The 51,652-nt window shown below is 69.7% G+C and carries 48 protein-coding genes; 17 read left to right on the top strand and 31 right to left on the bottom strand.

The features are described from left to right. From QH470_RS38270 to QH470_RS19745, 5 genes are all read right to left on the bottom strand, one after another. Positions 1 to 323: DNA-3-methyladenine glycosylase (locus QH470_RS38270; RefSeq protein WP_425302706.1), on the bottom strand; the 323-nt coding region annotated here is incomplete at its 3' end. Between the two features lie 77 nt (positions 324 to 400). Then, complete coding sequence (locus QH470_RS19760) at positions 401 to 718, bottom strand: DUF3761 domain-containing protein (protein WP_280273872.1); 318 nt, start codon at positions 716 to 718, stop codon at positions 401 to 403. Positions 719 to 925: 207 nt separating this feature from the next. Then, on the bottom strand, positions 926 to 1,813 hold the full coding sequence (locus QH470_RS19755; RefSeq protein ID WP_280273871.1) for an RNA polymerase sigma-70 factor: 888 nt from the start codon (positions 1,811 to 1,813) through the stop codon (positions 926 to 928). A gap of 38 nt (positions 1,814 to 1,851) precedes the next feature. Continuing rightward, positions 1,852 to 3,024: an NAD(P)/FAD-dependent oxidoreductase gene (locus QH470_RS19750; RefSeq protein ID WP_280273870.1), complete on the bottom strand. Its 1,173-nt coding sequence runs from the start codon at positions 3,022 to 3,024 to the stop codon at positions 1,852 to 1,854. A 149-nt stretch (positions 3,025 to 3,173) separates the two neighbouring features. Continuing rightward, complete coding sequence (locus tag QH470_RS19745; RefSeq protein WP_280273869.1) at positions 3,174 to 4,028, bottom strand: alpha/beta fold hydrolase; 855 nt, start codon at positions 4,026 to 4,028, stop codon at positions 3,174 to 3,176. Positions 4,029 to 4,249: 221 nt separating this feature from the next. Between QH470_RS19745 and QH470_RS19740 the strand changes: the two genes are divergently transcribed. The 4 genes from QH470_RS19740 to QH470_RS19725 are packed head-to-tail and all read left to right on the top strand — an operon-like array spanning position 4,250 to position 7,952. Continuing rightward, the gene (locus QH470_RS19740; RefSeq protein ID WP_280273868.1) at positions 4,250 to 5,782 is read left to right on the top strand and encodes a multicopper oxidase family protein; all 1,533 of its coding nucleotides are present in this window, start codon (positions 4,250 to 4,252) and stop codon (positions 5,780 to 5,782) included. 15 nt (positions 5,783 to 5,797) lie between these two features. Then, positions 5,798 to 6,529 (top strand): ABC transporter ATP-binding protein, encoded by a 732-nt coding sequence (locus tag QH470_RS19735; RefSeq protein ID WP_280273867.1) that lies wholly within the window; start codon positions 5,798 to 5,800, stop codon positions 6,527 to 6,529. Then, positions 6,526 to 7,293: an ABC transporter permease gene (locus tag QH470_RS19730; protein ID WP_280273866.1), complete on the top strand. Its 768-nt coding sequence runs from the start codon at positions 6,526 to 6,528 to the stop codon at positions 7,291 to 7,293. The genes QH470_RS19735 and QH470_RS19730 overlap by 4 nt, the downstream gene beginning before the upstream one ends. Further along, positions 7,290 to 7,952 carry a TetR/AcrR family transcriptional regulator gene (locus QH470_RS19725; protein ID WP_280273865.1) on the top strand — a complete coding sequence of 221 codons (663 nt, stop codon included), beginning with the start codon at positions 7,290 to 7,292 and terminating at the stop codon, positions 7,950 to 7,952. The genes QH470_RS19730 and QH470_RS19725 overlap by 4 nt, the downstream gene beginning before the upstream one ends. 16 nt (positions 7,953 to 7,968) lie before the next feature. Here the strand turns inward: QH470_RS19725 and QH470_RS19720 are convergent, their stop codons facing one another. Genes QH470_RS19720 through QH470_RS19710 form a run of 3 tightly spaced genes read right to left on the bottom strand, consistent with a single transcriptional unit; the run spans position 7,969 to position 11,022 of the window. Beyond that, positions 7,969 to 8,190: a Trm112 family protein gene (locus tag QH470_RS19720; RefSeq protein ID WP_280273864.1), complete on the bottom strand. Its 222-nt coding sequence runs from the start codon at positions 8,188 to 8,190 to the stop codon at positions 7,969 to 7,971. Positions 8,191 to 8,200: 10 nt separating this feature from the next. Beyond that, positions 8,201 to 8,761: a GtrA family protein gene (locus tag QH470_RS19715; RefSeq protein WP_342228454.1), complete on the bottom strand. Its 561-nt coding sequence runs from the start codon at positions 8,759 to 8,761 to the stop codon at positions 8,201 to 8,203. Positions 8,762 to 8,790: 29 nt separating this feature from the next. Next, positions 8,791 to 11,022: a hypothetical protein gene (locus QH470_RS19710; RefSeq protein ID WP_342228453.1), complete on the bottom strand. Its 2,232-nt coding sequence runs from the start codon at positions 11,020 to 11,022 to the stop codon at positions 8,791 to 8,793. Positions 11,023 to 11,267: 245 nt separating this feature from the next. On the opposite strand from QH470_RS19710, the gene QH470_RS19705 reads away from it, so the two are divergent. Continuing rightward, a complete protein-coding gene (locus tag QH470_RS19705; protein WP_280273863.1) occupies positions 11,268 to 12,362 on the top strand; it encodes a glycosyltransferase in 1,095 nt (364 codons plus the stop codon). Beyond that, complete coding sequence (gene rffA / locus QH470_RS19700) at positions 12,352 to 13,488, top strand: dTDP-4-amino-4,6-dideoxygalactose transaminase (RefSeq protein ID WP_280273862.1); 1,137 nt, start codon at positions 12,352 to 12,354, stop codon at positions 13,486 to 13,488. Before QH470_RS19705 ends, rffA begins: the two co-directional genes overlap by 11 nt. A gap of 11 nt (positions 13,489 to 13,499) precedes the next feature. Here rffA and QH470_RS19695 read toward each other — a convergent pair whose 3' ends face one another. Further along, complete coding sequence (locus QH470_RS19695; RefSeq protein WP_280273861.1) at positions 13,500 to 14,048, bottom strand: GNAT family N-acetyltransferase; 549 nt, start codon at positions 14,046 to 14,048, stop codon at positions 13,500 to 13,502. A gap of 44 nt (positions 14,049 to 14,092) precedes the next feature. Further along, a complete protein-coding gene (locus QH470_RS19690; protein ID WP_280273860.1) occupies positions 14,093 to 17,050 on the bottom strand; it encodes an AMP-binding protein in 2,958 nt (985 codons plus the stop codon). Positions 17,051 to 17,546: 496 nt separating this feature from the next. Between QH470_RS19690 and QH470_RS19685 the strand changes: the two genes are divergently transcribed. The 4 genes from QH470_RS19685 (at position 17,547) to idi (ending at position 21,894) form a co-directional block, all read left to right on the top strand. Next, on the top strand, positions 17,547 to 18,950 hold the full coding sequence (locus tag QH470_RS19685; RefSeq protein WP_280273859.1) for a family 2B encapsulin nanocompartment shell protein: 1,404 nt from the start codon (positions 17,547 to 17,549) through the stop codon (positions 18,948 to 18,950). A gap of 15 nt (positions 18,951 to 18,965) precedes the next feature. Then, positions 18,966 to 20,405: a family 2 encapsulin nanocompartment cargo protein terpene cyclase gene (locus tag QH470_RS19680; RefSeq protein WP_280273858.1), complete on the top strand. Its 1,440-nt coding sequence runs from the start codon at positions 18,966 to 18,968 to the stop codon at positions 20,403 to 20,405. Positions 20,406 to 20,473: 68 nt separating this feature from the next. Beyond that, positions 20,474 to 21,346: a geranyl diphosphate 2-C-methyltransferase gene (locus QH470_RS19675; protein ID WP_280273857.1), complete on the top strand. Its 873-nt coding sequence runs from the start codon at positions 20,474 to 20,476 to the stop codon at positions 21,344 to 21,346. Next, the gene (gene idi / locus QH470_RS19670) at positions 21,343 to 21,894 is read left to right on the top strand and encodes an isopentenyl-diphosphate Delta-isomerase (protein ID WP_280273856.1); all 552 of its coding nucleotides are present in this window, start codon (positions 21,343 to 21,345) and stop codon (positions 21,892 to 21,894) included. The genes QH470_RS19675 and idi overlap by 4 nt, the downstream gene beginning before the upstream one ends. Before the next feature lie 22 nt (positions 21,895 to 21,916). Here the strand turns inward: idi and QH470_RS19665 are convergent, their stop codons facing one another. Then, entirely contained in the window at positions 21,917 to 22,645 is a 729-nt protein-coding gene (locus tag QH470_RS19665) for a GntR family transcriptional regulator (protein ID WP_280273855.1), read from the bottom strand. An 81-nt stretch (positions 22,646 to 22,726) separates the two neighbouring features. Here QH470_RS19665 and ilvA point away from each other — a divergent pair, with 81 nt between their 5' ends. Continuing rightward, entirely contained in the window at positions 22,727 to 23,950 is a 1,224-nt protein-coding gene (ilvA, locus tag QH470_RS19660) for a threonine ammonia-lyase (RefSeq protein WP_280273854.1), read from the top strand. A 4-nt stretch (positions 23,951 to 23,954) separates the two neighbouring features. On the opposite strand, the gene QH470_RS19655 is transcribed toward ilvA, so the two are convergent. The 9 genes from QH470_RS19655 to argC all read right to left on the bottom strand — a co-directional run bounded on the left by QH470_RS19655 (position 23,955) and on the right by argC (position 32,937). Next, a complete protein-coding gene (locus QH470_RS19655; RefSeq protein ID WP_280273853.1) occupies positions 23,955 to 24,278 on the bottom strand; it encodes a DMT family transporter in 324 nt (107 codons plus the stop codon). A gap of 25 nt (positions 24,279 to 24,303) precedes the next feature. Continuing rightward, positions 24,304 to 25,725 carry an argininosuccinate lyase gene (gene argH / locus QH470_RS19650; protein WP_280273852.1) on the bottom strand — a complete coding sequence of 474 codons (1,422 nt, stop codon included), beginning with the start codon at positions 25,723 to 25,725 and terminating at the stop codon, positions 24,304 to 24,306. A gap of 60 nt (positions 25,726 to 25,785) precedes the next feature. Beyond that, positions 25,786 to 26,991 (bottom strand): argininosuccinate synthase, encoded by a 1,206-nt coding sequence (locus QH470_RS19645; protein ID WP_280273851.1) that lies wholly within the window; start codon positions 26,989 to 26,991, stop codon positions 25,786 to 25,788. Positions 26,992 to 27,111: 120 nt separating this feature from the next. Next, positions 27,112 to 27,618 carry an arginine repressor gene (locus QH470_RS19640; protein ID WP_280273850.1) on the bottom strand — a complete coding sequence of 169 codons (507 nt, stop codon included), beginning with the start codon at positions 27,616 to 27,618 and terminating at the stop codon, positions 27,112 to 27,114. A gap of 13 nt (positions 27,619 to 27,631) precedes the next feature. Next, entirely contained in the window at positions 27,632 to 28,573 is a 942-nt protein-coding gene (argF, locus tag QH470_RS19635; RefSeq protein ID WP_280273849.1) for an ornithine carbamoyltransferase, read from the bottom strand. Further along, a complete protein-coding gene (locus QH470_RS19630) occupies positions 28,570 to 29,760 on the bottom strand; it encodes an acetylornithine transaminase (protein ID WP_280273848.1) in 1,191 nt (396 codons plus the stop codon). The genes argF and QH470_RS19630 overlap by 4 nt, the downstream gene beginning before the upstream one ends. Next, the gene (gene argB / locus QH470_RS19625; RefSeq protein ID WP_280273847.1) at positions 29,757 to 30,668 is read right to left on the bottom strand and encodes an acetylglutamate kinase; all 912 of its coding nucleotides are present in this window, start codon (positions 30,666 to 30,668) and stop codon (positions 29,757 to 29,759) included. The genes QH470_RS19630 and argB overlap by 4 nt, the downstream gene beginning before the upstream one ends. Further along, positions 30,665 to 31,882: a bifunctional glutamate N-acetyltransferase/amino-acid acetyltransferase ArgJ gene (gene argJ, locus QH470_RS19620; RefSeq protein WP_280273846.1), complete on the bottom strand. Its 1,218-nt coding sequence runs from the start codon at positions 31,880 to 31,882 to the stop codon at positions 30,665 to 30,667. The genes argB and argJ overlap by 4 nt, the downstream gene beginning before the upstream one ends. Then, on the bottom strand, positions 31,879 to 32,937 hold the full coding sequence (gene argC, locus QH470_RS19615) for an N-acetyl-gamma-glutamyl-phosphate reductase (protein WP_280273845.1): 1,059 nt from the start codon (positions 32,935 to 32,937) through the stop codon (positions 31,879 to 31,881). The genes argJ and argC overlap by 4 nt, the downstream gene beginning before the upstream one ends. A 119-nt stretch (positions 32,938 to 33,056) precedes the next feature. Here argC and QH470_RS19610 point away from each other — a divergent pair, with 119 nt between their 5' ends. Together QH470_RS19610 and QH470_RS19605 are read left to right on the top strand one after the other, a co-directional pair. Then, positions 33,057 to 33,386, top strand: coding sequence for a putative quinol monooxygenase (locus tag QH470_RS19610; RefSeq protein ID WP_280273844.1), 330 nt, complete (start codon positions 33,057 to 33,059; stop codon positions 33,384 to 33,386). A gap of 194 nt (positions 33,387 to 33,580) precedes the next feature. Beyond that, complete coding sequence (locus QH470_RS19605; protein ID WP_280273843.1) at positions 33,581 to 33,853, top strand: hypothetical protein; 273 nt, start codon at positions 33,581 to 33,583, stop codon at positions 33,851 to 33,853. Positions 33,854 to 33,865: 12 nt separating this feature from the next. Here QH470_RS19605 and QH470_RS19600 read toward each other — a convergent pair whose 3' ends face one another. The 4 genes from QH470_RS19600 to QH470_RS19585 all read right to left on the bottom strand — a co-directional run bounded on the left by QH470_RS19600 (position 33,866) and on the right by QH470_RS19585 (position 37,463). Further along, a complete protein-coding gene (locus QH470_RS19600) occupies positions 33,866 to 35,152 on the bottom strand; it encodes a type III PLP-dependent enzyme domain-containing protein (RefSeq protein ID WP_280273842.1) in 1,287 nt (428 codons plus the stop codon). After that, a complete protein-coding gene (locus QH470_RS19595; RefSeq protein WP_280273841.1) occupies positions 35,149 to 36,168 on the bottom strand; it encodes a hypothetical protein in 1,020 nt (339 codons plus the stop codon). Before QH470_RS19595 ends, QH470_RS19600 begins: the two co-directional genes overlap by 4 nt. Positions 36,169 to 36,203: 35 nt before the next feature. Beyond that, entirely contained in the window at positions 36,204 to 36,686 is a 483-nt protein-coding gene (locus QH470_RS19590; protein WP_280273840.1) for a PspA/IM30 family protein, read from the bottom strand. 75 nt (positions 36,687 to 36,761) lie between these two features. Continuing rightward, the gene (locus tag QH470_RS19585; protein ID WP_425302707.1) at positions 36,762 to 37,463 is read right to left on the bottom strand and encodes a helix-turn-helix domain-containing protein; all 702 of its coding nucleotides are present in this window, start codon (positions 37,461 to 37,463) and stop codon (positions 36,762 to 36,764) included. A 339-nt stretch (positions 37,464 to 37,802) separates the two neighbouring features. Here QH470_RS19585 and QH470_RS19580 point away from each other — a divergent pair, with 339 nt between their 5' ends. After that, positions 37,803 to 37,982 carry a hypothetical protein gene (locus QH470_RS19580; protein ID WP_280273838.1) on the top strand — a complete coding sequence of 60 codons (180 nt, stop codon included), beginning with the start codon at positions 37,803 to 37,805 and terminating at the stop codon, positions 37,980 to 37,982. Between the two features lie 269 nt (positions 37,983 to 38,251). Beyond that, entirely contained in the window at positions 38,252 to 38,776 is a 525-nt protein-coding gene (locus tag QH470_RS19575; protein WP_280273837.1) for a GNAT family N-acetyltransferase, read from the top strand. Here QH470_RS19575 and QH470_RS19570 read toward each other — a convergent pair. The 7 genes from QH470_RS19570 to QH470_RS19540 form a co-directional block, all read right to left on the bottom strand. Beyond that, a complete protein-coding gene (locus QH470_RS19570; RefSeq protein ID WP_280273836.1) occupies positions 38,757 to 39,539 on the bottom strand; it encodes an alpha/beta hydrolase in 783 nt (260 codons plus the stop codon). The genes QH470_RS19575 and QH470_RS19570 overlap by 20 nt on opposite strands. Before the next feature lie 15 nt (positions 39,540 to 39,554). Further along, positions 39,555 to 40,409, bottom strand: coding sequence for a carbohydrate ABC transporter permease (locus QH470_RS19565; protein ID WP_280273835.1), 855 nt, complete (start codon positions 40,407 to 40,409; stop codon positions 39,555 to 39,557). Then, positions 40,409 to 41,326, bottom strand: a complete 918-nt coding sequence (locus tag QH470_RS19560) for a carbohydrate ABC transporter permease (protein WP_280273834.1) — start codon at positions 41,324 to 41,326, stop codon at positions 40,409 to 40,411. Before QH470_RS19560 ends, QH470_RS19565 begins: the two co-directional genes overlap by 1 nt. Next, entirely contained in the window at positions 41,323 to 42,648 is a 1,326-nt protein-coding gene (locus QH470_RS19555) for an ABC transporter substrate-binding protein (RefSeq protein WP_280273833.1), read from the bottom strand. Before QH470_RS19555 ends, QH470_RS19560 begins: the two co-directional genes overlap by 4 nt. Before the next feature lie 241 nt (positions 42,649 to 42,889). Next, on the bottom strand, positions 42,890 to 45,391 hold the full coding sequence (gene pheT, locus QH470_RS19550; RefSeq protein WP_280273832.1) for a phenylalanine--tRNA ligase subunit beta: 2,502 nt from the start codon (positions 45,389 to 45,391) through the stop codon (positions 42,890 to 42,892). A gap of 70 nt (positions 45,392 to 45,461) precedes the next feature. Continuing rightward, positions 45,462 to 46,523, bottom strand: coding sequence for a phenylalanine--tRNA ligase subunit alpha (gene pheS / locus QH470_RS19545; protein WP_280273831.1), 1,062 nt, complete (start codon positions 46,521 to 46,523; stop codon positions 45,462 to 45,464). A gap of 203 nt (positions 46,524 to 46,726) precedes the next feature. After that, the gene (locus tag QH470_RS19540) at positions 46,727 to 48,154 is read right to left on the bottom strand and encodes a DHA2 family efflux MFS transporter permease subunit (RefSeq protein WP_280273830.1); all 1,428 of its coding nucleotides are present in this window, start codon (positions 48,152 to 48,154) and stop codon (positions 46,727 to 46,729) included. Between the two features lie 141 nt (positions 48,155 to 48,295). Here QH470_RS19540 and QH470_RS19535 point away from each other — a divergent pair, with 141 nt between their 5' ends. Together QH470_RS19535 and QH470_RS19530 are read left to right on the top strand one after the other, a co-directional pair. Next, positions 48,296 to 48,865 carry a TetR/AcrR family transcriptional regulator gene (locus QH470_RS19535; protein ID WP_280273829.1) on the top strand — a complete coding sequence of 190 codons (570 nt, stop codon included), beginning with the start codon at positions 48,296 to 48,298 and terminating at the stop codon, positions 48,863 to 48,865. Between the two features lie 188 nt (positions 48,866 to 49,053). Further along, positions 49,054 to 51,447 (top strand): MFS transporter, encoded by a 2,394-nt coding sequence (locus QH470_RS19530; protein WP_280273828.1) that lies wholly within the window; start codon positions 49,054 to 49,056, stop codon positions 51,445 to 51,447. Positions 51,448 to 51,652 lie beyond the last annotated feature (205 nt).

Below are 51,652 nucleotides of genomic sequence, written 5' to 3'. Positions count from 1 at the left end.
GAATAGGGACGCGATGAGGGATCGGGCCCGCCCCCGGGGGGGGGGGGGGGGGGTGGGCCATGGATGTGGGGGTGTGGGGGGGGGCATGAGGGACGACCACCCCCCGCCCCCCCCCCCCCGCCGGGGGGCCCTAACAGGCGGCATTTGCGCGGGGCCGGCCGGGGGCGGGTGGGCGCGGCCGGGTCGTGCCACGGCCCGGCCGGGTCCCCGCCGTACGCCTCCACCTCGACGATTCGCACGGCGACGGGACCGGACCACAGGGTGGCGCCGAGCAGGCGGCGCGCGGCCGCGGGTGGTTCGACGGCAAGTTCCTCGGCAGACACAGCGATCCATTGTGCAGAATCGGCCCGGCACCCCGCGTGCCGGGCCGATCCCTCATCGCGTCCCTATTCGGGCCGGGTCACAGCCAACGGCTGACGCCGTCGTGCCCGGAGCAGGTGCCCCGGCGATGCTGGCTGAAGCTGTAGGTGCCGTCCTTGCACTGTGCGGTGGCGCCTTCGGGCGGCGTCGAACTCTGCTGCGGGCGCTGCACGCAGGCCTGGTCGACATTCTCGTACTCACCGGCGCCGCACACGTACTGGACGGGACCGGCGGTGGCGGTGGGCGCCACGAAGGCGGAGGTGGCGACGGCGGCCGCGAACAACAGCGGCGCCAGTCCGAAGGCGGCCCGCCCGGCGACCGCGGGGCGAGCCCGCCCGACGGCGCGGCGCATACTCATGAGCATTTCGAAATTCCTTACCGCAGAACACTTCTCATCAGGAGTGAGGCAATTTCCCCAGTGCGGATCACCCTAACTCGGACGACCGGCATAATCCGAGCGATCTTCCTCGGAGAGGACGAAAGACCCTGCGCCCCAATGACCAGCGTCATCCCCCGCCCGACGCCCCACCCCGGGCTCAGCCCCGCCTTACCCGCGACAACCCCGTCACAGAACGGCATCCCCGCCGCGGCGCAGGCCCTGCAATTTGTCCGGGTTGACCTGGAAACGGATGTTCTCGACGCGACCCTCGAGGATGTCGTAGCTCAGCGCGCCGATCGGCTGATCGCCGACCAGGACCAGCAGCCCTAGTTCACCGTTGATGATGGCCGGTTCCATCCGGGCCCCGGCGGAGGTGGGCTTGGCCATGGCGCCCAGCATCCAGCGTGCGACATGGTCGGGGCCGTGTAGCGGGCGGCGGGCCGCGGTGACCTTGCCGCCGCCGTCGTTCCACAGCGTGACATCGGGCGCGAGCAGCGCCATCAGCGCGTTGACGTCGCCGCCGTGCGCGGCCGCCAGGAATTTCTCCGTGACTTCGCGCCGTGCGGCCGCGTCGGCGTCGTAGCGCGGGCGCCGGGCGTGGACGTGCCCGCGGGCGCGGTGGGCGATCTGGCGCACGGTCGTCTCGGGCCGGTCGAGGAAATCGCCGATCTCGGCGTGCGAGAAACCGAAGACCTCGCGCAGTACGAAGACGGCGCGCTCGAGCGGGCCGAGGGTTTCCAGCACGACCAGCATCGCGGTCGAAACGCTGTCGGCGGTCTCGGTTTCCGCGGCGGCATCGGCCGTGGTGAGCAGCGGTTCGGGCAGCCACGGGCCGACGTAGGTTTCGCGCACGGCGCGGGCCGAGGTGAGGCGATTCAGGGACAGATTCGTCACGGTACGCACCAGATATGCCTTCGGGTGTTCGATCGCGTCGCGATCGGCGGCGTGCCATTTCAGCCAGGCGTCCTGTAGCACGTCCTCCGCGTCGGCGACGCTGCCCAGCATCCGGTAGGCGGTGCCGAACAGCAGTCGCCGGTGCGCGTCGAACGGGTCGGTGCTTACGTGGTCCGGCATGGTGTCATATTTTCCGGGCGGCGGCCGGTCGGCAAGGGTCAGCGGGTGGCCCGGCCGCCCTTGGACAGCGCCACCCGGACGTTCACCCGCTTGCTCATCGCGTAGAAGGGGATCGGGCTGCTGCTGACGCTCTCCTTGTAGACGACCGCCGCGCGACCGGTCAGGTACCAGCGCTTCGGGGTGTCGTCGGCGTGGGTGAACTGGATGACGGCGTCCCGGCGGCCCAGGCTGACCGGCTGGTGGAAGTAGCCGAAGCGGAACGGCTTCACCTTCTTGCCGCGCAACCGCCGGGCGATGGCGTCGGCGGCGTAGGCGGCGGTGGGCATCCCGCTCTGGCAGGTGCCGTGGATCTCGCCCCAGGCCTGGCGTACCGCGGCGGCGTCGCCGACGGCGTACACGTCGGGGTGCGACACCGAGCGGAGAGTGTTGTCGGTGACGATCAAACCCTTTGTGTCGGTGGCGATTCCGGCGTCCGCGGCAAGGCGGGGCACGCGCACGCCGGCGGTCCACAGGGTCAGGTCCGAGGCCACCAGTTCGCCGGTGGTCAGGCGGACGGCGTCGGGCAGCACCTTGGTCACCTGCACACCGACTTCGCGGACGATGCCCATGCGATCCAGCGCCGCGTCCAGGTAGGCCCGCGCCCGATCGCCCATCATCGACCCCGGCTCACCGGCCGCGATCAGAGTGACCGTCAGTTCGGGATGGCTCTCGGCGAGTTCGGTGGCGGCTTCGACGCCGGTGAGACCCCCGCCGACCACGGTGACGCGGCCGCGGGCCGCCGCGACCTCGGCCAGGCGCCGCGAGAAGCGGTGCGCCAGGCGCGGATCGTTCAGCGTCCACGCGTGCTCGGCGGCGCCCGGCACGACGGTGGTGTCGGTGGCGCTACCGAGGGCGTACACCAGGGTGTCGTAGGTCAGATCGGTGCCGTCGTCCAGCGTCACGCGGTGCCCGGCGGGATCGATGGCCGTGGCGGCGGCCCGGCGGAAGTCCACCCCCGATCCCTCGAGCAACTGCGGGATACGGTGATCGCCCAGCTCCTGACCTGCCGCGATCTGATGCATCCGCAGCCGCTCGGTGAAGCGCTCCGAAGGATTCACCAAGGTGATACGCACATCGCGACCCCGGGTGCGATGCGCCAGCCGGACGGTGGCCAGCATGCCGGTGTATCCGGCGCCGAGGACAACGATCTGGTGGATGTTCGCGGTGTTCATGATCGGCTCCAAGGGGGACGTCGGTGATGAGTCGCCCATGGGACAGGACAGCTACGAAGAACGTGACAGCCCACAACTGTGATCCACATCACTGCCCGTTCGAAGCCGCGCAGTAGAGGTTCCGGTCGCGCTTCGTTGTCGGCTGCCCGTCACGCTCCCACGTGTTTGCGCAGGAATGCGGCCAGCGGGGTGAGGACGGCCTGGGGGTTGTCGATGAAGGGCCAATGGCCGAGGCCGCCGAGGATGTGAATTTCAGCCTGGGGGAAGTGGTTTCGCTGTTGTTCGGCGAAGCGCACGGGGATGTAGCGATCGCCGGCGCCCCAGATCACGCAGGTCGGGAGGGTGTCGGCGGTCAGGCCGAGGTGCCGTTCGGGGAATGCGGCGGCGGGGTCGCGGGAGTTGCGGTAGAGCTGGAGTACCGCGCGCTTGTGTGCCCAGTCCGCGTAGCCGGCGATTCGGTCGACATAGGAGCGGGGCAGCGGGACGGGATTGTCGCGGTTGAGCGCGACGTGCATGGCGCGTGGGGTGCCGGCCAGTTGGAACAGCTCGCCGAGCACCGGGGTCTGCCAGATCTTCGCGTACCGGTGCCAGCGATATCCTTCGAGGACGCCGGTGTTGATCATGGTGAGTCCGGCCAGCCGCTCGGGGTGGTCCAGCGCCCAGCGCAGTCCCCACGGCCCGCCGAAGTCGTGCAGCACCAGATGCGCCCGCTCGACGCCGAGGTCGTCCAGCAGCAGGCCGAGGAACCGCGCGTGCCCGATCACGCTGTGCTCGAACGAACGTGGCCGCTCCGACCGCCCGAAACCGGGCATGTCCATGGCGATCACACGCGCGAATCCGGCGATCGCGGGCGCCAGCTCGGCCCAGTCGTCCATCGGCCCAGGATTCCCGTGCACGAACACCACGGCCTCCGTGGACCCGGCGGGCCCGCTGTCGTGCACGGCACACCGCACACCGCCGACCAGGCGTTCGGTCACCGCGAGCAGCGGTGCGGTTCCGATCATCGAGTACTCCCCCTCCTCCGTGCGCCCGTCGGTCGCACCACACGACCGGTCACGCCACCGACCGTACGTCGAATCCGTCCATCGTGCGCTCGCTTCGGCGGCGGCGCTGACCGGTCCGGCGAAACCCCGGCGCTCGCGGCCACCTTCTAGGGGGCGAACCCGGGACGAATTCCGGGCGCTTCCCGATTACGCGCGGCGATGCTCGGCTCTAGCGTCGAGACATGTCCTCCCGGCCGTCGCGAATGCGGCGAATGCTGTTCTGGCTCAGCGTATTCGCCGTCCTCGTCCTGGTCGGAGCGACGGGAGTGACGGCCTGGCGGTACTCCGAGGCGAAGGTGTCCACGGTCGGGACGGTCGTCTTCACCGAGGAACTCACCGTCCCGCCGTTGGCGCGGCCCCGCACAGAGCCGGACGGCACGCGCGTGTTCGAGCTCGAAATGCGTTCGGGAAGAAGGGAATTCCAGCCCGGCCAGGTCACCGAGACGTGGGGTTTCAACGGCGACTACCTCGGCCCGACACTGCGAGCGCGGCGCGGCGAGAAGGTACGCGTCGAGGTCCGCAACACCCTCGGCACGGCCTCCACCGTGCACTGGCACGGCATGCATCTGCCCGCGGCGATGGACGGCGGCCCGCATCAGCCGATCGCACCGGGCGCGCTCTGGGCACCCGCGTGGACCGTGGACCAGCCCGCCGCCACGCTCTGGTATCACCCACATCCGCACGGCGCCACCGAAACTCACGTCCAGCGCGGGCTGGCCGGAATGTTCCTGATCGACGACGAGTCCGCGGACCTCCCGCTGCCCAGCGCCTACGGGGTGGACGACCTGCCGGTGATCGTCCAGGACGTGCGATTCCGGGGCGCCCGGTTCGACCACAGCCACGGATTCCTTTCCGACACCGGCTTTCTCGGCGATCGGACGATGGTCAACGGCACCCTCGCACCGTACCGCGAGGTCGGCGACGAGCTGGTCCGGCTGCGGTTGCTCAACGCCTCGACCGCCCGCGTCTACAACTTCGGCCTCGCCGACGACCGGAGATTCACACTGATCGGCACCGACGGCGGGCTGCTGACCCGCCCGGCCGAGTTGGACCGGGTACAGCTGTCGCCCGGTGAGCGCGCGGAGATCGTGGTGCGGATGCGGCCCGGCGAGCGGGTCACGGTGCGCGGCTACCCTACCGACCTGGGCCTGAACTTCTTCAACAATCGATTCAGCGGTGGTGACGACACCTTCGACCTCCTCGAGCTGCGCGCCCGTCCGACGCTCCGCACCGCGTCGAACATCCCGGACCGCCTGGCCCGCACACCGCTGCCCGACTCCGCACCGGTCCGCGAGCGCACGTTCGACCTGCAACTGCCGGGCATCAACGGCAGGCCGATGGACATGGACCGCATCGACGAGACCGTCACCCGCGGCGACACCGAGACCTGGGTGGTGCGCAACACCGACGGCATGCCGCACAACTTCCACATCCACGACGTCGAGTTCGCGGTGCTGGAGGTGGACGGAGCGCCGCCGCCCCCGGCACTCACCGGCCCGAAGGACACCGTCCTGATCCGCCCGGGAAGCACGGTGCGGCTCGCGCTTCGATTCGACGGACCCGCGGATCCGCACACGCCGTACATGTATCACTGTCACCTGCTGTGGCACGAGGACCAGGGCATGATGGGTCAATTCGTCGTCGTCGACCCCGGGGTTGCGCCGGATCCGCATCGGGCGCACAATTCATCACACAGTGAATTCAACACACGATGAATAAGAGGGTGACCCATGACGGCACCGGATCCGTCCCCCGCCATCGCGGTCGAACACCTGCGGGTGCACCGCGGGGGACGTGAAGTCCTGCACGACGTTTCACTCACCGTGCCCCGCGGCTGCATCACCGGACTGCTCGGCCCGTCCGGCTGCGGCAAGACCACCCTGATGCGCAGCGTCGTCGGCACGCAGCTGATCGAGGCGGGCAGCGTGCGAGTGCTCGGCGAGGAGGCGGGCAGCGCCGGGCTGCGGTCCCGCGTCGGATACGTGACACAGGCGCCGAGCATCTACGACGACCTCACCGTGTCCGACAACGTCTCGTATTTCGGTGCGCTGTACGGACGTTCGGCCGAGGACGTCGCGGCCGCCATCGACGCGGTCGGGCTCACCCGGCACGCCCGGCAGCGCGGCAACCAGCTGTCCGGCGGCCAGCGCACGCGCGCCTCGCTGGCGTGCGCCCTGGTCGCCGATCCGGAGGTACTGGTGCTCGACGAACCGACCGTCGGGCTGGATCCCGTGCTGCGCGTGGAACTCTGGGAGCAGTTCCATGCCCTGGCCGCGCAGGGCCGGACGCTGCTGGTGTCCAGCCACGTCATGGACGAGGCCGAACACTGCGACCGGCTGCTGCTGATGCGCGACGGACAGCTGCTGGCCCAGCTCACCCCGGACGAACTGCGCGCCGACACCGGCGAATCGAGCCTGGAGAACGCCTTTCTCGCACTGATCAAAATGGGAGAGCCCCGATGACGACGACGGCCCCGCTGCGCTGCTACACCGCCACCTCCGCGCGCATCCTGCGGCAGTTGCGCGCCGACCATCGCACGGTCGCCATGCTGCTGCTGGTGCCGGCGCTGCTGATGTTGTTGCTGTACTTCGTGTATCGCGACACCCCGGCGATGCCCGGCGCGCCGCGGCTGTTCGACCGGGTGGGGATCAGCATGCTCGGCATCCTGCCGTTCATCGTGATGTTCCTGATCACCGCCATCGCGATGCAGCGCGAGCGCACGTCGGGAACCCTGGAGCGGCTGATGACGACGCCCCTGTCGAAACTGGACCTGCTGGCCGGGTACGGCACCGCCTTCTCCACCGCGGCCGCCGCCCAGGCCGGGCTGGCCTGCCTGGTCTCCTTCGGCCTGCTGGGGCTGAGCTCCGAGGGCAGTGTGTGGCTGGTATTGCTGATCGCCGTGCTGGACGCGATGCTCGGAGTGGCGCTGGGCCTGCTGGCAAGCGCCTTCGCGCGCACCGAATTTCAGGCCGTGCAGTTCATGCCGCTGGTGGTCGGGCCGCAATTCTTCCTGTGCGGGCTGCTGGTGCCGCGCGGCCAGCTGCCGGACTGGCTGGAGGTGATCAGCAACCTGCTGCCGCTGAGCTACGCCGTGGACGCGCTGCAGCAGGTGTCCCGGCATCCCGGCGTGACCGGCGAGATGTGGCGGGATCTGGGCGTCGTGGCCGGATTCGCCGCTGTCGCACTGGCTTTGGCGGCGGCGACGCTACGACGGCGGACGGCGTGACGGTGGGCGACGACGACGCGCCCGGCCCCGCCGCGAACGGCAACGGCGGGTCCGGGCGCAGCGGACGGCGGCCCGGCCGGTCCGGGACGCGGGCGGCGATCCTGGACGCGGCGCGAATCCGGTTCGCGGAGGTGGGTTTCGACAAGGCGTCGATCCGGTCCATCGCCGGGCAGGCGGGTGTCGATCCGGCGCTGGTGCACCACTACTTCGGCACGAAACAGCAATTGCTCACCGCCGCACTGGATCTGCCGCTCGACCCGGCGATGATCCGCGACCGCATCGCCGCGGCGCCGGCCGAGCAGCTGGGTGTGACGATCGTGCGCACGGTGCTGGGCATCTGGGACTCTCCGGTCGGCGTGCACGCGGTGGCGACCCTGCGCAGCATTCTGGGCGGTGGCAACGACCCGGCGCTGGCACGGGCGTTCCTGCTGGAGGTGGTGCTGCGGGATGTGCGGGAACGCGCGGACAATCCCCCGGGCACCGGCGTGCCGCGAGTGTTGCTGGCCGCTTCGCAGATGATCGGGTTGCTGATCGCCCGCAAGGTGGTCTGTGTGGAACCGCTGGCGTCCATGACCCCGGACGAACTGGCGGTCGTCGTCGGCCCGACGATTCAGCGCTATCTCACCGGCGACCTGGAGTTGCCTCCGGCGGCGGGGTGACAGCCTCGCGGCAGTGTCAGCGCTGGGCCGAAAAGGCCTCGTGCTCTTCGGCACTCGCCTCGCGCGCCTCGTCGACGAGCAGCACCGGGATGCCGTTGTCGACGGGGTAGGCGCGCCGCAGGCGCGGGTTGTACAGCACGGTGTTGCCGTCGCGATCGTGGACCAGCGACAGCGGCCCCTTGTCCTGCGGGCAGGCGAGCAGGCTCAGCAGGGTGGGGTCCAAGGTTTCCTCCGGCATGATCGACAACCTACCCGGCGGACGACGCGGGGCCGCGCCGTGGCCGCCGGAACGAGAAGTGCCGGTGCCCGAAGAAGCTCGCGACCGCCACCAGACCCATCACCACCACGGTCGCCGGCGTCTCCGGCAGGTCCAGGACACCGACCGCCAGTTGCACACCGGCCATGTTCAGCAGCATCCCACCGGAATTCACCAGCACGAACCGGACGAAGTCGCGCAGCGCGTGCCCGCGCACCCGGAACACCAGCGTCCGATGCGCGACGAAGGCGAACACGATGGTGATGCAGTAGGCCAGCGCCACGGCCGTCGCGGGCGGCCAGCTGTCGGGCAGCACCTTCAGCCACACCACGGTGAGCACCATGCCCAGCAGCGTGTTGACGCCACCGACGGCCGCGAAGGCGATCTCCTGGCGCCGGATCAGCCGCAGCAGCAGTCCGGGCGCGAGCGTCTGCGCACCGGACGAGTGCGGCTGCCCGTGCGCCTCCGGGCTCGAACCGTCGTCGCCAGAGGGCGTGCCGGACTTCGGACGACGCGGCAGACCCGGATCACCCTCGGGCAGCAGCTGCGACACCTGTCCGCGTCCTTCCGAGCCCGTCATGCTCACGGAAGCGCTTCCGCCCGTGGGGAACCGGCAGTCGTCGGTGCGCCGGGCTCGTCCCGTCGCCGCGACCGCAGGTAGAGCCATTGGAGCACACCCAGGCCGAGCAGCCCCAGCACCGCGGTGCCGATGCCGATCTTCCAGCCCGGCGGTCGCCAGGTCACGTCCAGTACCGCGTTCTCGGTGCCAGACGGGATATCCACGGCCACAAAGGATTTCGCGACGGTCGTGAACGGGATCTGCTTGCCGTTCAGCGTCACCCGATACCCCGGCCAGCCCAGCCGCGCGAACACCACGCGCCCGCCCGCCGCCGAGGACACCCGCACCTCGCTGGAGGTCTCGGACTCGGACAGGGAGGTGGCGGTGACCTCGTGCGCGTCGGCGACGCGGCCGTTCACCGTGGAGACCGGCCCGCCGGCCCGTTCGAGCACCCAGATGTACTTCTCGTGCCCGGGAGCGTCCACCCACGTCCAGCCCTCGGGCGGGGGCTGATTGCCCACATCGGGGAACATGGCCTTCTGCAGCACGACCCGGTCCAGCTTCATCAGGTCCGCGACGGTGCGCCCGGTGCTCGGCTCGGGCGTGAACAGCCGCCGGTAGGCGTCGGGGCAGACACTGGAATCCCAACGCATGCACAGCATCTCGCCGAACCAGTAGTGCCCGTTCGGGGTGTAGCCGTTGACGTAGTGCTGCTCGACGTCCTTGGCGTAGTTGCCGAACGCCAGCGAGCCGTACGCGCCGTCCAGCGTCCGGTCCCCCGGCTGCAGCAGGCCGCGGTCGCCGAGTTGCAGCGTGATGCCGTCGAACTTCGGGAACGCCGCCTTCGCGTCGGAGCGGTTGGTCGGCAGGTGCCAGCTCATCGGATTCGGCTGGACGCTCTCCACCTGGGCGTAGGCGATGGGGAACATGGCGACCATGGTCAGCAGCGCGGCGGCGGCCGTACCGCGGCTGCGCGCCAGCCAGACCACGGCGGCGCCCACCGCGGCCACCACCACCGCGGACAGCACATGCCACAGCACGGCGTGCGGATGCGCCGAGAACGTCCGCACCCACAGCAGCCCGATCAGCACGGCGCCCGCGACCGCGCGATTACGCCAATTCGACGTGGTGCCGAAGCGGCCCAGCAGCACGCACACCAGCACCAGCAGACCCAGCGCCAGCATCGGCAGCACCCGGGCGGGCCAGCGCAGCGGACCCACGGTGCCCGGCCCGGCCGCCCACATCAGGAACATGACCGCGAACAGCGCCACCGCCGTCAACTCGCGCCACGCCGCCCGCGCCCGGCCCCAGTCGATGAACGCCAGCGCCGGGATCAGGAACCAGGCGATATAGGTCATCGGCAGCGGCTGGATGTAGCCCCACCACGAGTTGAGCGCGGGCACCGCCGAGGGCAGGCTCGCGTTCAGCGATTCCGACCAGGGCACCGTGAGGAACTGGTCGTTGTTGATCTGAGAAGTGCCGCGCCAGCTCACCTTCGCCGACAGCATGCTCGGCAGGTAGGTCAGCAGCCCCGCCAGGCCCGCGCACACCGCGACCGCCGTCAGCCGCGCGACCGGCCGCCACTTGCGCTGGTACACGATCTCGCCGACGGCCACCGCCACGAGCATCAGCGCCGATTCCACCGCCGGGAACACATATTCGACGGAGATCGCCAGATACAGGAACACGAAAACAGGAATCGGCCCGCCCCGGCCCCGCGCGTACCGCACCGCCGACGCCCACGCGTGCACCATCCACGCCGTGCCGGTCAGCGAGGTCATCCAGCTGGCCTGGTCGAAGAACAGGAACCACCCCGTCAGCGGGAAGGCCACACCGGCCACCGCCGCCCACTGCGGCCGGCCACCGTAGGCCAGGCACACCCGGTACACGCCGAGCGCGGCGATGATCGCGAAGATCAGCTTCACCACCGTGGCGTAGACCGCGAGATTGTCGACCGAGGGCGCGATCAGATCGATCAGCAGCTGCGGCGGGTTGAACAGCCCCGCCTCCTCCATCGTGTAGTTCCCGGTCATCCACTGCTCGGGTATCAGCACCGGGAGCTTGCCCTCGCGCAGATAGCGGCCGAGCATCACCCACAGCGGGGTGTATTGGGATTCGGTGTCGTCGGTGAAGAAGTGGCGGGCATCGGCCAGCAGCACCGCCACATAACCGAGAATCACGCCGACCGCGGTGACCGTTCCCCAGCGGTAGATATCCCGGCGCGATCTGCCGCTCGGGGCCGATTCCGGAGCCACGGAAGGTTCTGCCGCCGCAGAGGGTTCGGCCGGCGCCGTCGACACTGCACTTTGCACCACGAGTTCCAGACCCTACAGGGCGGCGTAACGGTTGGCATGAACCTGTTCGGGGGCGATGATGTCGGGATGCCTCGCCGCACCGGAGACCGCACCACGCTGCGTGTTAGAGTTCACCGCGATTCGGGCTCTGTACTGAAACGAGGAGTTCCGGCGCGCACCGTCGTCCCCGAAAGTCGAACCAGCTGATGCCGATTCCCTCTGCCGCTACCGAACCGGCGCGGTCCAACGGTCACCCCGGCCGGGCGCACGCGGTCTCGGTCGTCGTACCGGTGTACCGGGGCGAGGAGACCATCGCCGGACTGGTCGCCGAATTGCACCAGTTGGCCGAGCCCACCACCACTCCCGCCGGAGCGACCTTCACCGTCACGGAGATCGTGCTCGTCCACGATCACGGGCCGGATCGCTCGGATGTGGTGCTGCGGCAGCTGGACAGCGACTACGAGCGGGTGCGGGTGGTCTGGCTGAGCCGCAACTTCGGCCAGGACGCCGCCACCATCGCCGGCATGGCGGCCGCGCGCGGCGAGTGGATCGTCACCATGGACGAGGACGGCCAGCACGATCCCGGCTTCATCGGCTCGTTCATCGATACGGCGCTGGCGCAGCGCGCGGACCTGGTCTACTCCAAGCCGACCAACACCCGGCCGCACGGATTCCTCCGCAATCTCACCTCGCGCGGGGCGAAACTGGTGCTCGCCACGGTATTCGCCTTCCCCGATTCCACCCGGTTCGAGAGCTACCGGCTGATCCGCGGCGACATCGGGCGTCAGCTCGCCGAGGTCGCCTCCAACGGCGTGTACCTGGACGTGGCGCTGACCTGGGTGGTCGACAACGCGGCGCAGGCGCCGGTGGTGCTGCGGTCGGAGGGGCGGGAGGAGTCCGGCTACAACTACCGGCGGCTGTTCTCGCTGTTCTGGAAGATGGTGCTGTGCAGCGGGACTCGCGGGCTGCGGCTGGTCAGCATGCTGGGTGTCACGCTGGCGCTGGCCGGGCTGGTGTACGCGGTGATCATCGTGTCGCAGGCGGTCTTCGGGCCCGGCGACAACCCCGAGGGCTGGGCCTCGACCATCGTTGTGCTGCTGCTGGTTTCGGGGGCGATCCTGTTCTCGCTCGGTCTCATCGCCGAGTATCTGGGCGTGGCGCTGCACGTGCTGGTGGGCAAACCCCTTTACCTGACGGTAGATTCGCCCACACCGCGCCCGGACGCCGGCACCGCCGAGCATCGCGCGCCGGCCCTGTCCACGACCGCAGCGATCGGGGGGAACGACCCGGGTGAGCACTGACCGCATCATCTTCAGCCGGCCCTACCGGGCCGCCCAGGAACTGGCCAATCTCGAGGCCGTGCTGTCGTCGGACCAGAGCCACGGCGACGGCCCGTTCACCGCGGCGGCCACCGCGAAGCTGAAGACGATCACCGGGGCTCCGCACGCGCTGCTGACCACGTCGTGCACGCACGCGCTGGAGATGGCCGGGCTGCTGCTCGAGCTGGGGCCCGACGACGAGGTGATCGTGCCCAGCTTCGCGTTCACCTCGACCGCGACCGCGATGGCATTGCGCGGGGCCGTGTGCGTCTTCGCCGATATCGATGAGCGCGGCAATCTGGACGCCGATTCGGTGGCCGCGGCGATCACCGCGCGCACCAAGGCGATCGTGGTCATCCATTACGGCGGCGTGGCGGCGGAGATGGACCGGTTGCTCGCGCTGGCCGACGCGCACGGACTGGCCATCGTCGAGGACAACGCGCACGGGCTCGGCGGCACCTGGCGCGGGCGGCCGCTGGGCAGCATCGGCACCGCGGGCGCGCTCAGCTTCCACGACACCAAGAACGTGCACTGCGGCGAGGGCGGCGCGGTGCTGCTCACCGACGAGATCCTGATGGGACGCGCGGAGATCATCCGGGAGAAGGGCACCGACCGGGCCCGGTTCCTGCGCGGCGCCGTCGACAAGTACTCCTGGCAGGACATCGGATCCAGCTATCTGCCCAGCGAACTGAACGCGGCGGTACTGGACGCGCAACTGGCGGAGTTCGACCGGATCCAGGCGGGCCGGTTCCGGGTGTGGAACGCCTACGCCGCCGGACTGCCGGACTGGGCCGCTCGCAACGATGTGCGCCTGATGGAGGTGCCGTCCGACCGTGAGCACACCGCACACCTGTACTACCTGCGCACGCCGACCGAGCGGCGGCGCGACGATCTCATCGATCACCTACGCGCACAGGGCATCTCGGCCCCGTTCCATTACGTCCCGCTGGACTCCAGCCCCGCCGGGCTGAAACTCGGCCGCACCCCGCACCCGTGCACGCGCACCGCCGAATTCTCCAGCACCCTCATCCGTCTCCCGCTCTGGCCGGGCCTCAGCGACGCACAGGTCGCTCGGGTGATCGAGGCGGTCACGGCGTTCCAGGTCTGACGCCGGCGCCGTCAGGCGGGGAGGTCGCGGCGCATGCAGCAGCGGGGCCAACGGTCCAGGCCGTGGTCCGCCTCGGCGGCGCGTAGGGCGCGCAGGCCGGGGGTTTCCTCGTCGGCGGCGAGGCGGCGGAAGCCGAGACGTTCGTAATACGGGGCGTTCCAGGGGACTTCGGTGAATGTGGTCAGGGTGAGGGCGGGCAGGGCGCGTTCGGCCGCCCACGCCGCCAGATGTTCGATGAGCGCTCGGCCGATGCGGCGGCCCGCGTGCTCCGGGCGCACCGAGACCTGCTCGATGTGGGCGTTGCCGTCGATGATGTCGGCGATCAGATAGGCGATCGGACGGTCGGCGGCGTCGGGATACACCCACGCCCGGCCATCCGTGACGAACGTGCGCAGATACCCCGTCGACGGCGCCTCGTCCTCGGCCACGGCCGTCATGCCGATCTCCGCGAACGGCCGCCCCGCCGCCTCCTCGATGTCTTGCAGTAGCGGCAGTTCCTCGTCGGTGGCGAGGCGAATCGACCTTCCCGCTACGCCCAGCTTTGTCATGGTCTCGTCCACACCTTCATGCTGGCGCATGGAGATCGACCGATTTCCTCCGCCCCTCAGGCGAGCAGGGTTTCCAACGCCTCGGGGGTGAGCACCTCGTAGGTTTCGGTGGCGCGGTCGTACCACCAGGTGTTCTCCCCCGGCTCCAGGCGGACGGCGGCTTGGACCGCGCGGGTGGAGGGGCGGTAGGTGGAGCTGCGGGGGATCTCGTCGACCACGAAGACGAGGTCGGGGCGCTGGGCGGGGTCCAGCGCGCGCAGGCACTCCGTGACGTCCTTGGGTACCAGGTGGTAGCCGCGGCGGACACTGACGGCGGCCACGGCCAGCATGCGCTCGGACGCACCCGTTCCGGCGCGCAACCCGAAAGCCACCTCCAGATCCACCGCGGCGATGTCGTTGAGGGTGTCCACGATGGGCTGGGTGAAGACCGGCCCGCGGGCGGTAGTGATGACCGTGTCGCGGCGATCCATCAACCAGTAGTCGCCGTCGCGGTCGCGCCGGAACAGGTTCTCCGTCGGCACCCAGGCGTCGCCGGGCGTGAACACGCCGCGCAGGCCACCGCGCGAGATGTCGGCCGTGTCGGCCGCCTTCCCGATCAGCAGGCCCACCTCGTTGTCGGCGGCGCGGCGCGCGAAACCCTGTGCGTCGGTGCGGATCTCGTCCGTCTCGGGGTCGTAGCAGACCAGCTCCACCCGCGCGGCGCCGGGCACCGGGCGGCCCTTGCTGCCGATCTTGGCGCCCGCCACGTTGGCCAGCACCACATCTCCCTCGATGGACGCATAGAACTCGAGAACCCGTGCGGGAGCGAATCTCTCGGTGGTCCGCCGCCACAGCCCGGCCGGCATGCCGGAACCGATGAACAGCCGGATCGGATGCGAATGACCGTTGGGGAAGGTGTCGGCATCGAGGATGTCGCGCAGCATCGTCCAGGTGTAGGTGACGACGGTGACGCCGTATCGGTGCACCTCCTCGGCGAACCGCGCCGGATCCAGCGAGCGGGCCAGCGCGATCCGGCTGCCACCGGCCACCGCACCGCCCAGACTCACCAGCAACCCCGACGAATGATGCAGCGGCGCCAGGCAATACACCGTGTCGCCGCGGTCCAGATCGGCCGAACCGGCCGTGCCGAACGCCGACACCGCCCACCGGTGGTTGGTGATGTACTTGATGTCCAGCTTGTCGCCGGTACCCGTCACCAGGACGAACGCCAGCTCCCGCGCGAGCCCCGGATTCGGGCGGAACCAGCCGGGCAGCACCACCCGCGACGGGTCGATCTGCTCGAGATCGGTGACCTCGCACCCCGGCGGCACATCCAGGCCGCGCGCGTCCCCGCCGCCGAGCACCAGCACCCGGGCGCCGGTGTCGGTGGCCGCGCGCAGATTCTCCGGATCGGCGAGGATCGTCTTGGCGCCGGTCACCTCGACCGCACGCCGTAACTCGCTGCCGGGCGCGAGCAGCACGGCCACCGCGCCCAGCCGCGACAGCGCCGCCACCGCGGCCAGCGCGCTCGGCCTGGTCTCCATCAGCACGCCGACCCGAGTGCCCGGCCGCACGCCGACCGAGATCAGGCCGCGCACCACATTGTCGATGCGCACGTTGACCGCGGCGTTGGTGTGCACGCGGTCGTCGAAGAGGAACAGGTCGCGCAGCGGCGCCCGGCGCGCCTGCTCGGCGAGCAACCGCCCCAGCGAGATCCGGGTGTGCGGCTGGATCATGCCCAGGCGGGTCAGCCGCGGCAGTGCCCGCGCCGCCTCGCCGGTCAATTCCATCGAGCCGCGCAGGGTGCTGCCGGCGATGCTGCCGAGCGCCGCGCCCAGTCCGGCGCCGGCCTCGGCGAGCCCGGCGGCGGTGTGCACCACGCGGGTCGCCGCCGAGCGCGGGCGGTTGACGGCGGCGTGCTCGTACATCGGCGCGATCTGGTCGGGCAGGTCGCCGCGGCCGCTGAGCCAGCTCACCCAGTCCCGCACCAGCGGCCAGGTCTGGGTGGTCGCCGTCGACCCGGCCACCAGGCCGAAATGCCCGGCGACCAGCGTGGCCTCGTAGACGTCGGCGTTCGGCGCGGCGCGCAGGACGCCGCGCACCGCGGCGGGCTGGCCGATGTCGTCCACCTCGCCGACGAAGGCCAGGATCGGGCACCGCAGCTCGGCCAGCGACACCGGATGGTCGCGAATCACGAAGCCGCCCAGCATCATCCGGTTGTGCGTCACGAACTGCTTGAGCAGGTCGGCGGCGGCCGGACCGGAGTAGCCGACCCAACCGTCGTGCTCGAGGAACCGGCGCTGGCGCTCCTTGGGCAGCAGCGCCTCCCGGTCGTGCAGCTGGCGCAGGAAATCGATGCGGGCCTTGGCCGTCTTCACCGGGTCCAGCATCTGGAAGCCCAGGCGCACCATGGAGTCGGTGATGGGCAGCCGGGTGAGGACGTGGTCGGCGACGAAATCGGCGACGTCGGACACCAGCCCGTGCGGCAGCCCGAACGGCAGGCCCGCCACGATGTCGACGGGGCTGCCGAAGGTGACGATGCTCTCCACGCCCTTGCCGTAGCGGTAGGCGGCGGTCTGGTAGGCGAACATGCCGCCCTGCGAATAACCCATCAGGTGCACGCCGTGGCCGGTCAGCTCGTTGACCGTGTCGATGGCGCTGTCCAGGGCCAGCACGTGGTCGGCCAGGTCGCGCTGCCAGCCGCCCTCCTCGCTGGCGGGCGACCCGAAATCGATGACCCAGCAATCGATTCCGGCGCGCTGCAGGATGCCGACGGCGCCGCCCTCGGCATTCACGTCGTAGATGTCGGCATTGACCATCAGCGGCGGCACCAGCAGCGCCACGGGACGGCCGGGGGTGGTGTCGTCGGGGAAGTAGTGCCGCAGCCGGTACATGCGCTTGCGCTCGGTGACCTCGTACGGCGACGACTCCACGTCGTGCGCCAGCCCCCCGAAGCGGATCACCTCGAGCCCGTTCTGCGCCGTCGCCACCAACCGCTGCACCGACCGCGCGACGAACCTCGTATCGAACCTCACGGAAACTCCCAGCCCTCGCCCTGCACGTGACGCCCGTCACAGACCCCTGCGCGTCCAGATGAGCTTGCCACATCATCAGCCTACTTCGCGGGCATCGGACCGGACGCATCCGGCAACGAGCGGTTCGCCCGTTCGTTACGAGCGGTTCGCCGGTTCGTTGCGATGCCCACCGGCGACTCCTCGTCCTGTCTCCGCACGCGGCGGCACGTACCGCCCCCGACGCGCCGAGGGCATTCGCCGCCGACGCGCCGAACAGCTGAACGGACGGCCGAGCGATCACCAATCGTTATGGCACAAGGTTTTTCACCTCGGTTCGCGAATTCCGCCACATCCTGTCGGTGCCGGGACTTACTATCGATTCGCTGGAAACGCGCTGTCGCGCATTTAGTTTCGCTCGAGTGTCAAGTTGAGCAGGCCCCCGGCCTGCCGTATCGACCTGTCTCCACCACCGGCGCCGTCGCCGTCGCCGTGGCAATTACGAGGTGAGGACCGCAGCATGACCATCGAACTGCCGGCACAGACCGAGAACCACGTGCAGAAGAGCCTGTCCACCGGTGCCGCACACCAACTCGCGCACACCACCAAATCCGAACCGCAGATGCAGGGCATCAGTTCCCGCTGGCTGACCCGCATGCTGCCCTGGGTCCAGGTGCACGGCGGCATCTACCGCGTCAACCGCCGCCTGACCCACACCGTCGGCAACGGCGAGGTCGAATTCGCCGTCGACGGCGGCCAGGCCCGGGTCATTCCCCTGGAGTTGCAGGAACTGCCGCCGCTGCGCGGTTTCGACGACGAGGAGGCGCTCGGCGCGCTCGCCCGGCAGTTCGAGCAGCGCGACCTGGAGCCGGGCACGGTCGTCGCCGAATTCGGCAACCCCATCGACCAGCTCCTGCTCATCGTGCACGGCAAGCTGAGCAAGCTCGGCACCGGCGAGTACGGCGAGACCACGCGGGTCGGCATCCTCGGCAGCGGTTCGTATTTCGGCGAGGACGTGCTCACCGACGACGACGCCATCTGGCCGGTCACGCTCACCACCGTCACCCGCACCACCCTGCTCGCGCTCCCCCGCGCCGCGTTCGAGCGCACCCGCGACGAGATACCGGCGCTGAGCGAGCAGCTGTCGCGCTTCGCGTCGGCGCCGTCGCGACCCCAGAACAACCACGGCGAGGCGAATATCGAGATCTCCTCCGGGCACGCGGGCGAGCCGCTGCTCGAGGGCACCTTCGTCGACTACGACGCCGCCCCGCGCGAGTACGAGCTGGGCCTGGCACAGAGCGTGCTGCGCGTGCACACCCGCGTCGCGGACCTGTTCAACGAGCCGCACAACCAGATCGAACAGCAGCTGCGGCTGACCATCGAGGCCCTGCGGGAGCGCCGCGAACACGACCTGGTCAACAACCCCGACTTCGGCCTGCTGCACAACTGCGATCTCAAACAGCGCATCTACACCGAGTCGGGCGGCCCCACCCCCGACGACATGGACGAGTTGCTGAGCATGCGGCGCAGCACGAAATTCTTTCTGGCACACCCGAAAGCGATCGCGGCGTTCGGGCGCGAATGCACCCGTCGCGGCATCTATCCGGACCCGGTCGAGATCGACGGCAACCGCCTCCCGGCCTGGCGCGGCGTGCCCATCTATCCGTGCGGCAAGATCCCGGTGAGCGACAAACACACCACCTCGATCCTGGCCATGCGCACCGGCGAGAAGGAACAGGGCGTGATCGGCCTGCACCAGACCGGCATCCCCGACGAATACGAGCCGAGTCTCAACGTGCGCTTCAAGGGCATCGACGACCAGTCGATCATCTCGTACCTGGTCAGCTGCTACTACTCGGCGGCCGTGCTGGTGCCCGACGCGCTGGGGATCCTCGACAATGTCCTCGTCGCCCGGCACGACTGACGGGAGTGAGCAGCCATGTCGGTGCTGTCACGCGCCGCGGCCCCGCCTGCCACCGGCGAGCTGGCCGCGGTCGTCGCCAAGCTTCTGACCAATCTGGACCACGCTCCCCCGGCCGTGTTACCGCTGCCGGACAACCCGGAAAGCCCCTCGGAAAGCCCTGAGCCCCAGTCGGTTTCGTCACCATTCGCGGACATGGTCGACGCCGTCACACCGCATCGCCTCTTGGGGCCCACCGGGCTCGGCGCGTCCGGCCTGCTATTACGGCCGCGGCGCGACGCGGACGACGGCGAGCGCCCGCTCGGCTCCGGCCCGCCGGAGCCTGCGGGCGAGCCGGGCGAGTCCCCGCTGAGTCGCCTGCTGTCGGGGCACACGGATCTCACCCGATTCGGGCACCGGACGGCGACACCGGCGCACGCTCCTGCGGACGCCGGGCCGTCCGCCGAAGGCACGGGTCCGACGGCGGAGGCCCGCGATATCCCGCCGCTGTACTGCCCGCCGCCGCTGCGCGACAATCCGGCGCTCGCCACGGCGGTGAACGAGGGAATCCTGGTGTGGGCCGAGAGCATCGGCCTGTACGAGGGCAATCTGGACGAGCTGCGCAAGGCCGATTTCGGGCGGCTGATCATGCTCGCGCATCCGGACTGCGACGACCCGGACCGGCTGCTCGCCGCCGCCAAATGCGCGGTGTCGGAATGGTCGGTAGACGACTACTACTGTGAGGAGGACGCCGACGACCGCGCCCCCGACGGCAGCCCGTCCAGCGCCGCGGCGGAGCTGGGGCCGCGACTCGAAATGGCCGCGGCCGCAATAGATCCGGTGCACCTACCGGCGGAGTATCAGGAGCGGTTGGAGCGCGCGCTGCAAGCCGATCCGATTCTGCGCGCATTCCGCACCTCGTTCGAGCACCTGTCGCACTACGCCACGCCGGCGCAGCTGGCGCGGCTGCGCACCGAGATCGGGGGCTGGTTCATCGCGCTCGGCGCGGAGGCGGGCTGGCGGACGGCCGGGCGGATGCCACCGGTGTGGGAGTACCTGGCCAACCGGCAACCGCACAGCTTCCTGCCATGCATGGCCCCGATCGACGTGCTCGGCGGCTACGAGCTGAGCGCGCCGGAGTACACCGATCCCCGCGTCCGCCGCGTGGTCACCACGGCCGCACTGGCCGCGCAGATGGTCAACGACCTGTACTCGATGGCCCGCGAGGATCTGTCGAACGGCCGGGAGTTCAATCTGCCGACAGTGCTTGCTGCGGAAGAGAACTGCCCGCGCCGGGAGGCGGTGCGGCGCACGGCCGAGATCCACGACGAACTGGTGCACCGCTTCGAAGGGGAGGCGGCGGTGCTAGCCGCCGCGGCCACCCCCCAACTGCGGCGCTTCCTGGGCGGCCTGTGGGGCTGGATGGGCGGCAACCGCGCCTGGCACGCCGACAGCCGCCGCTATCACGACCAGAGCTGACGAAACCGTATTTCGATATCTCATTCGCGCACGACCCGGCACTACCAGGTTCGAGAGGATGATCTGCGATGACGATGCTCGACCGCGAGACCGATGGTGTCCTGCACAGCAGTTACCAGCGCTCGGTCGCCGAATATTGGAACAACAACCCCAACGACGACCGGGTCAACATCAAACTCGGTGACGTCGACGGGCTCTACCACCACCACTACGGGATCGGCGAGCCGGACTGGTCGGTGCTGGAGGGGCCGGACGACACCCGGCAGGACCGGATCGTGCGCGAACTGCACCGGCTCGAAACCGCCCAGGCCGACCTGCTGCTCGACCATCTCGGTGACGTCCGCCCCGGCGATCGGCTGCTCGATGCCGGCTGCGGGCGCGGTGGCACCAGCATCATGGCCAACCAGCGCTTCGGTTGCCGGGTGGACGGCGTGACGATCTCGGAGTACCAGGTCGGCTTCGCCAACGATCAGGCCCGCAAGCGCGGCGTCGCCGACATGGTGCAGTTCCACTTCAAGAACATGCTCGAGACCGGCTTCGACTCGGGCAGCAAGCGCGGGATCTGGACCAACGAGACGACCATGTACGTCGATCTGCACGATCTGTTCGGTGAATTCGCGCGCCTGCTGGAACCGGGCGGGCGCTATGTCTGCATCACCGGCTGCTCCAACGACGTAACGGGCGGCAAGTCGTCCTCGGTGAGCTGGATCGACGCCCACTACGGCTGCATGATCCACCCGCGCGGCGAGTACTTCCGGGCCTTGGCCGCGAACGGCCTGGTCCCGGTCGGCGTCACCGATCTGACCCCGGCCACCATCCCCTACTGGGATCTGCGCACCCATTCCGAGCTGGCCACCGGTGTGGAGAAGCCGTTCCTCACCGCCTATCGGGAGGGAAGTTTCCAGTATTTGCTGATCGCCGCGGATAAGGTAGGTAGGTGACCATCGACTCGACGATCGACCGCGAGGCCCTGCCCGTCGAACTGGTGGACGAACAGGGCCGCGCGGTCGGCGCGTGCCCGGTGGCCCAGGCGCACGCCGCGCCGGGCCGCCTGCACCGCGCATTCTCGGTGTTGTTGTTCGATGCCGACGGGCGGGTGCTTCTGCAGCAGCGCGCCGCGGTCAAGACCCGATTCCCGCTGTTGTGGACCAATACCTGCTGCGGCCATCCGGCGCCGGGCAGCGACCTGGCCGATGCCGCGGCGGAGCGGCTCGTGGAGGAGCTGGGGATCTACAGCACGCTGTCCGAGGTGGGCACGTTTACCTACCGGGCGGCCGATCCCGGCACCGGCCGCGTCGAGCACGAATGGGATCACGTGCTGGTCGGCCGGTTCGACGGCGCGCCCCCGCGTCCCGATCCGGCGGAGATCGCCGACTACGCCTGGGTGTGGCCGAGCGACCTCGCCGACGCCATGGTCGCCGATCCGCAGCGTTATACGCCTTGGTTGTCCGGGGTGCTCGGGGTGGTCGAGAGCGTCGAGGTCGAATAGTGCCCGGGGGAATGCCGTCGCGCTAAGGCCATGCGAACGAGACGCCGTCCGGTGGTGCGAGGAGGCCGGTGTCGGTGGGCAGTGTCGCCAGTACCGACTCGAGCCGGGAGTGGTGGCGTTGCGCGACAGTGAGTAGTCGCTGCACATCCTGGGCGAGGAAGGCGTCCAGCATCAGCGCGTGGTCGGTGTGCAGCCGCACGCGGTCGGCCCGCGACACATGCACCATCGACTGCACGGGTTCGGTGATGTTCCAGGCGGATTCGAGCAGATGCAGCAGCCGGAACATGCGGGAGGGCCGGGACAGGGCGAGGTGGAACTGACGAGACCGGCGGTGGTAGCCGACCGGATCGTCGTCGCGGATGGCCTGTTCCAGCGCCGCGTTCACCTCCAGCAGCGCGGCTCGATCCACGGAGGTGGCGTGGCTGACGGCCGCGGCCAGCGACGCCTCCTCCAATGCCTGGCGGACCAGGTACATCTCGCGCAGTTCGCTCGCGGTCAGCTGTGCCACCGTGTATCCCGAATGCGGTTGGTGCGCGACGAGGCCCTCACCGATGAGTATCTTCAGCGCCTCGCGGACCGGGATGTGGCTGACGTCGAACAGTTCGGCCACCTCGCGCAGCGGGATCACGGTGCCCGGCGGCACCGCGCCGTCGAGAATCACCCGTCGCAGTTCACCGAGGATGATCTGCGGCCGGCCCGGTTCGTCGACCACCAGCTTCGCGAGTAACGCCGAGCGTCGTCGTGGAGGCATGTCGTGACGGTATGGCGGCGGTGTTTTCGGCAGCGGTCGCCGATGTGACGATCACGAAACGATCGGCAATCGTCTGGCAGCATGTCGGCCATGGAATCCATCGGGTTGGACCACATCGAGGCGGCGGCGAAGCAACTGGCGCCGGTCATCCGGCGCACGCCGCTCGTGGCCTCCCGGGTGCTGTCGGAGCGGACCGGCCTCGAGGTGCGGCTGAAATGCGAAAACCTGCAGCGCACGGGCTCGTTCAAGCCGCGCGGCGCCTACCACCGGATCGCGAATCTGCCCGCGGCCGACCGGCGGCGCGGCGTGGTGGCGGCCAGCGCCGGTAACCACGCGCAGGGCGTCGCCTGGTCCGCGACCACGCTCGGCATCGACTCGACGGTGTTCATGCCCATCGGCGCCTCGCTGCCGAAGTTGGCCGCCACCCGGGCCTACGGCGCCACCGTGCACCAGGTCGGCGACAGCATCGACCGATCCCTCACCGCGGCAATGGATTTCGCGGAACAGACCGGCGCGACGTTGATCCATCCCTTCGACCACCCCGATATCGTCGCGGGCCAGGCCACCGTGGCGCTGGAGATCCTGGAGCAGTTGCCGGAGGTGGGCACCGTCGTCGTGCCGACCGGTGGCGGCGGGCTGCTCGCCGGGGTGGTCGTCGCGCTGCGCCACCTGGCCCCCGAGGTCCGCGTGATCGGCGTGCAGGCCGCGCAGGCGGCGGCCTGGCCGGAGTCGCTGGCAGCGGGTAAACCCGTTGCGCTGGAACGGATGTCGACCATGGCCGACGGAATCGCGGTAGGCCTGCCCGGCGAGGTGCCGTTCGCGCACGTCGCCGATCGGGTGTCGATCGTGACCGTCGACGAGGACGCGCTGTCGAGCGCGCTGCTGCTGTGCATGGAGCGCGCCAAACTGATCGTCGAACCGGCCGGGGCCGCCGCGGTCGCCGCGCTGATGAGCCGCGCCGACGAACTGGATCTGCGCGGCCCGGTGTGCGCGATACTGTCCGGCGGCAATGTGGATCCGCTGTTGCTCACCCGGCTCATCGGGCACGGGCTGAGCGCGGCCGGGCGTTATCTTGCTGTGCGCGTGACAATTTCGGATCGTCCCGGGAGCCTGGGCAGGCTCCTGGCCGCGGTCGGCGACACCGGGGCGAGCGTGCTCGATGTCGTGCACTCGCGCACCGGGGCCTGGCTGGCCATCGACGAGGTCGAGGTGCTGCTCACCCTGGAGACCCGCGGCGCCACCCACCGCGACGACGTGCTGGACGCTCTGGAAACCGCGGGATACCCGGTGCGCGTACAAGATTGAGCGATCAGTGCGCGGCGCCCAGTTCCAGGGCGAGCACGCCGAGAATCACCAGCCCGATCCCGCCGATCTGCACCGGGGTCAGGCCTTCGTCGAGGAACAACGCCCCGATGGTGGCCACGGCCGCCACCCCGATGGCCGACCACACCCCATACGCGACGCCGATGGACATCCCCCGCTTCAATGCCTGCGACAAGAAGAAGAACGCGCCCGCATACCCGACCACCACCACGATCGAGGGCGTCAGTTTGCTGAACCCCTCGGACAATTTCAACGACACCGTGGCCGTCACCTCGGACGCGATGGCCAGCACCAGCAGCAGGAAGGTCATGGCCGCAGGATAACCGGCGCGCCTGTCAGGACAGCCAGGCGCGGGCGGTGGCGGTGGTGGTGCGGACTTCCTCCAGTTGCCGGGCCACCTGCTCGCCCGCCGTGCCGCCGCGGGCGTTGCGCGAGGCGATGGAGCCCTGGACGGTGAGGACCTCGCGCACCTTCGGGGTGAGGGCGGGGTCGACGGCCGCGAACTCCTCGTCGGTGAGTTCGTCCAGTCCCACGCCGCGGGCCTCGGCGGCGCGGACACAGCCGCCGGCGGCCTCGTGCGCCACGCGGAACGGAACACCTTGGCGCACCAGCCATTCGGCGATGTCGGTGGCCAGGGTGTAACCGGCGGGGGCCAGTTCGGCCATGCGGTCGGTGTGGAAGGTCAGGGTCGACATCAGGCCCGCGATGGCGGGCAGCAGCAGCTCGAGCTGGGCGACCGAATCGAACAGGGGCTCCTTGTCTTCCTGCAGGTCCCGGTTGTAGGCCAGCGGCTGCGCCTTCAGCGTGGCGAGCAGGCCGGTGAGGTTGCCGATCAGGCGACCGGCCTTGCCGCGAGTCAGCTCCGACACGTCCGGATTCTTCTTCTGCGGCATGATCGACGACCCGGTGGACCACGCGTCGGCCAGCGTGATGTAGCCGAATTCCGGTGTGCTCCAGATGATCACCTCTTCGGCCATACGGGACAGGTCCACCGCGATCATGGCGAGCACGAACGCCGCCTCCGCGGCGAAGTCCCGCGACGAGGTGGCGTCGATCGAATTGGCCGCGGCCGCATCGAAATCCAGGTCGGCGGCGATCGATTCCGGGTCCAGGCCCAGCGACGACCCCGCCAGCGCGCCGGAGCCGTAGGGCGACACGGCCGCTCGCTTGTCGAAATCGCGCAGGCGGTCGACGTCGCGCAGCAGCGGATGGGCATGGGCGAGCAGTTGATGCGCGAGCAGCACGGGCTGCGCGGCCTGCAGGTGCGTCTTGCCCGGCATGACCGCGTCCGGGTGCGCGGCCGCCTGCGCCACGAGCGCGTCCACCACGTCCAGCACCCCGGCCGCGACCCGGCGCACCGCGTCACGCAGCCACATCCGGAACAGCGTCGCCACCTGGTCGTTGCGCGACCGCCCCGCCCGCAGCCGCCCACCGAGTTCGGTGCCGACGCGCTCGATCAGCCCGCGCTCCAGCGCCCCGTGCACGTCCTCGTCGGATTCGGCCGGACCGAACGCACCCGACTCGACGTCCGCGGCGAGCCGGTCCAACCCGGCGAGCATGCCCGCGAGATCACCGTCGGACAGCAGCCCGGCCTTGTGCAGCACCCGCGCATGCGCCTTCGACGCCCGGACGTCATAGGGCGCCAGCACCCAGTCGAACTGAGTCGACTTGCTCAGCGCGGCCATCGCCGCCGCCGGCCCGGACGCAAATCGCCCACCCCACAGCGCCCCCTCATTGGTGCTGCCGCCCTGCGTCATCGCTCGTCGTCTCCTCGTGTCGCGATCATCGGAATGTGCACGCGCGGGTCTCGGGTGGCGCTACTTCTTCTTGCTCAGGTCTCGGCGGGCGGCGACCTTGGAGGAGAGGCCGTGGATCTGGACGAAGCCCTTGGCCAGGGACTGGTCGAAGGTGTCGCCCTCGTCGTAGGTGGCGAGGTTGAAGTCGTAGAGGGATTCCTCGCTGCGGCGGCCGTTGACGACGACGTTGCCGCCGTGCAGGACCATCCGGATCTGGCCGGAGACGTGCTCCTGGGTGTCGCGCACGAACGCGTCCAGCGCGCGCTTGAGCGGCGAGAACCACAGGCCGTCGTACACCAGCTCGCCCCAGCGCTGCTCGACCTGGCGCTTGTAGCGGCCCAGCTCGCGCTCGACGGTGACGGCCTCGAGTTCCTGATGCGCGGCGATCAGCGCGATGGCGCCGGGCGCCTCGTAGATCTCGCGGCTCTTGATGCCGACCAGCCGGTCCTCCACCATGTCCAGCCGCCCGACGCCCTGCCGGCCCGCGCGCGTGTTCAGCTCGGTGATGGCCTCGAGCACGCTGACGGGGCGGCCGTCGATGGCCACCGGGATGCCGCGGTCGAAGGTGACGATCAGCTCGTCGGGGGCCTCGAAGTTGACCGTCGGATCCACGGTGTAGTCGTAGACGTCCTTGGTCGGCGCGTTCCACAGGTCCTCGAGGAAGCCCGTCTCGACCGCGCGACCCCACAGGTTCTGGTCGATGGAGAACGGCGACTTCTTGGTGACCGTGATCGGCAGGCTGTTCTCCTCGGCGAAGGCGATGGCCTTCTCCCGGGTCCAGGCGTAGTCGCGGACGGGTGCGATGACATTCAGGTCCGGCGCCAGCGCGCCGATGCCGACCTCGAAGCGCACCTGGTCGTTGCCCTTGCCGGTGCAGCCGTGCGCGACGGTGGAGGCGTTGTGGTACTCGGCGGCCTCCACCAGATGCTTGACGATCAGCGGGCGGCTGATCGCCGACACCAGCGGGTAGCGGCCCATGTACAGGGCGTTGGCCTGCACGGTCGGCAGGCAGTACTCGTCGGCGAACTCGTCGCGGGCGTCCACCACGATCGCCTCGACGGCGCCGCAGTCGAGCGCGCGCTGCCGCACGAGCTCCATATCCTCGCCACCCTGGCCCAGGTCGATCGCGACCGCGACCACCTCGGCCCCGGTCTCCTTGCCGATCCAGCTGATGGCAACGGAGGTGTCCAGCCCGCCGGAGTAGGCGAGTACGACGCGATCGGCCATTTCTGTAAGCTCCTCAGGTTTTCGTGCGTATCCAAGTCTGCATGCCCGCCGCCTCCCCGGACGGCTCCCGCCACTGACAAATGATTATGCATGACGATGCAATCCCATGCATAACCGGGGTCAGGCCAGCTGTTCGATCTTCGCGGCCAGCTCCGCGCCGGTGAGCGGTTCGCGGGCGATGACGGCGACGGTGTCGTCACCGGCGATGGTGCCGACCACCTCGGGGAGAGAGGCGCGGTCCAGGGCGCTGGCCAAGAAGTGCGCGGCGCCCGGCGGGGTGCGCAGCACGGCGATGTTGCCGCTGTGGTCGGTGGAGACCAGCAGATCGCCGAGGAGTTTCGACAGCCGGTCGGTGCCGCCCGTGACGCCACGGACCGGGCTGCCGTCCTCCGGAACCACATAGATGCCCGCGCCGCCGTCCGCGGCGCGCAGTTTCACCGCACCCAGTTCGTCGAGATCGCGCGACAGCGTGGCCTGCGTGGTCTCGATGCCCTCGGCCGCCAGCAAGGCCGCCAGCTCGCTCTGACTGCGCACCGCGTTGGCGGACAACAACTCCACGATCCGCTGCTGCCGCCCGGCCCGGGTCCGCGCGATCGCGGGACCCGCTTTGGCCTTCCCCGCTCTCATACGGTTCGCTCGATCATCGGGCGCCGCCGGCGCGCTGGGATAAGAGCCACACCAGCAGGGCCTTCTGCGCGTGCAGGCGGTTTTCCGCCTCGTCCCAGACCACACTGTGCGGGCCGTCCAGCACCTCGTCGGTGATCTCCTCGCCACGATGCGCCGGAAGGCAGTGCAGCACAACGGCATCCGTGGCGGCGCGGGCCAGCAGCGCGCCGTCGATCCGGAAGCGGCGGAACGGGCCGATCCGGTCCAGGCCGTCGTTCTCCTGGCCCATCGACGTCCAGGTGTCGGTAACCAGCGCGTCGGCGCCGGTCGCCGCCGCCACCGGATCGTCGGTGACGGTGATCGTCGCACCGGTCTCGGCGGCGCGCTTGCGAGCCGCCGCGACCACCACCTCGGCGGGCGCGAAACCCGCGGGCGCGGCGATCGTCACGTGCAGCCCGGCCGTCACGCCGCCCAGCAGCAGCGAGTGCGCCATATTGTTGGCGCCGTCGCCGAGGTAGGTGAGCCGCTGCCCGGCCAGTGCACCCTTGTGCTCGGTGAGCGTCAGCAGGTCCGCCAGCACCTGGCAGGGATGGAATTCGTCGGATAACGCGTTGACCACCGGAACCGTTGCGGCCGAAGCCATCTCGTCCAAGCGCCGCTGCTCGAAGGTCCGCCACACCACCGCGTCCACGTAGCGCGAGAGCACCCGGCCGGTGTCCGCCAGGGTCTCCTCCCGGCCCAGCTGGGTGTCGCGGCCGTCCACCACCACGGCGTGGCCGCCGAGCTGGGCGATACCCACCTCGAAGGAGAACCGGGTGCGGGTCGAGTTCTTCTCGAAGATCACCCCGACCCCGCGCGGCCCCTCCAGCGGCCGGTGCGCATACGGCGACTTCTTCACTTCCGCTGCCAGGGCGAGGATTTCGGCCTGCTCGGCGGGCGTGATGTCGTCGTCGCGGAGGAAATGGCGGATGCTCACAGGTCTGCCTCCCGTAGCGCGGCGTCGAGGATCACGGGCAGATCGGACAGGAAGTTCTCGGCCTGGCCCTCGGTCAGCACCAGCGGCGGCGCCAGCCGGATGACGTCCGGCTTGGCGGGATTCACCAGATACCCCGACGCCCGCGCGAACGCCTCCACCAGCGACGAAAGGTCTTGTGTCAGCTGGATTCCGATGAGCAGCCCGGCGCCGCGCACGTGGTCGATCAGCGGGTGGCCGAGTTCGTCGATGCCGTCGATGAGCCTCTTGCCGACCGCTTCCACATGGGCGAGCAGGCCGGTCTCGTCGATGGTGCGCAGCACGGCCAGCGCGGCGGCCGCGCACACCGGGTTGCCGCCGAAGGTGGTGCCGTGCAGCCCCGGGGTGAACAGTTCGGCCGCGGGCCCCTGCGCCAGCACCGCGCCGATCGGCATGCCGCCGCCGAGACCCTTGGCCAGCGTGATCACGTCGGGCACCACCCCCGCGGCCTGGTGCGCGAAGAACGTGCCGGTGCGCCCGATCCCGGTCTGCACCTCGTCCAGCACCAGCAGCGCCCCGAAGTGCGAGGTGATGACGCGGGCCTCGGCCAGATAGTCCAGCGGCGGCACCACGACGCCGCTCTCGCCCATCATCGGTTCCAGGAACACCGCGGCGGTGTCCTCGTCGACCGTCGCGGCCAGCGCGTCGGCATTGCCGTACGGGACGTGCACGACGCCCGAGGGCAACGGCTCGAACGGCGTCCGCTTCGACGGCTGCCCGGTCAGGGCCAGCGCACCCATGGTGCGGCCGTGGAAGGCGTCGTCGCAGGCGATGATCTTGCGGCGGCCGGTCAGCCGGGCGATCTTGAACGCCGCCTCGACGGCCTCGGTGCCGGAGTTGCAGAAGAAGGCGCGGCCGGAGCCGTCGCCGAAGTGCGCCAGCAGCCGTTCCGCCAGCTCGATCACCGGCTCGGTGGCGTACAGATTCGAGACGTGCCCGAGCGTGCCGAGCTGCTGGGTGACCGCCTCGAGGACCGCCGGATGCGCGTGCCCGAGGCTGTTCACCGCGATGCCGCCGAGCAGGTCGACGTAGCGGTTCCCGTCGGCGTCGTAGACCACCGCGCCGGCGCCGCGCACCAGCGCAAGCTTCGGGGTGCCGTAGTTGTTCATCAGCGCGGACGACCAGCGCTGCTGCAATTGCTGTGTGCTCATGGCCTTGTCGTTCCTGTGTCGGGCGGGGTCACCATCGTTCCGATGCCTTCCCCGGTGAACAGTTCCAGCAGGACCGCATGCGGCACCCGCCCATCGATCACGTGCGCGGTCGGCACGCCTCCCTGCACAGCGCGCAGGCACGCCTCCATCTTCGGCACCATCCCGGCGTCCAGGTTCGGGAGCAGGGCCGCCAGTTCGGTGCTGTCGATGTGCGTGGTCAGCGAGGACCGGTCGGGCCAATTCGTGTACAGCCCTTCGACATCGGTGAGTACCACCAGCTTCTCCGCTCCGATCCCTTCGGCCAGTGCTGCCGCCGCGGTGTCGGCGTTGATGTTGTGTACCACGCCATCGGCGTCCGGGGCGATGGTCGACACCACCGGAATGCGCCCGGCCCTGATGAGATCGAGTACCGCGTCGGGATCCACCGAGGTGACGTCGCCGACGAGGCCGATATCGGTGGCCACGCCCTCGACGGTGACGGTGCGCCGCGTCGCGGTGAACAGCCGTGCGTCCTCCCCCGAGATGCCGACCGCGTACGGGCCGTGCGCGTTGATCAGCCCGACCAGTTCGCGGCCGACCTGACCGAACAGCACCATCCGCACCACGTCCATCACCTCGGGGGTGGTGACGCGGAAGCCGCCGCGAAACTCGCCCTCCAGGCCCAGCTTTCGCAACATCGCGCTGATCTGCGGGCCGCCGCCGTGCACCACCACCGGATGCACGCCGACGGTGCGCAGGAACGCCATGTCGGCGGCGAAGGCCACTTTGAGATCGTCGTCGACCATGGCGTTGCCGCCGTACTTCACCACGACGATCTTGTCGCGGAACTTCTGCAGCCACGGCAGCGCGCCGGCGAGCACGTGCGCCTTGTCCAGGGCCGAAAGCCCTTCCGTCAGTGGCGTGCTCATGAGCTGTACGCCGAATTCTCTTCCACGTACCCGTGTGACAGATCGGTGGTGCGGATGGTGGCCTCGCCCGCGCCCTGCCCCAGCTCGATCACCACGTGGATATCGGCCCCGGACAGATCGACCTCGCGGGCGCCGGGTGCGCCCATGCCGTCGACGCAGACCGGATTTCCGTTGAACGACACCGAGATCCGGTGCGGGTCCAGGGTGATCGGCGCCATGCCGATCGCCGCCAGCACCCGGCCCCAGTTCGGGTCCGAGCCGAACAAGGCCGTCTTGACCAGCGAGTCGCGCGCCACGGTGCGGGCGCCGACCAGCGCCTCGTCCTCGTCGACGGCGCCGGTCACGGTCACCAGTACCCGCTTGGTGACGCCCTCGGCGTCGGCCATCAGCTGCGCGGCCAGATCGTCGCACACCGCCAGCACCGCGGCGTCGAGTTCGGCCTGGCTCGGTGCCACCTCGGCGGCGCCGTTGGCCAGCAGCAGCACGGTGTCGTTGGTGGAGCAGGAGCCGTCCACGTCGAGCCGGTCGAAGGTGCGCCGGGTCGCGTTGCGCAGGGCATGGTCGAGTTGCTCCGGCGTGGCGACGGCGTCGGTGGTGAGCACCACCAGCATGGTGGCCAGCGAGGGCGCGAGCATGCCCGCGCCCTTGGCCATGCCGCCGACGTTCCACTTGTCGCGGTGGTGGAAGGCGGTCTGCTTCGGCACGGTGTCGGTGGTCATGATGGCGTGCGCCGCGTCGGTGCCGCCGTTGAGGCCACCGCCCATCTCGCGCACGATCTCGGTGATCGCCGGGAGCAGCTTGTCCATCGGCAGCCGGTCGCCGATCAGGCCGGTCGAGCAGACCGCGATCTCCCCGGCGCCGGTCTCGGTTCCCCAGTTGCTCAACGCCTTCGCCAGTTCCTCGGCGGTGGTGTGGGTGTCCTGGAAGCCGCCGGGTCCGGTGCAGGCGTTGGCGCCGCCGGAGTTCAGGATCACCGCGCGCAGGTGGCCGCCCCGCAGCACCTGCTGCGACCACAGCACCGGCGCCGCCTTGACCTTGTTGCTGGTGAACACGCCCGCCGCGGCGTACTCCGGGCCCTCGCTGAAAACCAGTGCGAGATCGGGGTTTCCGCTGGCCTTGAGGCCCGCCGCGATACCGGCGGCGCGGAAGCCGAGCGGAGCGGTCACACCCTGCGTGCGGACCAGTTTGCCGCCGGCGATGTCGGTCGATGTCACGGTGCCACTCCTACGGTGGAAAGTCCGGCGGTCTCGTCGAGACCCAGTGCCAGGTTCATCGATTGCACCGCGCCGCCCGCGGTGCCCTTGGTCAGATTGTCGATCGCGCCGACGACCACCAGCAGCCCGGCGTCGGTGTCGACGGCCACCTGCAGCGTGACCGCGTTCGAGCCGAGCACCGAACCGGTCTGCGGCAGTGCGCCTTCCGGCAGCAGGTGCACGAAAGGCTCGTCGGCGTAGGCCTTCTCGTAGACCGCGCGGGCCTGCGCGGCGTCGACGCGCGTGACGGCCGTGCAGGTGGCGAGGATGCCGCGCGGCATCGGCGCGAGCACCGGGGTGAACGACACCCGCACCGGACCGCCACCGGCCGCGCTCAGGTTCTGCGCGATCTCCGGGGTGTGCCGATGCGCGCCCGCGATGTTGTAGGCGCGCGCCGAACCCATCACCTCCGAACCGAGCAGGCCGACGTCGAGCTTGCGACCGGCGCCCGAGGTGCCGGTGACGGCCACGACGTGCACGGTCGGCTCGACGATGCCCGCCGCCACCGCGGGGGCCATGGCCAGGCTCGAGACGGTCGGATAGCAGCCGGGCACCGCGATCCGGGTCGCGCCGCGCAGCCGGTCTCGCGCGCCGGGCAGCTCCGGCAGCCCGTACGGCCAGCTCCCGGCGTGCGGGGACCCGTAGTATCGCTCCCAGGCCTGCGCGTCGGTGAGCCGGAAGTCGGCGCCGCAGTCGATGATCACCGTCGATTCCGGGAGCGCCTGCGCGATGACCGCCGACTGCCCGTGCGGGAGCCCCAGGAAGACCACGTCGTGCCCGGCGAGAACCTCCGGAGTGGTCTCGGCCAGGACGCGACCGGCCAGCGGCAGCAGATGCGGCTGCAGCTCGCCGAGCGTGGCGCCGGCGTTGGATCCCGCGGTCAGCGCCCCGATCTCGAGGCGCCCGGATCGGTAGGCCGGATGCTCCAGCAGCAGGCGCAGCACTTCGCCGCCCGCGTATCCGCTCGCACCAGCCACCGCGACCCGCAGCACGGGCCCCTCCGAGGTATCCGCCATGTGATGATTATGCACGATCATGCAAGCTCATTCACGGGTGGGTGGGCGCGGGCAGTTGATATGCGCGCTTATTACTACTAGCCTCGGCCCCGCAGTCAGCGAACGAACAGGGAGCCTCCATGTCCGTCCCCACGACCCGGTCCGGTGTCCTGACACTGATCATCACCCTGCACGTCCAACCATCGAACTGCGATGCCCTGCTGGCCGAAATCCAAAGCACCACTGCCGATTTCATCGCCCTGCAACCCGGTTTCGTCTCGGCGAACCTGCATCGCACGGCCGACTCCACCCGCCTGGTGAACTACGGGCAGTGGGAGAGCCGGGAACTGTACGACGAAGCACGCGCCCGCCCCGAATTCCAGGCCTTCTCCACCCGGGTGAACGAACTCGCCGACCGTGTGGACCCGGTTGCCTGTGAGGTGGTCTTCACCCAGGAAGCCCGGCGCTGATCCGGGGGCGGTCGTCGGCGGCTTCGGCGGGATTGCCCGAAGGATGCCGAAACGTAACGGCGAAAGCGGTAACGACGATCTCGGTGTTTCGATTCATCTCCTGACAGGGAATCAAGAAGTGAATCCCCGTCGCCACGGGACGTCCGCCGAGTTTGCCAGCGGCGTCCAGCTCGCAGCACTGCCAGGAGAGTCCGTTGCTGTTCCTACGCCTAGCCGTCCTCATCGTCGCCGCGGTCGTCCTCGGCATTCTGCTCACCTACCGCGCGGGAAACCGCCGCGTTCCCCCGTCCCCTCGCGCCACGTCGCACCGGCCGCGTACCTCCGTCATGCGCACTGGTGCACCGAGCAGGCATTCCCTCTCGCCGCGCACCGGCCGCCGCGGCCCGGTACAGCGGCCGGGCGCGCACTTCCGCAGTTGCGGGACCACCGTCGCGACTCGCGAGGACACCGGCGCGACGCTGGGCTGACGATCGCGAGCGTCAGAAGAAGGTGTGCAGCAGGTCCACGACCCGCGGCCGCGCGGCTTCGGCGTCGTCGATCACCGGGATCAGCCGCCACTTGTCGAACGCCGTGCACGGATGCGAAAGGCCCAGTCGCACCACGCTTCCGACCGGCAACGCACCACCGGCGGGCAGCCGCAGGAAAGCGTGCTGGTCGTTGAGGGCCGACACGTACGCGCCCGGCGGCACCTCCGCTCCGCCCGACACCCGTTGCGGTACCGGCAGTCCCGCATCGAAAGGCAGGTCGCGCCGTCCGGCGTCCAGCAACGCCAGCCCGTGCTCCGGCCGCGACACCGTGCGCGCCCAGCCGTGCATGGCCGCCCGGAGCGGGCGGGCGGCGTGTGGCGCGGTCAGCGGTGAGATGCCGGAGTAGAAGCCGTCGTCGTGGATCAGGTAGGCCCCGGACCGCAGGACCACCGTCACCGGAACACCCTGTGCGCCCGGCTCGTCGGCGAGCCCGGCCAGCCGCTCGACCACGAGGTCCGGGAAGGCGCTGCCGCCCGCGGTGACGATCGCCGGACGTTCGTAACGACTCGCGAGCGCGCCGTGCAGCCGGGCCAGTTCGTCGAGATAGCGGTGCACGGCGCCGACGGCGTCGCTCGTCCGGTCGTGCGCCAGCGCGCCCTCGTAGCCTCCGACACCCGCCAATTCCAGCCGGTCCGAACGGGATACGGCGGCGGCGACCGCCATCGCCTCGTCCAGGCCGCGCGCGCCGGTTCGCCCCTGCGGGCCGCCCAGTTCCACCAGGACCGGTATCCGCGCACCGGCGGGCAGCGAGTGCTCCATCCGCTCGACGGTGGGCACGCTGTCGACCCAGCTCACGAACTCGAAATCCGGATCCCGGCGCAATTCCGCTGCCAGCCAATGTAATCCGACCGGATCGACCAGCGCGTTGGCGAGCAGGATGCGGCCGACGCCGAACGAGCGCGCCACCTGCGCCTGCCATCCGGTCGCCAGCGTGATCCCCCACGCTCCGGCCGCCAGCTGTTCGGCCCACAGCTGCGGGGACATGGTGGTCTTGCCGTGCGGCGCCAGCCGCACACCCGCGGCGGCCGCCCACTCGGCCATGACCGTCAGGTTCGTATCCAGCGCCGCCCGCTCCATGGTCAGCACGGGAGTGGCGAAGTCATCCAGATACGGTGTGCCAGCGAGGAATTCGCGCGCGGTACGACCCCAGGCCGCGGGCGGTACAGATTTGTGCTCCGGCCCGAGCACACGATCGCCGAGCGCATGGACCGCCGCCGCGTCGATGCCGCGCGGCGTCATCGGTCGGCGAGGATGCCCAGCACCTGCTCCGAGACGTAGAACGGCTCCAGCCGCTCGCGGATCAGCTTGGCCAGCACGCCGTTTCGCTTGGCCGCCTCGATCACCGCGGGGCCGTAGGCGAGGATCTCCTCGGCGATGTCGTCCGGCGTCACGCCCAGTTCGGGGAGCAGTCCGGCCAGGGTGTGGTCGCCGTACTTCTCGAAGAACACCTCGACGGACTCGTCCAGCAGCAGCCCGACGTACTCCTTGTTGCGGGTGGTGACGACGATCCGGTGCACCATCAGCACGAGTTGCCGCAGGTCGCCCTTGCTCAGGTAGTCCCGCAGGCCGCTGACCGGCTCGCCGGCGTGCACATCCCAGAACTCCATGGCGGCGCCGTGCACCGGCGCGTCGCGCAGGGTCTCGCGGATCGCGTTGGTCACCCGCTTCAGCGCGTACAGCGTGCCCTTCTCGGCCAGCGCGCCGACCCGGCTGCCCTCGGCGGCCTTGCGCGCCGACTTCACCGCCGACTGCCCGATCGACATCAGCGAGTTCACGCCGGGCACCTTGCCGACGATCTTCTTGTTCGCCTCGAGGATGTCGTCGATGAGCATGTCGGTGAACTTGGCGGCCACCGGGCCCGCCGTCGGCGCCTCGCTGAGGCGGTCGAGCAGCCGCTCCTGGGCGCCGTGCATGCCGAGAATCTTCTCCAGCAGCGCCTCCACCGGCTCGCGCTCGACCACATCGCCGAGCGTGTAGTCGTGGTTGGCGGCGATGTGGTCGTAGAGCGCGTCCGACAGCACGCCGACCAGCTCGCGCGCCAGCGGGCTGTCGCTGCGGTCGACCACCTTGCGCACGGTGCGCTTGGCCTGGTCGAGCGTCACCACGTCACGGAAGACGATGGTGTCGGCGACATCGATCACCGCCGTTACGTCCCGGGCGACGACCTCGGCGAATCGTTCGCCCGACACCTCCCCGATCAGGAAGTCCACCTGCGCGTCGAGCAGCCGTTCGGCGATCTCCCGCGGTTCGGTCATCGCATCCACCCTCTATCCGTTACCGGCTCGCCCGGTCACCCGGAATCGTTGCGGCGCACCGACTTCCGGATCCGGTCCAGGCGTTCCCGCGCGGCCTTGTCCCGCGCCTCCCATTGTTCCTCGACGCTGCGGCCCGCCGGTGTCTGCGACGAAAGCTCGTCCATCCCCTGCGCGGTACCGAAGCGCTGCTCGACCTTATCCCGAACTGACTCGAAAGTAGGGACGCCGGATCGCGAGTAGCCGCCGACCTCGGCATTACCCGTGGCCGGTAGGGGTATCTCCCCGCTCGGCGCGACCTGGCCGAATGTCTCAGACACCGGCGGCACGTCCGGCAGGGCGGTGTCGGACGTCACATCGAAGTCCGCTTCGATATGACCGCCGCGTGCGGCCAATTCGGCGGCTACCAGGTGAAGCTGCTCGAGCCCCGGCCGCCCGGCGGTCGCGGCGAGCACCACCGCGAGCAGGTCCGCGTCCGGCAACGCCGCCAACAGGGCCGCCATATCACTGGTCTCCGACATGAATTCAAGGGTACGTGCGCCGACGTTCGTGCGAGTGCGGGAACGTACGGCGACCTGCCATTCCGCGCAGGTGGCTCAGGAGCCTGCGGCGGGGCGGTCGAACGTCTCGATGGTCGCTTTCGAAGTGGACCGATCCTGCAAGATCAGTTCCCACGGGCCGACATTCACATCGAAGTTCTTGCCGAACCCCACCCACTTGCCCGCCATGCGAGTACCGGTCAACTCGATCAACAGCTGAATGGCTCCGTGATACTTCGCGCCACGGTAGTAGCCCCGGCTCGCGGTCCGCTCGCTCCAGGTACCGGTAGCCACATGGCCATCCACCGTGAGATCGAGCTCGAGCGACGACTTGGCCGACCCCGGCAAGCTCCGCACGGTCAACTGGCTGTCGTGCTGCAACACGATCACGTAATGCGACGACGTGAATGTCTGCTCTCGGCCGCTCGAATAGAACTCGTAGCGCGACAACCAGATTCCCGAGTAGGTGCCCGAGTGTTGCGGCGGGCGGCCGGAAGCCGGGTGGTGTTCGCGCGGCACAGCGCCGATATCCGAGTCGACTTCGTGCCCTGCGTCGTTTCCGCCGGACAGGCTTCGGCCGGCCATCACCGCACCGAATCCCAGCGACTCGATCGGCAGGCCCATGACCTTCTCCAGTGCCCTGGCGTGCGAGGGGCGGGGGTTGGTGGTGTAACCGGATTCCCAGCGTTGTACCAGGCGTTTGGTGGCGCTGACGCAGCCGACGTCACGGAGCGCGCGAGCGAGGTCGTCTTGGCTCATGAGACGCGCGTTCCGCGCCGCGCGCAAGGCCGCATTCGGTGTGCCCATAACTTCACACAGTAGCGTTTGGACGCCTAAATGTCGCCCCCGAAGTGCGCGGATTGAAGTTCGCAGGCTCGCAAGGCAACTCGGCTTCCGACTGTACTGGCCCGGCCCCTCCGCCTTACCACTCGTCGACCAGGTTCGCCATGCCGACGTGGAGGCCGTAATCGTGCCGTCGCCGACCCACCTCGACGTCGTCCAGCTGCACGCGCTCATGTGCATCACCGACATCGAAACAGCTTGCCCCCGAATAAGTTTCGCACGCTGGGCGCACTTCACCTTCGAGACGAGTCAAGCATGAACAAATTCGACTGGACGCATGACGCCCCCGCCGCACCGATCACCGACCAGCACGCCCACACGATCATGCAGATGCATCGCGCCTGCTCGGTAGACGACTGCCCGCGCAAGCGCTTCGCCTGGACCAGGCTGATCGAGGCGAAAAAGATCAAGCCCGACAGTTCCCGCACCTATTGAGGACGAAAGAAGTGCACACCGCCGGGCTACATCCGCAACCATCGAGAGGCCCGGCGGTGTGCCTGACATGAGCCAGGCAATGTTGGAGGGAAACGGCAGGTACGATCCAGGCTACGTTGCTACCGGCGGTGCGGTGCAGTACCGCCCGCCCGGGACCGAGGGAGGTCGATGAATATGGCCGTCACCGGCTGTGTTTCGCGTACCCTCGTCCGGCCTGCCCACTACTGACTCGCGGGCCGGATCGTTCCCCAACGATCTGGAGAGACAACGTGTCCAGCAATACTTCCTCCGTCGCCGACCTCATCGGCGAACACGTCCTGCTGCGCCTGTGGAGCGAGACCGACCTCGCCGCGGTTCGCGACGGGATCCGGCGTGCGTCCTGGGCCGCCGACTTCCCCGCTGACGGCGATCGCGTGATCGCCGGGATGATCGCCGAAACCCCGGAGTGGGCAGGCGAATTCGGGCACAGGCTGATTTTGGAGCGTGAGAGCGTGCTGGCGGTCGGCTCGATCGGCCTGTTCTGGCCGCCAGAGCACGGGGCGGTCGAGATCGGCTACGGCATAGTGCCTTCGCGGCGCGGGCGCGGGTTGGCGGCGGAGGCCACCCGGCTGCTCACCGCGTTCGCGTTCACCGAACCACGAGTCGACGCGGTGTTCGCCACTGTGGAGACGACCAACCCCGCCTCGATCCGGGTACTGGAGAAGGCCGGGTTCGAGCGGTGGTCGGTGTCCGCGGCCGACGGCACCGAACGCTGGGGCTGCCGACGCGACAGCCCTAATCCCTTGTCGCAGTAGGGTTCTCCGCCAGCACGCCGCGGGCCCAGGTCGCGATGTCGGTGCTCCAGCCCGGGATCATGATCAGGTCGTTGTGCCCGGCGCCCGGGTAGATCTTCAGCGACTTGGGTTCGGCGGCGGCCGCGTACAGGGCACGGCCCATCTGCACCGGCAGCAGTTCGTCGTTGTCGCCGTGCATGATCAGTGCCGGGGCGCGTAGTGCGCGGATCCGGCGTAGGCTCGGAAAGGCGTTCGGCACGAACGGCTTCGGCAGGAACGGGTACACCGCCGTCGCCGCATCGCGCAGGCCGGTGAAGGTCGACATCAGAATCAGGCCCGCGGGCGGGAACTCGGTGGCGAGCTCGATCATCACCGCGCCGCCGAGCGACTTGCCGAGGTAGAACACCTTGTCCTGGTCCACGCCCGGACGGTCCAGCAGGGCCGTCCGGGCGGCCCGCGCGTCCAGGTAGACGCCGTGCTCACTGGGCCGTCCCGCGCTGCGGCCGTAGCCGCGGTAGTCGAAGACCAGCACGTCGAACCCGGCCGCGGCGAGCAGCGCGAGTATCGGCGACCGGTCGCCGATATTGCCCGCGTTGCCGTGCGCGAACAGGATGTGCCCCACCGGCTGCTTCGCCCGCACGAACCAGCCGTTCACCCGCACGCCGTCGGCGGCGGTGAAGTACAGGTCGTCGTACTCGAGCCCCAGCCGGCGCGGTGTCACCGTGACCTGCCGTTCGGGCAGGAACGTCAACGCGTTCAGCAGCGAGGTGGCCGGGTGTCGCATAGTTCCCTTCTTACCTCACCGTCCCGCCAGACCGGCGGTGGCGATCCCCCGCACGAACGCCTTGTTGGCGAAGGCGTAAACGACCAGCATCGGCGCGAGCATCAGCAGCGAGGCCGCCATGAACACCGGCCAGTGCGCGGTGTACTGGCCCTGCATCCACACCAAGCCCAGGTTCAACGTCGCGATACTGGTGCGCTGCAACATGATCAGCGGCCACAGGAAGTCGTTCCAGACCGTGACCCAGGTGAGCACCGCGAGCACCAGGACCGCGGGCTTGGTGTGCGGCAACAACACTCGCCAAAAGGTCTGCCAGACGGTGCAGCCGTCCAGAATCGCCGCCTCCTCCAATTCGGCGGGGAGCGTGAGGAAGAACTGCCGCATCAGGTAGGTGCCGAAGGCGCTACCGAACAGCCCGGGCACGATCATCGACAGCGGGCTGTCCACCCAGCCGAAGGTGCGCATCAGGATGAACTGCGGGATCACGGTGACGGTCAGCGGCACCATGAGGGTGCCCAGGTAGGCCAGGAACACCACGTCGCGCCCCTTGAACGGCAGCCGCGCGAACGCGTAACCGGCCAGCGAGCAGAAGAAGACCTGCCCGGCGGTGACGCAGCCCGCGTAGAGCACGGTGTTGAGGAACATCCGGCCGAACGGCACGAATTCGAAGACCGAGCGGTAGTTCGACCACTGCGGTTCGGCGGGCAGCAGCGCCGACCCCGTCACCTCGCCCTGCTTCTTCAGCGAACCCGACAGCGCCCACAGCACCGGCACCAGCGCACACCAGGCCATCACCGTCAGGGCGAGATAGATCAGCAGTCCCCGCGCGGTACGACGAACGATCACCCGCCGCGACCGGGCCGCGGTGCCCATCAGCCCTCCTCCGTGTCGCTGCGCCCCAGCCGCAACTGCAAGTAGGTGAGCGCCAGCAGAAGCAGGAACACCACCCACGCCAGGGCGCACGCGTAGCCGAGGTCGTTGAACGCGAAAGCGTTCTGGAACAACATGATTCCGAACAGATAGGTCCCGGTCTCGGGCCCGCCGTTGCCGCCGGTGAGCACGTAGGCCTGATCGAAGGCCTGGAACGAGTTGATGACCGAGATGACGAAGACGAAGCCGAGCGCCGGGCGGATCAGCGGCAGCGTCACCGACCAGAACCGCCGCGGCCCGCCCGCCCCGTCGATGCGCGCCGCCTCGTGCAGATCCTCGGGCACGCCCTGCATCGCCGCCAGCAGCACCGCCGCCGCGAACGGCACGCTCTTCCAGATACTCACCAGGCACAGCGACGCCAGCGCCCAGCCGGGATCGCTCAGCCAGCGCACCGGGCCCACCCCGAACCAGCCCAGCACCGTATTGAACAGGCCGCCGTCGGTGTTGAACATGAAGCCCCACACGATGGTCATGGCCGCCGTCGAGGCCACCAGCGGCAGGAACAGGACGCTGCGGAAGAAGCCGATGCCCTTGACCTTCGCGTTCAACGCGGCCGCGACGGCGAGGCTGACCACGATCGTCGGGACGATCGTGGCGACGGTGAAGATCACGGTGTTCGCCAGTGCCCGATAGAACAGCCCGTCGCCGGTGAACAGCCGCCGATAGTTCCGAATCCCGACGTATTCCGGCGGATCGAACATATTCCAGTGGTGGAAGCTGAGATACAGCGAGAAGGCCAGCGGGAACAGCAGAAAGACCAGCACCGCAAGCAGATTCGGGGCGATGAAGGCGCGGCCGGCTGCGGCCTTGCGGCGGGTGAGCGCGGACCCGCGACGAGCACGGCCCGCCTCCGCGGTCACGACACCGCTCCCGTGAGCAGCCGGTCGAGTTCCGCGGCCAAGCCGTCCTGGAACCAGGACGCCGGGGCCGCGCCGCGCAGCACCCGGTCGGTGGCCCGCTGCCAGGCCGCGTCGACCTGCGGCCAGCGCGGGCTCACCGGCAGATGGTGCGAATGCGCGGGCCCGCCGGTGAGCACCTCGAGATTGCGGATTCCGGTGTGCGCCGCGGCGAATTCCGGCGACTCCAACGCCGAACGCAGCGCGGGCACGAACAACCCGGACGCCGCGACGGCCCGCTGCCCTTCCGGACCGGTCGCGAATTTGACGAACTCCCAGGCCAGATCCTTCTTCGCGCTGGACGCGGCGATGGCGAGGCCGGTGGTGCCGATATCGGATTTCGCGGCCTGGCCGTGCGGGCCGACCGGCAGCACCGTGACATCGAAATCCAGATCGGGCGCCGCGGCGAAACCGCTGTACTGCCAATGCCCCGTCAGCACCATGGCCGCCTTGCCCTGCGAGAACAGGTCCAGCGCCGACATCGACGCGGACGCCGAGAGCATGTCCGCGGCCAGCGGCGCGACCCGGTGCCGCACGGACAGATCTGCGTAGAACTGGAATCCCTCGATGAACCGGTCGTCATCGATGTTCGCGCGGGTCGGGTTGATCGGGGGCGTGAACCATTCGGCGCCGTTGTTCATCCCGAAGATCGCGCCCGACCAGCGCGGCACCGGCCACGCGTCCACGAAGCCCCACTGGGTGGTCTTGCCGGAGGCGTCGCGTTTGGTCAATGCCGTTGCGGTGTCCAGGAATTCGGCGAAGGTCCAGGCGTCTTCCCAGCGCGCGGGAGGCGGCGCGATCCCGGCCTCCTCGAAGAGTTTCCTGTTGTAGTACACGAAGATTCCGGCCCATTGTTCCGGCAGCGCGTACTGGCCGCCCTCGAAGCGGAACGTCTCGTACAGCTGCGGAATGCCGTCGGCGCGCAGCCGAGCCGCGTACTCGGGATCCTTGTCCAGCATGACGGTGAGGTCCTGGAGCACGCCGAGTTCGGCGAACCGTGAATACGACTCCCACTGCATCAGCACGTCCGGGCACTTCCCACCGGCGCAATAGGTGAGGATCTGCTGTTGCGGATCGACGCCCGACATCTGCACTCGGATGTCGATGTCCGGCCGGACCTTCGCGAACGCCTCGATGATCCGCATCCGCACCTTCGCCTCGTCGGGCGCGGCCTGGAAGAAGAACGTCAACGCGTCCGGATTATCGGAGCAACCGCTCAGGGCGGGGACCGCCGCCGACGCACCCGCCACCGCCGCACCCCGCAGCAGTGCGCGCCGGCTCAGCATCGTCGCCCTCCGAACAGTCGCCCTTCGAAACCCGTTGAGACGAAACGCCGATCACGGTAGCGGAAGGTGCGCGCGATCACACCGGGAATCGCCGAAGCGAGTTCGGGGTGGTGTATGCGGCCCCCGAGGTCCGGCCTACGCGGACACGATCCCGCTCGACACGGCACTATCCGCCGTCTCGCTGCGGATAGTGTCCATACAGGCCGGACGATCACGAACGGAACGGCCGGGTCACCAGCAACTACGCGCGGATGACTGCCCCCACCGCGTCGGACGCCGCGCTCACCGCGGCGTCGCGGGCGGCGCTGGCCTCGTCCTCGGTGAGGGTGCGGTCGACGGCGCGGAAACGCAGGGCGTAGGTGAGGGACTTGCGGCCCTCGCCCGCTTGCGCGCCCTCGTACACGTCGAACAGCGCGATGTCCTCCAGCAGGTCACCCGCGCCGGTGCGCAGCGCCGACTCCACCGAGGCCGCGGGGACCGCCTTCTCGACCGACACCGACACGTCCTGCAATACCGCGGGGAACGCGGAAACCACTGGCGCGGGACGGGTTTCACGCAGCGGCAGCGCGTCCAGGTCGAGTTCCAGGGCGCAGGTGCGCGGCGGCAGGCCCGAGCGCTCCAGCGCCGCGGGATGCAACTCGCCCGCGTGGCCGACGACCGTGCCGTCCACCACGAGTTCGGCGCAGCGGCCCGGGTGGAACGGCAGGTAGGCCGCGGCCCGGCGTTCCAGGGTCACTCCGGCCGCGGCGGCCACGGCATCGGCGAGCGCGAAGGCGTCGGCGGCCTCGGCGGCGCGGCCGGGACCCCACGGCCCACGCGGCTCGCGTCGACCCGTCAGCACCGCCGCCACGTGCACCGGCTGGTCCGGCAGCGATTGCACCAGGGTCGCGATCTGCTCGTGGGTCGGCCGTCGATCCACCGGCAGCGGCTCCACGGCGCGGGTCTCGCCGGTCGGCAGCACCACCTGCGCGATGCTGTAGATCGCGAGGTCGCGCTCGCCGCGGGAGATGTTGCGGGCGGCCACTTCCAGCAGGCCCGGCAGCAACGTGGTCACGAGTTCGGCACGCTCCACGTCGAGTGGGTTGAGCACGCGCAGCGTCCGGCGGCGCGGATCGTCGGCGTCGAGCCCCCAGGCGTCGAAGACGTTGTCCTGCATGAAGACCGGGGCGGGCACCTCCACCGCGCCGGCGAACGCCAGCGCCCGGCTCACCGCGCGGCGGCGGCGCTGGGCGGGGGTGAACCCGCGACCGGCGGGCGCGGTCGGCAGCACCGAGGGGATCTGCTCGAGCCCCTCCAGCCGCAGCACCTCCTCCACCAGGTCGGCGGGCTGGGTCAGGTCGGGCCGCCAACTCGGCGGGGTGACGACGATCTGCCCGTGCCCGGACTCGCTGACGTCGATCTCGACCGTGCAACCGACCTGCGCCAGCCGCCGCGCCGAGGTGCCGGTGCGGTAGACGACGCCCGCGGTGCGGTCGGCCAGATCCAGATCCATCCGGATCGGCTCCGGCGCCGGCGTCGCAACCCGCACGTCGGTGAGTTCGGATTGCACTGTGCCACCGGCGATCTCGGCCAGCAGCGCGGCGGCCCGATCCAGTGCGGCGACGTTCAGTTCGGGGTCGACGACGCGTTCGAACCGCCGCGACGCCTCCGAGGACAGCTTGTGCCGGCGCGCGGTCCGCGCGATCGCCACCGGGTTCCAGGTCGCCGCCTCCAGCAGGATCTCGGTGGAGGCGTCGCCGACCTCGGTGGTCGCGCCGCCCATGATGCCGGCCAGCGAGATCACGCCGGAATCGTCGGCGATCACCACGTCCTCGGCGTCGAGCACGCGCTCCGCGTCGTCCAGGGTGCGCAGCGTCTCGCCGCGGTGGGCGCGGCGAACCACCAAGCCGCCGTGGAGCTTTGCCGCGTCGAACGCGTGCAGCGGCTGGCCCAGCTCCAGCATCACGTAGTTGGTCACGTCGACGGCCGGGGAGATCGGCCGCACGCCCGCCAGCAGCAGCCGCCGCTGCAACCACCACGGGCTGACCGCCGCCGGGTCGATGCCGGTCACCCGGCGCGCGGCGAAGCGGGTGCACAGCGACTCCGGTTCGAGCCGGACCTGCCAGGCGTCGGCCTCGTCGTCGGGCAGCGTGCGCACGGCCGGGTCGGCGAACTCCAGGTCGAAGCCGCAGGCCAGCTCGCGGGCGAGGCCGCGCACCGAGAAGGCGTAGCCGCGATCGGGCGTGATGGCCAGTTCGACGATCGTATCGTCCAGTCCCAGCACATCGTTGGCGTCCGCGCCGGGCTCGGCCGTACCGGGCTCGAGCACCAGGATGCCCGAATGGTCCTTGCCGATACCGAGTTCGGCGACCGAACAGATCATGCCGTGGGACACGTGCCCGTAGGTCTTGCGCGAGCTGATCTCGAAACCGCCGGGCAGAACGCCGCCCGGCAGCACCACCACGACCAGGTCACCGACCGCGAAGTTGGTTGCGCCGCAGACGATCTCCTGCGGTTCCGGGCGGCCGATGTCGACCTTGCAGAACCGGATCGGCTTCTTGAACTCGGTCAGCTCGGTGATCTCGGCGACCCGGCCCACCACCAGGGGACGGTCGGGACCGCCGGTGATCCGCTCCAGGGTGTCGATCTCCTCGACCTCGAGGCCGACCCGGACGAATCCGGCGTCGAGTTCCTCCGGGGTCACCGACCACTCCGGGGTGGTGCGCTGCAAGACTTCGGTCAGCCAGGACTGCGCTACTCGCACGTGACGTTTCGCTTCCTCGTTGGTGAGACTCCCGCCGCGCGCGGGGGCGGCGTCGCTCGAATCGGGACGGTCAGGACTGGACGCCGAAGGGCAGCGTGAATCGCACGTCGCCTTCGACCATGTCGCGCATGTCGGGGATGCCGTTGCGGAACTGCAGGGTTCGCTCCATGCCCATGCCGAACGCGAACCCGCTGTACTCCTCGGGGTCGATGCCGCTGGCGATGAGCACCTTCGGGTTCACCATGCCGCAGCCGCCCCACTCGACCCAGCCGGCCCCGCCCTTCTTGTCCGGGAACCACACGTCGACCTCGGCGGAGGGCTCGGTGAAGGGAAAGAAGCTGGGGCGCATGCGAGTTCGGGTGTCCGGGCCGAACAGCGCCCGCGCGAAGGCGTCCAGGGTGCCGCGCAGGTGGGCCATCGTCAGGCCCTTGTCCACGGCCAGGCCCTCGACCTGCGAGAAGATCGGGGTGTGGGTGGCGTCGAGTTCGTCGGTGCGGAAGGTGCGCCCCGGGCACACGATGTAGATCGGCAGCTCCCGCTCCAGCATGGACCGCACCTGCACCGGGGAGGTGTGCGTGCGCAGCACCTGGCGCGAGCCCTCGGGCGCCACGTAGAAGGTGTCCTGCATGGTGCGCGCCGGATGATCGGGCAGGAAGTTCAGCGCGTCGAAGTTGAAGTGGTCGGTCTCCACTTCCGGTCCCTCGGCGACCTCCCAGCCCATGCCGACGAACACGTCGGCGATCCGCTCCGACAGGATCGTGATCGGGTGCCGCGCGCCGACCGGCCCGCGCGGGGCGGGCAGCGTGACGTCGATCGCCTCGGCCACCAGCACCGCGGCGTCGCGCTCGGCGAGCAGTGCGGCGCGCCGGGACTCGAACGCCTCCGACACCCGCGAACGGGCCACGTTGACCCGTTTGCCGGCGTCGGCCTTTTCCTCCTTGGGCAGACTGCCCACGGCCCGCTGGGCCAGCGCGATCGGCGACTTGCCGCTCATGTGCTCGGTCTTGGCGGCCGCGAGCGCATCCAGGTCGGCCGCCGCGGCAAACGCCTTCTCCGCTGCTGCTGCGGCGGCGGACAGCGATTCCTCGCTCAGTGCCGCGGTCTGCTCGGCTCGTGCGTTCTCGTCGGCCACGATGCTTCGTCTCTCCCCTGGCTGGTACGGGTATCGGAGGTTTACCTACCCCACATTGTTGCTGGTCGAATCGTACGCAATGCACCCAGCCCGGCTCACGGGCATTTTCGCCCGCGTCCACCAGCCCGGATGCCCGCGGCGCACGACACCCCGCAACGCGCGGGGCGTTGCGGGGTGTCGTCATGCTGCCGGGCCGGGGACCGCTATTGCACGGGCTCGATCCGGCGCGGCAGCAGCGCCGAGACCAGCGCGCCGAAGCCCACGACCGCCGCGCCGACCCAGACCGCGGGCACCAGGCCGTCGACGTAGCTCTGCGGGGAGAGGTAGGACCCGCGCGAGGCGAACACCGAGGCCAGTACCGCCACCCCCATCGCCACGCCGACCTCGCGAAGGGTGCTGTTGGTGCCCGACGCCATCGCCTGGTCCTGCGGTGCCGTGCTGGCCATCACCACGGTGGCGCTGGGCGCGAAGGTCAGGCCCATGCCGATCCCGGCGAGCACGAACGGCCCGACGTAGGAGCCGTAACCGACGTCGACGGTCGTGACCGCCGCCATCCACGCCAGCGCCACCGCCAGCAGCACCTGACCGCTGGTGAGCAGCGTGCGCGCACCCACCCGGTCGACGATCAGCCCCGCGATCGGCGCGACCACCATGGGCGCCAGCGTCCACGGCAGCGTGCGCACACCCGCCTCCAGCGGCGAATAGCCCTGCACCACCTGGAAGAACTGCGCGAGCAGGAAGATCGAGCCGAAGACCCCGACCGAGAAGGTGAAGGTGGTCGTGTTGCTGACCCGGAACGCCCGCGACCGGAACAGCCGCAGCGGCAGCATCGGATCCGGTGTGCGCAGTTCCCATCCGATCAGCGCGGCCAGCAGCACGCCGCCGCCGATCAGCGCGGTCAGCACCGGCACCGAGGTCCAGCCGTCGTCGGCGCCGTGGATCACGCCCCACACCAGGGCCAGCACTCCCCCGGCCGCCAGCACCAGTCCCAGCGGATCGAAACGCCTACTGCCGCCGAAGGATTCGCTGAGCACCCGCGCGACGAACGGCAGCACGACCAGGCCGATGGGCACGTTCAGCCAGAAGATCCACTGCCAGCTCAGGCCGTCGACCACGGCGCCGCCGACCACCGGGCCGACCGCCACCCCGAGACCGGTGATGCCGCCCCAGATCCCGATGGCCGCGCTGCGCATCCGCGCGGGCACCGCCACCGACAACAGGGTCAGCGACAGCGGCATGACGCCCGCGGCGCCGAGGCCCTGCACGGCGCGGGCGGTGATCAGCATCCACGGCTCGGTGGCCAGTGCGCAGGCCGCGGAGGCGAGGGTGAATACCGCGATCCCGGCCAGGAATACGCGCCGCCGGCCCAGCCGGTCGCCCAGCGCGGAGGCGGTGAGCAGCAGCGACGCGAACGCCAGCGTGTAGGCGTTGACGAACCACTGCAGATCGCCGAGCGAGGCGCCCATCTCGGTACGGATCACCGGCAGGGCGTTGGTCACGACGAGGTTGTCCAGCGTGACCATGAACGTGGGGATGCCCACCGCGGCGAGGACCGCCGCCAGCGGTGGCTTGCGGCGCGACCCGGCCGGGACGGCGGTCGCCGCTTCGGTCGTCTCGAAGGTGCTGGTCATAGCGCTTCTACTCCTTGTTGTTATCCGCTGATAACTTGATGAGTGAAGAGTATGCATCGGCTGATAACATGTCAACAGCTACGCTTCCGCCCACATCGGAACGCGGCAGATCCGAGCCGAAACACCCAGAGGAGGACGACGGTGACCCCGAGCCGAACCCGGCTGACCGCGAGCGAACGCAGCGTGCAGGTCCTGGACGCGGCCGTCCTCGCATTCGCCGAATCCGGTTACGCCGCAACGAAAACCGACGAGATCGCGCGGCTGGCCGGAGTGTCGCAGCCCTACGTCATCCGGCTGTTCGGCAGCAAGCAGCAGCTGTTCGTCGCCACCGCGCACCTGGTCTGCGACCGCATCGAGGAGGTCTTCCGAGCGGCACACGAAGACGTCGAGCCCGGAGCGAGCCCGGATGAGGCGTTGCACGCGCTCGCCACGGGATACGGTGCTTTCCTGGCCGACCGCTCCCTGCTGCTGGTGCTGCTGCACGGCTTCGCCGCCAGTTCGGATCCGGCCATCGGCAACGAGGTGCGCGACCGTTTCGGGCGCATCTACGGCCTGATCCGCGACCTGACCGGCGCCTCACCCGACCACGCTCGGCAGTTCATTGCCAACGGCATGCTGCTCACCGTCATGACCGCGATGCAGGTCGTGGGGCCCGAGGCGGTTCCGGCCGGGTGGGCCGAGGAACTCCTGAATTCCTTCGGGAACGACTGACCACCGCGCCGCAGCCTAGGACACACCCACCCCACCGTGACAGCGGAGGCCCTCTCCGCTTATAGTTAGATGCAGCAAGCAACTTATTGCTCTTGTCTACTTGATCCACCACACAGCTTCGACGCGGTCACGGTGGGCCCCGCGGTACTCGCCCGGCCACCGCATGGCTGTGTCCGGAAAGAGAATCGATGGCAACCACCACCGCGCACGACGCCGCCCCCGGCGTCGCCGCACCGGACGAGGCCGCGATGACGCACCGGCAGATCATGGAGGCCCTGTCCGGGCTGCTGCTGGGCATGTTCGCCGCCATCGTCTCCTCGACGATCGTCTCCAACGCGCTACCGAAGATCATCGGCACTCTCGGCGGCGGGCAGACCGCCTACACCTGGGTCGTCACCGCCGCCCTGCTCGCGATGACCGCCACCACCCCGCTGTGGGGCAAGCTGGCCGACCTCTACAGCAAGAAGGCGCTGGTCCAGATCGCGCTGCTGATCTACATCGCCGGTTCGGTGGTGGCCGGTCTGTCGATGAACGCCGGGATGCTCATCGCCTGCCGCGCCGTGCAGGGCATCGGCGCGGGCGGACTCTCGGCGCTCGCGCAGATCGTGATGGCCGCGATGATCGCGCCCCGCGAACGCGGACGCTACAGCGGCTACCTCGGCGCGACCTTCGCCGTCGCGACGGTCGGCGGACCGCTGCTGGGCGGTGTCATCACCGACACCAGCTGGCTGGGCTGGCGCTGGTGCTTCTACGTCGGCGTGCTGTTCGCGCTGATCGCGCTGGTGGTGCTGCAGAAGACGCTGCACCTGCCGGTCACCCGCCGCGAGGTGAAGGTCGACTGGCTCGGCGCGTTCCTGGTGACGGCCGCGGTGTGCCTGCTGCTGGTCTGGGTCAGCTTCGCCGGGGACAAGTACGAGTGGATGTCGTGGCAGACCCTGACCATGGTGCTCGGGTCGCTGCTGCTGGCGGTGGTGTTCGTCCTCGTCGAGTTCCGGGCCGCCGAGCCGATCGTGCCGATGCGCCTGTTCCGCAACCGGACCATCACGCTCGCCTCCGCCGCCTCGCTCATGGTCGGCACCGCGATGTTCGCCGGCACCGTGTTCTTCAGCCAGTACTTCCAGCTGGCGCGCGGCGAATCGCCGACCATGTCCGGTGTCATGACGATTCCGATGATCGGCGGCCTGTTCATCGCCTCGACGGTCTCCGGCCAGGTCATCACCCGCACCGGGCGCTGGAAGGCGTGGCTGGTGTGCGGCGGCGCGCTGGTCACCGCCGGTCTGGGGCTGCTCGGCACGATCCGCTACGACACCGACTACTGGCTGGTCGCGCTGTACATGGCGCTGATGGGCCTGGGCATCGGCATGACGATGCAGAACCTGGTGCTGTGCACGCAGAACCAAGTAGCGCCGAGGGACTTGGGGGCCGCGAGTTCGCTGGTGGCGTTCTTCCGCTCGCTCGGCGGTGCGATCGGCGTGTCCGCGCTGGGCGCGGTCATGGCCAACCAGGTGCGCGAGCACATCACCGACGGCGTGTCCAAGCTCGGCCCCGCCGCCGCGGGCGCGATGGGCGGCTCGGGCAACGAACTGCCGAACCTGGCCGCGCTGCCGGGCCCGGTGCGCACCGTCGTCGAGGACGCCTACGGGCACGGCATCGCGGATGTCTTCCTCTACGCCGCGCCCGTCGCGTTCATCGCGTTCCTGCTGACCCTGTTCATCAAGGAGGTCGCGCTGCGCACCTCAGGCCCCGCGCCCACCGCGCCGACCGCCGTGACCGAGCTGACCCAGATCGGCGACGCGGCCACCATGCCGATCGAATCGGTGCGCGACGCCGCGGTGTACGGACATGTCCGCGCGGGCGACGACGCTCCGCTGCCGGGCGCCGCGCTCACACTGATCTCCCCCACGGGACGCCAGGTCGGCCGCGCGCTCGCCCGCCCCGACGGCCGCTTCGGGCTCGACGCCCCCGAGCCCGGCGCCTACGTCCTCATCGCCTCCGCCGACGGCTTCCAGCCACAAGCCGCCCCCATCACCGTCAACGGCAGCCCACTCACCTACGACTTCCAGCTCAGCGGCATGAGCGGCCTGGCGGGCACCTTGCGCGCCGCCGACGACCGGACCCCCGTCCCCGACGCCGTGGTCATCGTCACCGACAGCCGCGGCGAGGTAATGGCCGCCGGTTCCTCGGGCCCCGACGGCGGCTACGACCTGGCCGACCTCATCCCCGGCCCCGTCACGGTGGCAGTGAACGCCACCGCCTTCCAGCCGATCGCCGTCTCCGCCCAGGTCCACGGCCAAGGCATAACCCGCCTCGACCTCACCCTCTCCCGAGGAGCCCGCCTACACGGCACCGTCTACGCCGCCGACCGCCCCCTCCCCGACGCCCGAGTCACATTGGTAGACACCGCAGGCGCGATAATCAGCACGGCCACAACAGCTTCGGACGGCACCTACACATTCACCAACCTGGGCAACGGGGATTACACACTCATAGCCTCGGGCTACCCGGCGACAACCTCAACCGTCGCCCTGCGCTCGGGGGAGTCGGGTGGGCACGACATCGAACTGTCCCACCCGAGCGAGTAGCCCGTAATAACCACGGCACCAAGACATTCCGTGGTCCGTATAACCGCAACGTGGCCCGGGGCCCGCCCCCCCCGGCCCCGTCACGGTGGCAGTGAACGCCACCGCCATCCAGCCGAACGCCGTCTCCGCCCAGGTCCACGGACAAGGCATAACCCCCCTCGACCACACCCTCTCACCAAGAGCCCCCCTACACCGCACCCTCAAC

The organism is Nocardia wallacei, from assembly GCF_029868745.1.
GTDB lineage: Bacteria > Actinomycetota > Actinomycetes > Mycobacteriales > Mycobacteriaceae > Nocardia > Nocardia wallacei_B.
The sequence above is the reverse complement of the archived record's forward strand: the minus strand, read 5'-3'. Positions and strand labels throughout refer to the sequence as shown.

Coding starts and splice junctions, on each gene's coding strand:
- QH470_RS19750 (WP_280273870.1), bottom strand. CDS start 3,024: ATGAACACCGCGAACATCCACCAGATCGTTGTCCTCGGCGCCGGATAC.
- QH470_RS19580 (WP_280273838.1), top strand. CDS start 37,803: ATGAACAAATTCGACTGGACGCATGACGCCCCCGCCGCACCGATCACC.
- QH470_RS19730 (WP_280273866.1), top strand. CDS start 6,526: ATGACGACGACGGCCCCGCTGCGCTGCTACACCGCCACCTCCGCGCGC.
- QH470_RS19630 (WP_280273848.1), bottom strand. CDS start 29,760: ATGAGCACACAGCAATTGCAGCAGCGCTGGTCGTCCGCGCTGATGAAC.
- QH470_RS19610 (WP_280273844.1), top strand. CDS start 33,057: ATGTCCGTCCCCACGACCCGGTCCGGTGTCCTGACACTGATCATCACC.
- QH470_RS19655 (WP_280273853.1), bottom strand. CDS start 24,278: ATGACCTTCCTGCTGCTGGTGCTGGCCATCGCGTCCGAGGTGACGGCC.
- argH (WP_280273852.1), bottom strand. CDS start 25,725: ATGACGCAGGGCGGCAGCACCAATGAGGGGGCGCTGTGGGGTGGGCGA.
- QH470_RS19685 (WP_280273859.1), top strand. CDS start 17,547: ATGACCATCGAACTGCCGGCACAGACCGAGAACCACGTGCAGAAGAGC.
- QH470_RS19570 (WP_280273836.1), bottom strand. CDS start 39,539: ATGCGACACCCGGCCACCTCGCTGCTGAACGCGTTGACGTTCCTGCCC.
- QH470_RS19760 (WP_280273872.1), bottom strand. CDS start 718: ATGAGTATGCGCCGCGCCGTCGGGCGGGCTCGCCCCGCGGTCGCCGGG.
- ilvA (WP_280273854.1), top strand. CDS start 22,727: ATGTCGGCCATGGAATCCATCGGGTTGGACCACATCGAGGCGGCGGCG.
- QH470_RS19585 (WP_425302707.1), bottom strand. CDS start 37,463: ATGAGCCAAGACGACCTCGCTCGCGCGCTCCGTGACGTCGGCTGCGTC.
- QH470_RS19590 (WP_280273840.1), bottom strand. CDS start 36,686: ATGTCGGAGACCAGTGATATGGCGGCCCTGTTGGCGGCGTTGCCGGAC.
- QH470_RS19665 (WP_280273855.1), bottom strand. CDS start 22,645: ATGCCTCCACGACGACGCTCGGCGTTACTCGCGAAGCTGGTGGTCGAC.
- argB (WP_280273847.1), bottom strand. CDS start 30,668: ATGAGCACGCCACTGACGGAAGGGCTTTCGGCCCTGGACAAGGCGCAC.
- argC (WP_280273845.1), bottom strand. CDS start 32,937: ATGGCGGATACCTCGGAGGGGCCCGTGCTGCGGGTCGCGGTGGCTGGT.
- QH470_RS19755 (WP_280273871.1), bottom strand. CDS start 1,813: ATGCCGGACCACGTAAGCACCGACCCGTTCGACGCGCACCGGCGACTG.
- QH470_RS19555 (WP_280273833.1), bottom strand. CDS start 42,648: ATGCTGAGCCGGCGCGCACTGCTGCGGGGTGCGGCGGTGGCGGGTGCG.
- QH470_RS19565 (WP_280273835.1), bottom strand. CDS start 40,409: ATGGGCACCGCGGCCCGGTCGCGGCGGGTGATCGTTCGTCGTACCGCG.
- QH470_RS19680 (WP_280273858.1), top strand. CDS start 18,966: ATGTCGGTGCTGTCACGCGCCGCGGCCCCGCCTGCCACCGGCGAGCTG.
- QH470_RS19530 (WP_280273828.1), top strand. CDS start 49,054: ATGGCAACCACCACCGCGCACGACGCCGCCCCCGGCGTCGCCGCACCG.
- QH470_RS19645 (WP_280273851.1), bottom strand. CDS start 26,991: ATGGCCGATCGCGTCGTACTCGCCTACTCCGGCGGGCTGGACACCTCC.
- QH470_RS19600 (WP_280273842.1), bottom strand. CDS start 35,152: ATGACGCCGCGCGGCATCGACGCGGCGGCGGTCCATGCGCTCGGCGAT.
- QH470_RS19705 (WP_280273863.1), top strand. CDS start 11,268: ATGCCGATTCCCTCTGCCGCTACCGAACCGGCGCGGTCCAACGGTCAC.
- QH470_RS19735 (WP_280273867.1), top strand. CDS start 5,798: ATGACGGCACCGGATCCGTCCCCCGCCATCGCGGTCGAACACCTGCGG.
- QH470_RS19540 (WP_280273830.1), bottom strand. CDS start 48,154: ATGACCAGCACCTTCGAGACGACCGAAGCGGCGACCGCCGTCCCGGCC.
- QH470_RS19745 (WP_280273869.1), bottom strand. CDS start 4,028: ATGATCGGAACCGCACCGCTGCTCGCGGTGACCGAACGCCTGGTCGGC.
- QH470_RS19675 (WP_280273857.1), top strand. CDS start 20,474: ATGACGATGCTCGACCGCGAGACCGATGGTGTCCTGCACAGCAGTTAC.
- QH470_RS19595 (WP_280273841.1), bottom strand. CDS start 36,168: ATGACCGAACCGCGGGAGATCGCCGAACGGCTGCTCGACGCGCAGGTG.
- QH470_RS19640 (WP_280273850.1), bottom strand. CDS start 27,618: ATGAGAGCGGGGAAGGCCAAAGCGGGTCCCGCGATCGCGCGGACCCGG.
- QH470_RS19740 (WP_280273868.1), top strand. CDS start 4,250: ATGTCCTCCCGGCCGTCGCGAATGCGGCGAATGCTGTTCTGGCTCAGC.
- QH470_RS19720 (WP_280273864.1), bottom strand. CDS start 8,190: ATGCCGGAGGAAACCTTGGACCCCACCCTGCTGAGCCTGCTCGCCTGC.